This is a genomic window from Sphingosinicellaceae bacterium, assembly GCA_019285715.1.
Taxonomy (GTDB): Bacteria; Pseudomonadota; Alphaproteobacteria; order Sphingomonadales; family Sphingomonadaceae; genus Glacieibacterium.
The window spans coordinates 945,001-1,002,671 of sequence record CP079108.1; the positions used below are offsets into that span (position 1 = coordinate 945,001).

The 57,671-nt window shown below is 65.6% G+C and carries 51 protein-coding genes and 1 pseudogene (2 of these 52 only partly in view); 27 read left to right on the forward strand and 25 right to left on the reverse strand.

Annotated features, from left to right (window positions below; translation table 11 throughout):
• The 3 genes and pseudogenes from KX816_04440 to KX816_04450 form a co-directional block, all read right to left on the reverse strand.
• Window positions 1-271, reverse strand: the 5' end (the start) of a protein-coding gene (locus KX816_04440; protein ID QXQ08402.1) for a zinc ribbon domain-containing protein. The gene continues 581 nt to the left of window position 1, outside the view; only the first 271 of its 852 coding nucleotides appear in the window; it begins with the start codon at window positions 269-271; its stop codon lies beyond the left edge, outside the window.
• Between the two features lie 366 nt (window positions 272-637).
• A pseudogene (locus KX816_04445) lies at window positions 638-1,066 on the reverse strand (recombinase family protein).
• Window positions 1,067-1,097: 31 nt separating this feature from the next.
• A complete protein-coding gene (locus KX816_04450; protein ID QXQ07287.1) occupies window positions 1,098-1,520 on the reverse strand; it encodes a recombinase family protein in 423 nt (140 codons plus the stop codon).
• A gap of 231 nt (window positions 1,521-1,751) precedes the next feature.
• Here KX816_04450 and KX816_04455 point away from each other — a divergent pair, with 231 nt between their 5' ends.
• The 4 genes from KX816_04455 (at window position 1,752) to KX816_04470 (ending at window position 6,311) form a co-directional block, all read left to right on the forward strand.
• Window positions 1,752-2,279: a helix-turn-helix domain-containing protein gene (locus KX816_04455; GenBank protein ID QXQ07288.1), complete on the forward strand. Its 528-nt coding sequence runs from the start codon at window positions 1,752-1,754 to the stop codon at window positions 2,277-2,279.
• A 255-nt stretch (window positions 2,280-2,534) separates the two neighbouring features.
• Entirely contained in the window at window positions 2,535-4,496 is a 1,962-nt protein-coding gene (locus KX816_04460; GenBank protein ID QXQ07289.1) for a DNA/RNA non-specific endonuclease, read from the forward strand.
• A 217-nt stretch (window positions 4,497-4,713) separates the two neighbouring features.
• Window positions 4,714-5,196, forward strand: coding sequence for a VRR-NUC domain-containing protein (locus KX816_04465; protein QXQ07290.1), 483 nt, complete (start codon window positions 4,714-4,716; stop codon window positions 5,194-5,196).
• Between the two features lie 500 nt (window positions 5,197-5,696).
• The gene (locus KX816_04470) at window positions 5,697-6,311 is read left to right on the forward strand and encodes a sensor histidine kinase (GenBank protein ID QXQ07291.1); all 615 of its coding nucleotides are present in this window, start codon (window positions 5,697-5,699) and stop codon (window positions 6,309-6,311) included.
• Window positions 6,312-6,350: 39 nt separating this feature from the next.
• On the opposite strand, the gene KX816_04475 is transcribed toward KX816_04470, so the two are convergent.
• Both KX816_04475 and KX816_04480 read right to left on the reverse strand, forming a co-directional pair.
• Entirely contained in the window at window positions 6,351-6,635 is a 285-nt protein-coding gene (locus KX816_04475) for a helix-turn-helix domain-containing protein (protein ID QXQ07292.1), read from the reverse strand.
• 406 nt (window positions 6,636-7,041) lie between these two features.
• Entirely contained in the window at window positions 7,042-7,542 is a 501-nt protein-coding gene (locus tag KX816_04480) for a GNAT family N-acetyltransferase (GenBank protein QXQ07293.1), read from the reverse strand.
• A gap of 574 nt (window positions 7,543-8,116) precedes the next feature.
• On the opposite strand from KX816_04480, the gene KX816_04485 reads away from it, so the two are divergent.
• From KX816_04485 to KX816_04495, 3 genes are read left to right on the forward strand one after another with little or no spacing between them, the layout of a single operon-like run.
• On the forward strand, window positions 8,117-9,520 hold the full coding sequence (locus tag KX816_04485) for a hypothetical protein (protein ID QXQ07294.1): 1,404 nt from the start codon (window positions 8,117-8,119) through the stop codon (window positions 9,518-9,520).
• Window positions 9,517-12,306 (forward strand): hypothetical protein, encoded by a 2,790-nt coding sequence (locus KX816_04490; GenBank protein ID QXQ07295.1) that lies wholly within the window; start codon window positions 9,517-9,519, stop codon window positions 12,304-12,306. Before KX816_04485 ends, KX816_04490 begins: the two co-directional genes overlap by 4 nt.
• Entirely contained in the window at window positions 12,303-13,187 is an 885-nt protein-coding gene (locus KX816_04495) for a hypothetical protein (GenBank protein ID QXQ07296.1), read from the forward strand. The genes KX816_04490 and KX816_04495 overlap by 4 nt, the downstream gene beginning before the upstream one ends.
• Here KX816_04495 and KX816_04500 read toward each other — a convergent pair.
• Window positions 13,117-13,902 carry a hypothetical protein gene (locus KX816_04500; protein QXQ07297.1) on the reverse strand — a complete coding sequence of 262 codons (786 nt, stop codon included), beginning with the start codon at window positions 13,900-13,902 and terminating at the stop codon, window positions 13,117-13,119. The genes KX816_04495 and KX816_04500 overlap by 71 nt on opposite strands.
• 17 nt (window positions 13,903-13,919) lie before the next feature.
• The gene (locus tag KX816_04505; GenBank protein QXQ07298.1) at window positions 13,920-14,219 is read right to left on the reverse strand and encodes a hypothetical protein; all 300 of its coding nucleotides are present in this window, start codon (window positions 14,217-14,219) and stop codon (window positions 13,920-13,922) included.
• A 120-nt stretch (window positions 14,220-14,339) separates the two neighbouring features.
• On the opposite strand from KX816_04505, the gene KX816_04510 reads away from it, so the two are divergent.
• Genes KX816_04510 through KX816_04520 form a run of 3 tightly spaced genes read left to right on the forward strand, consistent with a single transcriptional unit; the run spans window position 14,340 to window position 16,035 of the window.
• Window positions 14,340-14,651 (forward strand): HU family DNA-binding protein, encoded by a 312-nt coding sequence (locus KX816_04510; protein ID QXQ07299.1) that lies wholly within the window; start codon window positions 14,340-14,342, stop codon window positions 14,649-14,651.
• A gap of 10 nt (window positions 14,652-14,661) precedes the next feature.
• On the forward strand, window positions 14,662-15,345 hold the full coding sequence (locus KX816_04515) for a hypothetical protein (protein QXQ07300.1): 684 nt from the start codon (window positions 14,662-14,664) through the stop codon (window positions 15,343-15,345).
• 60 nt (window positions 15,346-15,405) lie between these two features.
• Window positions 15,406-16,035 carry a hypothetical protein gene (locus KX816_04520; protein ID QXQ07301.1) on the forward strand — a complete coding sequence of 210 codons (630 nt, stop codon included), beginning with the start codon at window positions 15,406-15,408 and terminating at the stop codon, window positions 16,033-16,035.
• A gap of 493 nt (window positions 16,036-16,528) precedes the next feature.
• Here KX816_04520 and KX816_04525 read toward each other — a convergent pair whose 3' ends face one another.
• Window positions 16,529-16,942, reverse strand: a complete 414-nt coding sequence (locus KX816_04525) for a hypothetical protein (protein ID QXQ07302.1) — start codon at window positions 16,940-16,942, stop codon at window positions 16,529-16,531.
• A 114-nt stretch (window positions 16,943-17,056) separates the two neighbouring features.
• Here KX816_04525 and KX816_04530 point away from each other — a divergent pair, with 114 nt between their 5' ends.
• Both KX816_04530 and KX816_04535 read left to right on the forward strand, forming a co-directional pair.
• Complete coding sequence (locus KX816_04530) at window positions 17,057-18,658, forward strand: TM0106 family RecB-like putative nuclease (GenBank protein QXQ07303.1); 1,602 nt, start codon at window positions 17,057-17,059, stop codon at window positions 18,656-18,658.
• Between the two features lie 168 nt (window positions 18,659-18,826).
• The gene (locus KX816_04535) at window positions 18,827-19,531 is read left to right on the forward strand and encodes a hypothetical protein (GenBank protein ID QXQ07304.1); all 705 of its coding nucleotides are present in this window, start codon (window positions 18,827-18,829) and stop codon (window positions 19,529-19,531) included.
• 113 nt (window positions 19,532-19,644) lie between these two features.
• Here the strand turns inward: KX816_04535 and KX816_04540 are convergent, their stop codons facing one another.
• The gene (locus tag KX816_04540) at window positions 19,645-20,775 is read right to left on the reverse strand and encodes a hypothetical protein (protein QXQ07305.1); all 1,131 of its coding nucleotides are present in this window, start codon (window positions 20,773-20,775) and stop codon (window positions 19,645-19,647) included.
• Between the two features lie 1,220 nt (window positions 20,776-21,995).
• Window positions 21,996-22,970, reverse strand: coding sequence for a biotin synthase BioB (gene bioB / locus KX816_04545; GenBank protein QXQ08403.1), 975 nt, complete (start codon window positions 22,968-22,970; stop codon window positions 21,996-21,998).
• Window positions 22,971-23,098: 128 nt separating this feature from the next.
• Here bioB and KX816_04550 point away from each other — a divergent pair, with 128 nt between their 5' ends.
• On the forward strand, window positions 23,099-23,719 hold the full coding sequence (locus KX816_04550) for a GntR family transcriptional regulator (protein QXQ07306.1): 621 nt from the start codon (window positions 23,099-23,101) through the stop codon (window positions 23,717-23,719).
• A gap of 289 nt (window positions 23,720-24,008) precedes the next feature.
• On the opposite strand, the gene ilvB is transcribed toward KX816_04550, so the two are convergent.
• Window positions 24,009-25,703 (reverse strand): biosynthetic-type acetolactate synthase large subunit, encoded by a 1,695-nt coding sequence (gene ilvB, locus KX816_04555; protein QXQ08404.1) that lies wholly within the window; start codon window positions 25,701-25,703, stop codon window positions 24,009-24,011.
• A gap of 32 nt (window positions 25,704-25,735) precedes the next feature.
• Window positions 25,736-25,978, reverse strand: a complete 243-nt coding sequence (locus tag KX816_04560; GenBank protein ID QXQ07307.1) for a hypothetical protein — start codon at window positions 25,976-25,978, stop codon at window positions 25,736-25,738.
• 103 nt (window positions 25,979-26,081) lie between these two features.
• On the opposite strand from KX816_04560, the gene KX816_04565 reads away from it, so the two are divergent.
• Complete coding sequence (locus tag KX816_04565) at window positions 26,082-26,543, forward strand: Lrp/AsnC family transcriptional regulator (GenBank protein ID QXQ07308.1); 462 nt, start codon at window positions 26,082-26,084, stop codon at window positions 26,541-26,543.
• 28 nt (window positions 26,544-26,571) lie between these two features.
• Here KX816_04565 and KX816_04570 read toward each other — a convergent pair whose 3' ends face one another.
• From KX816_04570 to KX816_04605, 8 genes are all read right to left on the reverse strand, one after another.
• Window positions 26,572-28,305: a D-aminoacylase gene (locus tag KX816_04570; GenBank protein ID QXQ07309.1), complete on the reverse strand. Its 1,734-nt coding sequence runs from the start codon at window positions 28,303-28,305 to the stop codon at window positions 26,572-26,574.
• 9 nt (window positions 28,306-28,314) lie between these two features.
• Complete coding sequence (locus KX816_04575; protein ID QXQ07310.1) at window positions 28,315-29,874, reverse strand: serine hydrolase; 1,560 nt, start codon at window positions 29,872-29,874, stop codon at window positions 28,315-28,317.
• Entirely contained in the window at window positions 29,871-30,992 is a 1,122-nt protein-coding gene (locus KX816_04580; GenBank protein QXQ07311.1) for a hypothetical protein, read from the reverse strand. The genes KX816_04575 and KX816_04580 overlap by 4 nt, the downstream gene beginning before the upstream one ends.
• Complete coding sequence (locus KX816_04585) at window positions 30,989-32,047, reverse strand: DUF1611 domain-containing protein (protein ID QXQ07312.1); 1,059 nt, start codon at window positions 32,045-32,047, stop codon at window positions 30,989-30,991. Before KX816_04585 ends, KX816_04580 begins: the two co-directional genes overlap by 4 nt.
• 3 nt (window positions 32,048-32,050) lie before the next feature.
• Window positions 32,051-34,303: a TonB-dependent receptor gene (locus tag KX816_04590; GenBank protein ID QXQ07313.1), complete on the reverse strand. Its 2,253-nt coding sequence runs from the start codon at window positions 34,301-34,303 to the stop codon at window positions 32,051-32,053.
• Window positions 34,304-34,407: 104 nt separating this feature from the next.
• Window positions 34,408-35,682, reverse strand: coding sequence for a peptide MFS transporter (locus KX816_04595; protein ID QXQ07314.1), 1,275 nt, complete (start codon window positions 35,680-35,682; stop codon window positions 34,408-34,410).
• Window positions 35,675-36,664, reverse strand: a complete 990-nt coding sequence (locus KX816_04600) for a dipeptide epimerase (protein QXQ07315.1) — start codon at window positions 36,662-36,664, stop codon at window positions 35,675-35,677. Before KX816_04600 ends, KX816_04595 begins: the two co-directional genes overlap by 8 nt.
• A complete protein-coding gene (locus tag KX816_04605) occupies window positions 36,664-38,694 on the reverse strand; it encodes a serine hydrolase (protein QXQ07316.1) in 2,031 nt (676 codons plus the stop codon). The genes KX816_04600 and KX816_04605 overlap by 1 nt, the downstream gene beginning before the upstream one ends.
• A 124-nt stretch (window positions 38,695-38,818) precedes the next feature.
• Here KX816_04605 and KX816_04610 point away from each other — a divergent pair, with 124 nt between their 5' ends.
• Window positions 38,819-39,499 (forward strand): XRE family transcriptional regulator, encoded by a 681-nt coding sequence (locus KX816_04610; protein ID QXQ07317.1) that lies wholly within the window; start codon window positions 38,819-38,821, stop codon window positions 39,497-39,499.
• Between the two features lie 186 nt (window positions 39,500-39,685).
• On the opposite strand, the gene KX816_04615 is transcribed toward KX816_04610, so the two are convergent.
• A complete protein-coding gene (locus KX816_04615; GenBank protein QXQ08405.1) occupies window positions 39,686-40,246 on the reverse strand; it encodes a TetR/AcrR family transcriptional regulator in 561 nt (186 codons plus the stop codon).
• A 188-nt stretch (window positions 40,247-40,434) separates the two neighbouring features.
• On the opposite strand from KX816_04615, the gene KX816_04620 reads away from it, so the two are divergent.
• Window positions 40,435-40,833 (forward strand): RidA family protein, encoded by a 399-nt coding sequence (locus tag KX816_04620; GenBank protein ID QXQ07318.1) that lies wholly within the window; start codon window positions 40,435-40,437, stop codon window positions 40,831-40,833.
• 1,649 nt (window positions 40,834-42,482) lie between these two features.
• Here KX816_04620 and KX816_04625 read toward each other — a convergent pair.
• Window positions 42,483-42,656: an RHS repeat protein gene (locus KX816_04625; GenBank protein QXQ07319.1), complete on the reverse strand. Its 174-nt coding sequence runs from the start codon at window positions 42,654-42,656 to the stop codon at window positions 42,483-42,485.
• Window positions 42,657-43,264: 608 nt separating this feature from the next.
• Here KX816_04625 and KX816_04630 point away from each other — a divergent pair.
• From KX816_04630 to KX816_04650, 5 genes are all read left to right on the forward strand, one after another.
• On the forward strand, window positions 43,265-43,975 hold the full coding sequence (locus KX816_04630) for a 2OG-Fe(II) oxygenase (protein ID QXQ07320.1): 711 nt from the start codon (window positions 43,265-43,267) through the stop codon (window positions 43,973-43,975).
• Between the two features lie 17 nt (window positions 43,976-43,992).
• A complete protein-coding gene (locus KX816_04635; protein ID QXQ07321.1) occupies window positions 43,993-44,262 on the forward strand; it encodes a hypothetical protein in 270 nt (89 codons plus the stop codon).
• A gap of 58 nt (window positions 44,263-44,320) precedes the next feature.
• Entirely contained in the window at window positions 44,321-46,201 is a 1,881-nt protein-coding gene (locus KX816_04640; protein ID QXQ07322.1) for a RiPP maturation radical SAM C-methyltransferase, read from the forward strand.
• Between the two features lie 89 nt (window positions 46,202-46,290).
• The gene (locus KX816_04645) at window positions 46,291-47,244 is read left to right on the forward strand and encodes a hypothetical protein (protein ID QXQ07323.1); all 954 of its coding nucleotides are present in this window, start codon (window positions 46,291-46,293) and stop codon (window positions 47,242-47,244) included.
• Complete coding sequence (locus KX816_04650; GenBank protein ID QXQ07324.1) at window positions 47,241-47,972, forward strand: ATP-binding cassette domain-containing protein; 732 nt, start codon at window positions 47,241-47,243, stop codon at window positions 47,970-47,972. The genes KX816_04645 and KX816_04650 overlap by 4 nt, the downstream gene beginning before the upstream one ends.
• Before the next feature lie 135 nt (window positions 47,973-48,107).
• On the opposite strand, the gene KX816_04655 is transcribed toward KX816_04650, so the two are convergent.
• The 3 genes from KX816_04655 to KX816_04665 all read right to left on the reverse strand — a co-directional run bounded on the left by KX816_04655 (window position 48,108) and on the right by KX816_04665 (window position 51,209).
• Window positions 48,108-48,865 (reverse strand): IS5 family transposase gene (locus tag KX816_04655; protein ID QXQ07325.1). Its coding sequence is split into 2 segments (ribosomal slippage): window positions 48,108-48,541 and window positions 48,541-48,865, totalling 759 coding nucleotides; the frame shifts between segments, so codons are not numbered across the junction.
• Between the two features lie 269 nt (window positions 48,866-49,134).
• Window positions 49,135-50,604: a GMC family oxidoreductase gene (locus tag KX816_04660; protein ID QXQ08406.1), complete on the reverse strand. Its 1,470-nt coding sequence runs from the start codon at window positions 50,602-50,604 to the stop codon at window positions 49,135-49,137.
• Between the two features lie 68 nt (window positions 50,605-50,672).
• Window positions 50,673-51,209, reverse strand: coding sequence for a gluconate 2-dehydrogenase subunit 3 family protein (locus KX816_04665; protein QXQ07326.1), 537 nt, complete (start codon window positions 51,207-51,209; stop codon window positions 50,673-50,675).
• A gap of 225 nt (window positions 51,210-51,434) precedes the next feature.
• Between KX816_04665 and KX816_04670 the strand changes: the two genes are divergently transcribed.
• From KX816_04670 to KX816_04695, 6 genes are all read left to right on the forward strand, one after another.
• Window positions 51,435-52,334, forward strand: a complete 900-nt coding sequence (locus tag KX816_04670; GenBank protein ID QXQ07327.1) for an AraC family transcriptional regulator — start codon at window positions 51,435-51,437, stop codon at window positions 52,332-52,334.
• 107 nt (window positions 52,335-52,441) lie between these two features.
• Window positions 52,442-53,611 carry a hypothetical protein gene (locus tag KX816_04675; GenBank protein ID QXQ07328.1) on the forward strand — a complete coding sequence of 390 codons (1,170 nt, stop codon included), beginning with the start codon at window positions 52,442-52,444 and terminating at the stop codon, window positions 53,609-53,611.
• Window positions 53,612-53,732: 121 nt separating this feature from the next.
• Entirely contained in the window at window positions 53,733-55,520 is a 1,788-nt protein-coding gene (locus KX816_04680) for a thiamine pyrophosphate-requiring protein (GenBank protein QXQ07329.1), read from the forward strand.
• A 68-nt stretch (window positions 55,521-55,588) separates the two neighbouring features.
• Window positions 55,589-56,248, forward strand: a complete 660-nt coding sequence (locus tag KX816_04685; protein ID QXQ07330.1) for an alpha/beta hydrolase — start codon at window positions 55,589-55,591, stop codon at window positions 56,246-56,248.
• Complete coding sequence (locus KX816_04690; protein ID QXQ07331.1) at window positions 56,245-57,387, forward strand: alpha-hydroxy-acid oxidizing protein; 1,143 nt, start codon at window positions 56,245-56,247, stop codon at window positions 57,385-57,387. The genes KX816_04685 and KX816_04690 overlap by 4 nt, the downstream gene beginning before the upstream one ends.
• Window positions 57,384-57,671: the 5' end (the start) of a hypothetical protein gene (locus KX816_04695; protein QXQ07332.1), read on the forward strand. It continues 759 nt past the right edge of the window; 288 of the gene's 1,047 nt are visible here — the first part of the coding sequence; its start codon is at window positions 57,384-57,386; the stop codon falls past the right edge of the window. The genes KX816_04690 and KX816_04695 overlap by 4 nt, the downstream gene beginning before the upstream one ends.

Below are 57,671 nucleotides of genomic sequence, written 5' to 3' on the forward strand. Positions count from 1 at the left end.
TGGCCTCCAGCGGTGCCTGTCTCACGGAGACGGTGTTGCTGCACGTGCCGCGCTCCTTCACCCCCGCGCACCGGTAGTAGTCCTTGCCGGATATCGTGTAGTTCGACCCGCACTCGCCGCATTTGATCAGGCCCGAGAGCAGGTGGCGCTTGCGGTTCCTAGCCTCCGGCGGCACCTCGGCGCCGGGCCGGGCTCGCCGCGCGAACTCCGCGTCGAGGCGCTCGGCGAGCGCGTCGTCGATGATACGAAGTTCCGGCACATCGACCGTCATCCAGTCGGCCGCGTCGCGCAGGCGGTAGCGGCGCTCGCGCCTGTCGGACTCCGGGTTCTTGCGCCATTCACGGCGTTTCCACACGAGCCTGCCCCGGTAAAGCGGGTTACTCAGGATGCCGACCTGCTTCGCGGGATCACCTCGGATCGTCGAAGCGTTCCACTTGCCGCCGCGGGGACCCGGTACGCCGCGCTTGTTCAGGTCCTTCGCGATCGCGATCGACGACCGGCCACTAGCGAATTGCTCGCAGATCCATCTAACGGTTTCGGCCTTGTTCTCATCGATCGAGAGCAGGCCGCGGATCGGCTCGCCGGCGGCATCGTGCTTCACGACCTTGTCGTAGCCGTAGGCGCGGCCACCGGGGGAGCGGCCTGCGGCGACCACAGCCTCGAGGCCCCTGATCGTCTTCTTCTGGAGATTGGCGAGGTATATCCCACCGAGCATGCCAGCCACGCCGAGCTTTATCTCATCGATCTCGCCCTCCGACGCCGTGTGCAGACGGACCCTGGAGTAGCGCAGCATTTTGCCCAGCCACTGGATGTCCTCCCCGTCCCGCGCCACACGGTCCATGGACTCCGAGACCACGATGTCGATGCGCCCGTTGCGGACGTCCCGCAACATCCGATTGAGTTCGGGCCGGTCGCGGCTGTATCCGGAGATCTCCGGATCGGCGTAGACGCCGACCACCTTGCCGCCGAGCCGGTCGATCAGCGGTGGCAGCGACGACGCCTGGTCGTCGCTCGACGAGGAGTTCTGCAGCGCCGTGGAATGGCGCGCGTAGATGGCGACCCGCATCTCTTCTACCCATTGCCCGAGGCCGGCGTGTCTATTCCGGCCATGAGCCCAGTTGCAAGCGCCCGGTCATGTCATGCTCGATCAGGGCGTACTCGCAGCCGTCGTGGGTCCAGTCTTGAAGGTCCACGATCTGGAAGCGCTTGGGACCGGGCATGTAGAAGGGAATGCGCGTCCGCCCGATGGAATCGATTAGCCTTGCCAGGACTTTCGGGTCCCGGTCGAGCCGGTCCAGCGAGTTGATCAGGACGGCGGATACCTTGTACCCGCGGATGTCGGCGACGAGCCGGCACAGGCCCGGACGATCCTCGACGGGCACACGCGCAGACGCGTCGTCATGGTAGGACAACACTCCGGTCGCACCGAGGGCGCCGGCGAGGGCGACAAGCTCGTTCACAGCCGACGCTGCGGCCACTCTGTCGGTCACGCTCGTCCGCGTGTAGATAGCCATCAGCATTTCCTCATTCCTTTTCTTTGATGGGAGGCGTCGGACGACCGGCGACGTGCTCGGCGGCGGCCTGACGCGCGAACAGGACGACCAGGCGCTCGAGTGCCCTTTCACGATCGGACGACGGCATGCCCGTTTGACGCGCGTTCGCGTGCGGTGCGGCCGAGCGGGTCAGGGGTCTTGCGGCGTGCACGAATGGGAAGTAGGACCGCCCCCGCTAATAGGGTGCAAGAAAGTCACATGCGCGGCGGCAGAAATTTCCTCTTTCCTCGCAGTGCCGTCCCTCCCGGCATCGGATCGCACGTCAGGCGCGAGCGCGTCGCCCGGAAGCTCAGCCAAGACGGCCTCGCGCGGCTCGCCGGTTTGCGGCGCGAGACGGTGTGCAGGATTGAAGCCGGGAGGCCACCGTCGTCGCACGCGCTTTTCGCGATCGAGTGGGCCCTCGGCCTAGATTCGCCTCATTTCGTCAAGGACTGGAAGGATCCGGCCTCGCCGGACGAGCCGTCATTGGGCCCCCGCGTTCGTGCCCGTCGGCGGAAGTTGGGCCTCAGCCTCCAGGATCTTGCCGCTGTCTCCGGCGTGGTTGCGTCGACGATCTCGCGGTTCGAACGCGAGCTGGTCAGCTGCGCCAAGATCGTGACCGAGGACACCGACGAGCACGGTCTCCACCGCGCCAGGATACTGAAGCCCGACCTTGCCAAGGCTCTTGGATGTTCCGTCGCCGAGCTGCAGGCCTACTGCGACGCGATCGATCCCGGCCCGAATTGAGGGCCGCAACCAATTATCATTCGCTTTCGGGCTGGCAGAGTCGATAACCCAGTCGATATGCCATACATCGCGAAGGCGAGATTGATCCTGCCGACAAGACAGTTCCGCCATCGTTGAACGAGCTAGAGTGCACATCGGCGGCGGCGCGCGCCGGTCCTCGCGCGAAACCTTCTTGAATTTTTAGTTCGGCGCTGGAATCCGGCGGACGGAAATGGCGACCGATGCTATCCTGTGAACGTCTTGCGGGGGCGGGTGATGAGCGACGATCAGACAGGGAACCCGAGCTTCGTGGCGACGCAGTCGGCCGAGCTCTCCGCGGAGGTCGAGAAGGCGGCCATCGCCGACGCGGGCTACGTTCCAGCCGCTGCGAGGGCCCGGCGTCGTGCCCGTGCCGAAGCGGACGACCGCATCGAGATCAGGAAGGACTTCCTCGAGAACGCGCGGAGCGATCCCAACGGCTTCGAGCGGGTCATCGGCGCAAGTGACCTGATGTCGATAAACTACCTCGACCGCGGACGACGCGTGGCAGCGGCCGTCTGCCGGATCAAGGTGCCGAGCCCGGGCGGCGCCTGGTACGGGACCGGCTTCCTCGTCGGTCCCAGGCTCCTGATGACCAATCACCACGTGATCTCGAACGCCGACGATGCGAGCCAGGCCGAGGCCGAGTTCGGCTACGAGCACGACGTCGACGGCGTCCTGCAGGCGCCGATCTCATTCAACCTGCGGCCGCACGAGATCTTCTTCACCAATGCGGAGCTCGACGTCACGTTCGTCGCGGTGACGCCTCTGTCCGATCAGGACGTGCCGCTCGAACGATACGGCAGGCTTCCGCTGATCCCGCTGTCCGGGAAGGCCATCGGTGGCGAGTGGGTGAGCATCATCCAGCATCCCGGAAGCGAACCGAAGCAGATCGCGATCCGCGCCAGCAAGGTCATCACGCTCGATCCGGAGGCGGCGACCGGCATCGACCTGACCAGGTTCATCCACTACTCGACCGACACCGAGCCCGGCTCCTCCGGAGCGCCCGTGCTCAACGACCAGTGGCAGGTCATCGCCCTTCATCACAAGGCCGTCCCGGCGCCGAGAAAGGGGGGTAGGGCACCCGCGAAGACGGTTTGGATCGCCAACGAGGGGGTGCGGATCAGCGCGATCTTCCGCCTGCTGGAGCAGCAGCGCTTCGAGTGCCCGCAGGCCGGTCTCGTACTGGACCGCCTCGACCAGTCGCTCGGATACGCGCCCCTGTCACCGGGCGCCACCGCTGGCGAGATCCTGCTCGAGGCCGACCGAACACCGCTGCCTACGGCCCGATGGACTGGGGTCATCGGTTACGAGGCCGACTTCCTCAGCGAACGGATCGACCTAGCGAAGATATACGCGCCCGCACTGGCGCGTGGAGAGGTCGCACCCCTGCGCGACGGAAGCGGCCATGAACTGACGTACCGTCACTTCACTTCGGTCATCCACGCCGGGAGGCACTTCCCCCTCATCACCGCAGTCAACATCGACGGCGAGAAGCTCGTCCATCCGGGCAAGCGCAAGGACACCTGGCGGCGGGATGCGCGCATCGACGACGTCCACCAGCCTAACGGCGACTTCTACGAGAAGGCGAAGGGCAAGGACGCGGTGCAGTTCAGCCGAGGACACCAGGTCCGGCTGTTCGATCCGTGCTGGAGCACCTCCACCAAGCCGGAAGCCGCCTTCGAGGAGGCCAAGCTCGGCGCCGAGGACACGTTCCACTACACCAATGCCGCGCCCCAGGTTCAGGGATACAACGACATCGACTGGGGAAACCTCGAGGACTATCTACTCGACAAGGCACAATCGAGCCGCAAGCTGCTGACGGTATTCACCGGCCCGATCTACCGCGACGACGACCCGCTCTACGGCAAGGATCGTCCGGGCGGGCCCTGGCGCATTCCCCTCTCGTTCTGGAAGATCGCCGTCCTCCAGAAGTCGAAGACCAAGGTGGCGGCGGCCGCGTTCATCGTCGGGCAGACCCAATACGTACAGGCGCTGTACGAGGCGAAGGTGTTCTCCGGCCTGAAGCCCTACTCCATCGACGAGATGCGCAAGCGACGCATCCAGACCACGATCGCCGCGATCGAACAGGAGACCGGGCTCGACTTCGCCGCCGTCAAGCCGTTCGACGCCCAGGGGACCCTCGAGGCTACGCGGCAGACGCATTGGATCTCCGACATCGGGGACGTGGTGATCTGACGAGCTCCTTGCTTCGGCCTCGCCGGTGAGATCGCGTATCAGCATCTCGCTTTGCGATCAGTGCGACGCACTTGGCATCCCCCTCCACCCCATCCGGCTCCCGCGGACCGGGCAGAGCTGGCACGTAGCGGCTCGTGACCATGGTCGGCCGGAGCCCGCCGCGGCGGCGCTGCTGCGAGCCGAGGGATGGGCCTGCGCCTCGTGCGAAGGCGGCCCCATGCTGCTCCTCATGAAGGCGGCCTGCCTACGCCGGTTGACGGAGCTGAACACGCTAGGCCCCCGGGACAGTCTGACCCGCTTCCTCGAGGCGCAGTTCGTCATCAACGGCGCGAAAATGGACAGCATCGTCGACGCGATCGGCAACGCCGGCACGGCGGAGGTCCGGTCCAACTTCGAGGCGATCTACGCCGCCGGCGTGGCCGCATACTACCCCGGGGTCGGGCTGGACCTGATAGAGGGTCTGCATGCCGCCCTCGGCGGGGCCCGGCTCGCCGGCATCGCGGCGCGCTTCGCCGTCGACGCCTACCGCTACCGTGCGGGTTGGCCCGACATCACCGCGGTTCGCGACGGCCAGATGCTGTTCCGGGAGGTGAAGACGACCGACAGGCTCCTCGCATCGCAGATCGCGACGATCAGCGACGTCCTGTTGCCCGAGGGCCTGACCGTCGACGTCGTGCAGCTCAGTCCGATCGTTGCGTGATACGCCAAGCCGGCGCCTGCCGGCTCTCGCGGCTTGCGTCGCAACGCCGGCGGGAGCGAAATCCTTGCCCATCGCGTAGCGTGTCGGCCGGACCGACCGCGGCTGCGGAGATCCACGCAACCTTCTTGAACACGGTCGGCGATGGTCGAAGGCGCGGCCGTGCAACGCCGCTCTGTGTCTCGAGATCAAGGCGGAGGTTCGGACGGAGAGGAAATCCGACGGACTTCGCAGACAATCCAGATGATGAGAATGGACACATGAATGACAACCAAGCTCGCACCGGGGACCAACCGAAGCTGAACTCCCCGGCGGAACGAGGAGGCGGCCTTGCTCATGAGCAAACAATGGTACTTGTAGGTACCATGCAATGCTGTTATGTTCTTCTTGCCGGATGCACCGGCGAAGGACCAGACATCATGCCTCAGTCAGTTCAACGCACTCCCGACCACCTGTCTCGCGGGATCGATCCATCCCTCACCGCATCGTCTCTGGAGCGGCTCATGCTTGCGGAACAAGCCCACCGCACCGCCAACGATCTGAGCGTGGTCATGGCCGCTCTCCATCTCGCGAAGACCCGTCCCCGCGAGGGTGCCGACCGCCTAGAGACTGCGATGAACCAGGTCATGGCGCTGGCGGCGGCGCAGCGTCTCCTCATCCCGCCGATGGCCTCCTGCCGGCGTGACGTCGGCGACCTCGTCGAGCGCGTCTGTCGTCAGATCTCCCTCGCCCGACTGGCGCCCAACGGCATCGACCTGCACGTCGCGGCCGACGCGTGCATCATGGACGCCACCACCGCGTGGGCCGTCGCCGCCATCATCGCGGAACTTCTCAACAACGCCGCTCGCCACGCCTTCAAGGACCGGACCGGGACCGTGCGGGTGGAGCTCCGGTACCGGAACGACTTCTTGATCGCCCGCGTCGTCGACGACGGGGTCGGCTCGGGCAGGCGCCCCGACATGCGCCAAGTCAGGGCAGGTTCCGGCGCAGGTGTCGGATCGAGCATCGTCCACGCTCTGGCACGAAGCGTCGACGCAACCTTCGAACGTTCCGCTTCGCCCGACGGCACCACCGCCGAGTTCTGGCTGCACGTCGAGAGGTCATCACTATGCGCGTGACAAGACGGGGAAGGCGCACACCGCACGCCGTCGAGCCGATCAGGCGCCGACGTCTTCTGGGCGAGAGTCGGCTTCGGCCGACCCGGGCTCCGCGCCCGTGCCGTCGAGCGTGATACCTTCGAAAAAGGTGGCGGGCGTCACGTTGAGAGCGCGCGCCAGCCTGCCGATGGTCAGCAGCGAGGCATTCTGCATGCCGTTTTCGACCCGGCCAACGTACAGGCGGTTGATGCCCGATGCCGCTCCGAGTTCGGCCTGGATCATACCCGCCCGATCCCGCGCCTCACGGACCTTCGCCCCGACGGCCTTGTAGAAGGCGTTCTCCATACGCCTCCTTAGCGCATAGCTAGCTTCGGCCATACATCCGCGACCGCGTTCGAGATCGAGGCGCACGGTGCTGGTCGTCTCGGCACGGGTGACGCCGTGTCGATCTTCGAATCCTCGGCAGACCTTCGCTCGGCGACATGCTCGTTTGCAACGTATCAGATGCGGAGCGCCGCATAGGAAGCCGATAGCGGCGCCGATGACGTTGATGTCTAGCTCCGACGACAGTCGAGGGCACGCGGATCTCGACACGGCCTGCAGAATGAATAACCGATGCGGGACGGCTCCTTCGACCCAAAGCGCAGGCAACGGCCGCCGGAGGGCGCCGATGCCGGCAGCTTCCCTTCTCCACCTGATCTGCTTCTCGCGGACTGTCGCAACTGATGACCGCCGCCGCTTGCGGCGATCGCTAGCCGGTGTTGCTGTGTTTCAATGCAAGCCGAACCTTGCATGAGCCCCCAGCCTCCGAAGATCGACCGATGACGCGGAAACCGCAGCCCGACAGCATGCGCAGGGATGCTTCGTTGACGGACTCCGCCCACGCGTAGGTCGGGAACCTAGGTGTCGCGCCAATGAGCGCGGCGAGGGCTTCAGCGCCGTAGCCCCGGCGGCGATAGCGCGCCGCGATGCCGAAAGTCAGTTCCCTGCCAGGCGCGTCTTCCGACCGCGATGTTCCGATCCATCCGATCAGGTCGCCGCCTGCACGAAGCGTGATCGCCCTCGCGCCGAAGCCGGTTTCGCGAACTCTTCGGCCGTCACGCGCTATCCAGGCCGCGACCTCGGCTCGCGATGAGGTAAGTCCGCCTCCGACGAACTCGACGACCTCCGGGTCCTCCATGATCCGCGTCATGGCGTCCACGTCGCGCTTCGCCAGGCGCCGGAGGATCAGGCGCCCGGTCTCGATGTCCAAGTTGCAGGGCAACGCTCGCTTCAACGGAGCCTCGCGCATCGATTGGTGGGTATAAAGACGCCGCTTTCGTAGCGGTCGCGGCACGGGGAGCAATGGCTTCCGGTCTGCTGCATGGAGATACACCGATGCTGGGGGCCGTAGGGGCCGACGAAGCACACGGACGTCGGATGCTCGATGATCTCGAACCAACACGCTACAAAGACAACCGAGCACCGCACGAAGACTATATAGGCCGTATGAGGTATAATATAAATAACGGTCGACGAGGGGCTGGCAGCCAGTGTGTAATTACACCAGCACAGATGTTGTAAGCGAGAAAGCGACGGACAGTCGCCTTTTGCCGGGCTCGACAAATTCGGCAATGTCGACGAGTGCGCACTTCGATATTATTCCTGGACTATCAGCTTGGGTGCAGCGTGCGCTGGTGTAGATATCCTTGCACTGCTCGATCCTGCGCGTCGCGATCCAACTCTTCCGTCGCCGTCCGAATCCAGCGATCGGCCTAACCGGCAGTAGGCACGGCTGCCACTCGATAGCGATTGATTGCGGCGTCCGCGTGAACTATATCATGTCGATGCCGAACATCTACCGCCCGGCCCCTAGGATGAACGGTCGGCGTCGCCATACGCTGCACCGCGTGACTGGCGACGCAGGGCCACGATACGTCGTGCTCGATCCACATGGCGGCATTGCGCCCCTCGCGGCTGCGCTCATCACCAAGATGCGGGAGGGGCGACTGGCTGTCGCGACCGTGCCGGTGTACGCCCGGGGAGCCCTAGTCTTCCTCGACGACGTCTCGCACAACGCGATGTCGACGGCGCCAGGGGCCTACACGCCTTGGTCACCGCCTTGCGACGTGATCGAACTCTTCAAGGACTGCATCCGCCGGCTCGGTGGGAAGCTCGAGGAGTCGACCGTCGAGCCAGGCGTCTACCACGTCACCGTCGAGGAAGAGGACGACCACGACGGCGTGGTCGCGGCCATCTGCGGCGTGTTCCACTACTACGACGCGGCGGTGAAGGCGGGCGTGTACGAGTGGGCCAATCCGTTCGAGATCCCGCTCGAGCACCGTGTCCATCGTAGCATTCCCGGAGTGGCCGGTCGCTTCACGGTATTGCCCCGCTTCCGCTTCAGGATGCCTCGCGCGGAGGGGTCCCCGCTCAGGACTGATCCCAGCGACCGCGTACACGACGTCGTCCCGGCGCTGATCGCCGCTGGAGCCCCCATCGCGGTCGTCATGATGATCAAGTTGATGATCGAAGGCCTCGCCCGGATCGCCGAGCAGATCAGGCTTAACCTATGGGACTGGTGGAACGCATCGCAGTTCGGGTCGCTCATCGAGACCACGAACAAAGGTGGGCGGGGTAGGCGCACCAAGCAGCAGGCGATCACTTCGGCGCTCGTCGCGGAACTCCTGCACTACGCTAACAACGAAAGGGTGCTGCTCGACCGGAACGGCTGGTCGTTAGACCGGTGGCGGCAATTCCTGACGGATCCGACCAGGAGCATGAAGGAGCGACGGATGGCGGCCAAGAAGGCGCCGCTGTTCCCAGCCAGGCACAAGGGCTTCTACTCGAGGTCGGGCGTCATCGACAACTGGTACAGGTCAGCGATGCGTGTGGCCGGCCTGCCGAGCCGCACCCATTATCTCCGCCACAGCGGAGTCAACGACTTCCTCGCCTACATCGAAGCCCGGGACGACCTGACCCCAGAAGAGAAGAGGGCAGCCAAGCTCGAGTTCGCGAAGTCGTTGGGGTGGGCTTGGCCGGAGGCGATGCTCGAGAGGTACAGCCTGCCAGCGCGCAAGGCCGCGCAGCTCGTCACAGCTACGGAATGGCTCGCGCACCGGCACAGACAGCAGGAGCTGATCATGGCTGGCTTGGGGCGCCCGCCTCGCGCCGCGAGCCTGAAGTCAACCTCTTGTGATGGCCAGCTCTCCCGGCTCGTCAAGTACGCCATCGATAGGATAGCCGCATGATTCACAAGCAACCGCTGGACCGATACGTGAATACACTCGTCTCTCTTCACGGAATGGGGCACGGACGCATTCGCAGACTGCTGTGCTGCGGCCTGCTCCCCGCCATCGGGGAGCCCTCGACGTCCGCTCACAAGGCGCCCTCCGAAACTTCGACCGGGGCATTGCAGCGTATGCTCGATGACGGTCCGGCGTTCACGAGCCGCGAGCAGTTCCGGGACTTCCGCGGGAAGCTCGCGGCGGGCGAAAGCCTGAGCGGCGTGATCCTCTCCAAGCGCCGCATAAGGGAAGCGGCGGCGGTTCTGCTCGAAGAGGGCGAGCCCCTGGTCGTCGAAACCGTATTCCAGCTAGCAGGTGGAAATCGCCCCCAGATCGGCGCAGCGCTTCGGTTGCTGGCCCTAGAGTGGCCGGGCGGCCTGGAGCGAGCCGTGATGAACGCCGCCGATCTCGAGCCGCAGCATCTCGCAGCCATGGCGCGGTCCGGTCTCGTGCCAGAGTTGTCATGGGACGGGAAGAAGCGCGGGCTCATCGACGCGGCGGTGCTCGCTTCCGATCTGCGAAAGCGCTTCTACAGGTGGAAGCCTGAGCGCTTCGAGTTCCAGCAGGTGATCGACCTTGGTGTCATGCGGAATGGGCTGCGGCTGGGATGGGCGGATGACAATCCCGCCGGCGTGCTCGACCCACTCATCGACATGATGATCCGCCACCAGCACAATCCGACCGTGCACAAGGTGCAAACACTTGCAAGCGGTGGAGCCGCGCAGATCGAAGCGCATCTGCGCGCCCGCGCCCGCTCGACAGGCGACGTCTCTCTTCCGCACCGGTTATCGCGGGGAAAATGGAGAGAAGAGGATCTACGCCAAGCCTTGCCCCCGCAGATGTCGGACCTGTTCAACACCGCTCTCGACCCGGTCCGCGGCTCTCCGCACGATAAACTCTCCCTACCGAAAACGGGCCGCATAATTGAAAATCCCCACGCGCAATTGCAGATCATCGGCGCCGTCGTCGCCCTGCACCGCCCAAGGGCAAGCGCGCTCCTGCGCAGTTCGGACAAGGCCGAGCAGGCCGCGAGCAATTTGGCCAGGGGCCTCGCCGGGATCGACGTCACGAACCCGGCCCTGCTCGCAATTGGCTTCGACGCCATCCGCCTCCTGCTCCGCGGTCCGATGGACCCCCGCGAAGTCCGTCAGACATTGCGGCACATCGACCACTGGCGGTTCATAATCGAGGTGTACGACGACTACCTTGCCACGCCGGGTCTTCCGACCGCGACGCGTGCCTTCCTCATTCGATTCCGACCCGTCTGGCCTTCCGGCGGTCAGGCGCTCTTCAGGCAAGTCAAGGACGAGCTCAACGCGTTCGCTCGGAGCAGCAAGGCGGCCCTCGACGAGAAGCTGCAACCCTTTCTGAAGGACGTTCCTGGATTCGTCCAAGGCGTTCTAGGCGTACAGGTGCAGCTCGAAGGGCTTCGCGGGCACGTGCGCACCCAAGTGGCGAAGGAGGAGAAGAAAGGAACGGAGGCGGTCTGGCCGCTCCACGAGACCTTCATCAGCTCGACACCAGTCGGCGGGGGAGGGATGGCCACCGACGAGTACGACTACAGGGTTCACCGCTGGATCGACGTCATGGGCCGGATCGATGCCATCACCGACACCTTCGCGAGGCCGAGCGTCTTGTATGCCCTCGACCCATTCGGCGGCCATCCAGGCGCCGAACAGCTGTTCGAGAACCGGTTCGTCGTGGAACTGCTCGGGTGCCGTCGCGATGGTGTCGATGTCGACTACCAGATCGACGTCCTCAGACTACACCGGGACTACGGCTTCTGGGAGTCGCGTGATCTTCCCGACGGCGAGGCCTACGCGCTCCGTTCGGCACGCCTGGCTGAGTTCGGTCTCACTCCGGAGATCGCAGCGCAGACCGGCGGGGGCATCGCTAACTTCGGACGGGGCAAGTTCATCCGCGCCAGAAAGGCCCGGCTTCTGCTGGGCCACTTTCTGTTCCCGATCGAGGAAGCCTATCATTCGTCGCTTATCGGAGCTCTCCAGATTGCCGCACGTGCCGTCGAGGCGTTGCGCATCGGCGATCTAGTGCAATGGAACATCGGAGAAGGTCTTGAGACGGTCCTGGACGAGACGGGCAGACCATTCACGGTTCTCAGCTCCGTTCCGAAGAACCACGTGGAACCACGGAAGTCGCCGTTGACCTCGGAGTGCGAAGACCTGGCCGACAAGCTGCTCGCACTCGCCAGCGAGCGCTTCTTCCAGGGCGGTCCCATCCCGGTATTGAAGCGGGCGAACCACAACGGCAAAGGACCCGAGAGGGAGCGGATGCTGTTCTGCACCCGCGAGGCCGGCATGGCCGGAAGCGTCATCAACAACAACAGTCGTCTGCTGATGGGCGGCAACGGCGGCTTCCAGAGCCACTGGTGCAAGTACCTGTGGTCGAAACTCCGACGCTCAGAAGGCAAATCGCTCGACGAGCGTCGACAGGGACATGGCCACAAGACCGAGCGGATGGCGGCCTACTACGACGTGCTCACCCCCGACGAGAATTACAGGATCCTGCAAGTGCTCCACGAGCAGGCCGAGACCCGTGCCGCGCATAGGCGCGGAGAGCGGGACAGCCCGCTGCCCGACCCTCCGCTTTCGGACCTGCGCCTCGAGGCCGGGCGGCTTGCAAACGACATCGTCTTCCTCGCGGCGCGCGATGCGACACCGCAGCTCAAGGCGGCACGCGAGAGGCTTTCGCTCATCGAAGCCAAGATTCGGCGGGCGGAGAGGGCGGCGTGAGCGGCCCGATCCTCCATGCCGTCGAACTCGGGTTACAGCCTTCTGTCGACGACTCACGCCTGGTGCGGCTGGGCAAGCGCGCCGCGCTGCTACTCATCTCCCGCGACGAGCCGATCAGCAGGGCCACGCTCTGCGCCGCGTCCAAGGAGGTAGAGAGCGAGCCCGGACGCCGGAAGCCGGGGTTCAGCGAGGCGAGCCTTCGTACCAATGCGGGCCTGCGAAGGGTGTATAGGCTAGCCCGGAGCATGCCGGCCAGGTCCGTGGTGAGGCGGCGCGGAAAGGTGGCAGCGCATATACTCCGGATGACCAAGGCCGAAATCGCCATCTCGCTGGTCGTCGGGCGGATGGCAGCCCTGGAGCGGGAGGAGGAGCACCGTCTCGCGATGGAGCGCCTCGGCATCCAATCCGCCGCTCCGGCGGTCGAGCGCGCCCGCATCGAGCGTGACGCCCTTGCGGTCAACGTGGCGCTCGACGGCGTCCGGCACCGACCCGCAGCCGCCGACCTCAGGATCGCCGTTTCGCGTGCCAATGCCGACGCCGTTGGAAGGGCGACGGCCTGGGCGGAACGCCAGGGCATCCGACCGACCTCACAGTGGCTGGCGGCTCGTTGCGGCCTCCACCCGGGGACCGTGGAGCGCATGGCGATGGCGGCATCCGCGAAAGAGGCAATCGCGAAGACGTTCGGCTTCGAGGTGCCACTGCCCCCATCACTGATGCGCTACCGGAAATGGGACCTCGGCCGTGCGCTACACGTCGAGCGGACCTACATCCGCGCTCTTCACGACGCGACCATGACGATCGCCGCCGTCGTCATCGAGCGCGAGCAGCAGGAACGCCGGGCCGCCGTCCGGGCCGCGCAGGTCCGGGATGCGGTCCTGTGAGCCGCCCGCGCGCAACGGAGACCAAGTGGTGACCGGCGAGGGACTGCACGTTGGGGTCGACGCCGGCCACGCCCTCGAGGACGTCGGCGATCCCGGTCCACGCGGTCGCTGCGAACCCGTCGTCGCCGGTCTCGAACGACCGGTGGTAGGCGTAGGCGAGGAACGTGCCTACGACGTCGAGCCGGTTGTGCTCGGCAACGGCGTCGTGCCTTCCCCGCGAATGCAGGGTGAGCACCGGTCGGGCGGAGAGCCCGTTGCGGACCGCGAATCCCAGACCCGCACAGGCGTCCGCCAGCCGCCAGGCCGCGCGCCGATCGCCGCATGCGAAGCGCTCCATCACGTCGACGTGCGACCCGGCCGCTCCCCCGCACCAGCCCGCGAGGGCGCGTACACCGAACATCCAGTTCGAACAGGCGCGCTGGCGGAGAAGCCGGAGATCGTGACCGCCGTTCCACGTCACCAGGCGGGAAGACCCCTCCGCCGGATCGGGGAGCAGCAGGTCGACGCACCCGAGGATAGAAGTCTCGTCCAGCTCCGGATGAGCGAACGTCCTCAGATCCACATCGGCGAAACCGTTCGGATGCTCATCGCAGACGAGCACGGTGGCGCTGACAATGCGGTGCAGCGCCGGCCTCGCGTGGCCGCCGGCGGAGTGCCGGGGCGCCTGGGACAGCGCGTCGCCATCGGGAACGCTCTCGACGTCGAGGACGGCCACGCGAGCCGAGGTCCGGATCACGTCCCGTGCCTCGCCGCGGCAGCAGCGCGCATTGCGCGGAGTTCGGTGGCGCCGCGCGACATGAAGGCGAGCGGCGTCTCCATGCCGTCCTCGTCGTCGCGCAGCCACTCGAGCAGGACGTCCTCGGGAAACACCAAGTCGAGCTCGCGCGCGACGTCGATGACCAGCCGCAGCCTGGTCTCGGCGTCGGCGTCCGGCACGTCCAGAAGGAAATCGGCCCCTTCACCGTACGCTTCCAAGCCGAGAAGCGCGGCGGTTTGCGCCGGCGCGAGGCGCCAGTGGGCGGCGATCTCCACGAACCGCGTACAAGCCGATCGCAGCTCACACGCGCCAGCTTCCTCCATAACCCTCATCACCGACCCTCTAATAATGGTACTTATAAGTACCTAATGCGCCTAGGCTTCAGGAGTTCCCAAGTGACCCACAGTGAATTGGCCAGACGCGTCGCAAGGCGCGAAAGCGTGTCGATACGGGACGCCCGCCGCATCCTCGATGCGGCCGCGCTCGAGATTGCGATCGCGCTGGCGGCCGGCGAACCCGCGACCATCGCCGGCGTGGGGACCTTCGCACGGCGGGCGGATGCCAGCGGCCGAACCCGCTTCAGATCGTCCACCACCACCCGCGCGGCCGCCCCTCCCGGACTTTCGGCCGCCATACCCACGCCCACGATCGTGGGGGTAGACGACGTCACGCCCGGAAGCAGTTGCGGAGCACAACCCCGGTGCTAATCAGAAGCTGATGGCGTTCCGCGATCCAGACGAACCGTTCTCGCTCGACTTCGCCGATCTCGAGCTGCTCATGGCCCTGTTGCGCTCACCCCACGGGAAGCCGGCGGCGATGCGACCGCGGTTGCGCGAATTTCAGAAGCGGTTCTTCCCGAAGGTCGCCAACACCGGCCGCGGCCGACGAGCAACCTACACCTTACGCGAGGCGCTGCACGTCGCGGTCGCCTTCGAACTCGTCGACATGGACCTCAGCTCTCCCCGCTGCATCAACGTCGTCGAGCAGAACAGACGCCGGCTCGATCCGCTTTTCGTCGCCGCGTGGGCGACCGTCCGCGGACTGGAGGAGGGCAGGCTCGACGAGGAGGCCTTATCCCGGCGGAGGGCGCGGTTGACATTCCACGTCGCGTTGTCGGCGACGACTCACGGCGGCGGCGTCTATTCCGCATTCGGCGGACCGCCCGAGGACCCTTGGCCAGCGGACTGGCCGGGACGCCGCTCGCGCATATCAATAGACATGGTGGCGCTGGTGGCCGACGTTCTCGCGGCGCTCGAAGGCGAGAGCTTCCGCTTCCTGCGGCGGGAGGTCGACGGCGAGTTCCTCGCGCTCGGCCACGAAATGTTCGGGCCAAAGCCGGTCGAGGAGTGGCAGCCGGGCCGGATCGATCCATACGACGACAGGTACGTTCTCCAGAGCTGAATTTCCGGAAGTCGATGATGGGGAAAAAGGTCCCGGTCGCGGCGCTCCCCGGAGATCAACATGGAACTGAACATCGTGATCCGCACGGCGGACCCCGCCGGCGCGGCGGCCACCCTGCGCGCCCTCGGCTTGGAGATCTCGCCACCGAACAGGCCCAACCCGACGCGATGGCACGGCAAGGCCCGCGTGTCGGTTCTCGTCGAGGCGTGCGGACCGGGCGAGCAGCCCTCGGCCGTACTCGGTGTCGAGGATCCGCATCGCCTGCGCGCAGCGATGACGGGCCAGGCCACGACCGCTGACGCCGATGGCCCGGTCGTGATCGACATCGGCGGCCTCCCGGTGTCCGTGGTCGCCGACGCCGGGTTGGTCTCCCGCCCGGGCGGCGACGCCAGCATTCTCCTCCATGCGGAGGTGATCCTCCGCGACGCGGCAGGCGAGCTGGCCGAAGCATTCAGTCGGCTCGACGTCCGGAATGCCCGTGTGGTCGGACCGCAGCTCCTGCTCGGGCGTTTCGAACGCCTCTTCACGATGGTCGTCGACGGTTCCGACCAAGGATCGCTGGAGGTGATCAACGCGATCCTCGCTGTCCACTCGGACGACACAATGCGCATCGAGGCACGTGCGGCAGAAGAGTTCGACGGTCTCACCCTGGCTCGCATCGACAAGTTCGCATGGGACGTCCGCGTGTAACGCGGTGCAGGCGTGCGGAAGCTGGAACGGTGCCGTCCCGTCGGAAAGATCGGCAGGAGCGCCCTGCGGGCAGTTGCGGCCCGGCTCGTCATGAGGCGCCTTCGTTCCCATGCTCGCTCCGCGCCTAACGGACGCGGGGTTCGTTAGGAGCGCGAGGAATATCGGCTCCACTCGGCACACCGATGCGTATCGGCCGACAGATCCCTTGGTGCAGCCGTAACTCGACGAGCCAAACATTGACGATCTCGTTGAGAGGAGAGCCGGCCGGGATCGTCTTTCGACGTGCGGCCAGAATCCGGGCGAACCGGTCGGGGCCGACTCGACGTCCAGAACGCCGCAGCGGCGGCCGTGCTTGCCCGGAAGCGCACGATCCTCGTCGATCAATTCATCTGCCCCGGCGTCATAGCGCCGTTCGCGGGTCATGATCGGCGCAGGGGTCGGATGACCGGCGGCTGCTCCGGCAAGACGGCGGCACGGCTTGCCATGACCACTCTCAGCAGAGCCAGCCGCGCGGAAACCTCCTCAGGCGCTCGGCGGACAGCTGCCTGGCGATCGCCCGGACGCCGTCGTCCTGGTCTATCATGATCCGCAGCGGTGTGGTCGGCACGGGGCACGACCCCTCCGTCCACAGACCGGGGTTCGGCGAGCGGACCCACTCGCGCACCGCGTCCTCGTCGGCGAGCAGAGCACGCGCGTCGTCGGCGATCGAGACGATCCATCGCATCCGCGCCTCGGACTCGAACGCGGCCGACCTGTCCGACGCGTTCGCCCCACGGGGCGCTCGCGTGAGCATGTCGCGCTCCTCGTCGAGGATGCCGAGTACGTCGAGCGCCCAATCGAAGGCCTTGAGCATCGCGGCGTGCTCGGCTTCCGATGCGTCGTCGACGAGTGTGAGGTGAATTGCCATGCCAATTAGATGGGACCACAAAAGGTACTTACAAGTACCATAACCAGACACCATCTAGTCTACTCGCCGGTCGATTCCACGATGGACTGCCGACCTTGCGAGGAGGAGAATGCCTTGGAGATGGTGACCGCGACCCAGCTCTACGACCACGTGACGTGCCCGCGGCGGGTCGATCTCGACGCCCACGCCGACGGGCTCCGGAAGGCCGACGTCAGCCCGTTCGTGCGCATGCTATGGCAGCGCGGTGCCAGTCACGAGTCTGATGTCGTCAGGACGCTGCCGGAGGGCACGGTGCTCCTGGCGGGCCTGCCGGGACCGGAGCGGGAGCACCGCACCGCGGAGGCGATGGCCGGCGGTGCCGAGCTGATCCACGGCGGCCGCATCTCTGCGGACGACCTCCTCGGCGACCCCGATCTGCTCGTGCGTCGGGACGGCCGCTACCTGCCGGTCGACATCAAGTCGGGACGTGCCGAGGAGAACGGTGACGATGACGGCGAGCCGGGCCGGCCGAAACCGCACTACGCGGTTCAGGTCGCGCTCTACGTCGACGTCCTGGAAAGGCAGGGTTTGTCCGCGGGCAGGCATCCGGAAATCTGGGACGTGCGTGGCGACCGCATCGCCTACGATCTCGAGGCACCCCGCGGTCCGCGGACCCCGACGAGCCTTTGGGACCTCTACACCTTGAGCCGTGATGCGGTCCGAGCCATCCTGGCCTCACCGCATTCGACCCGCGGTGCGCTGTCCGCCGCCTGCGGATTCTGCCATTGGCGCGAGGTCTGCAGTGCCGAGCTCGAGGCCGCGGGCGACCTAACATTGGTGCCGGCGCTCGGCCGCGCCGCGCGTGACATCCTCTCGTCGAGCATCCCGACGCTCGACGCCTTGGCGACGATGGACCCGGAGGTCTACATCCGGGGCAGGAAGACCGTCTTCGCCGGGGTCGGTCCGGATCGTCTGCGCCTGTACAGGGACCGGGCGCGCCTGCTTACGACGCCCGGCGCAACGCCGTATCTGCGCCATGCGGTCGTCCTGCCCGAGACCAGGCTCGAAATAATGTTCGACATCGAAGCGGACCCGATGCGCGACCTCGTCTACCTGCACGGCTTCATCGAGCGGACTGGCCGGGATCCGGCCACGGAGGTCTTCACCCCGTTCTATGCCGGCACACCGACGCCGGAAGGCGAACGGGAAGCCTTCGCCGGCGCCATCGCCTATCTCGCCGAAAGGCCAAGCGCGACGGTGTTCTACTATTCAAGGTACGAGAGGACGATGTACCGAAAGCTGCAGCGCCGTTTTCCGGACGTATGCTCCGAGGACACGATCGCGGCCATCTTCACGCCGCCGCGCTCGGTCGACCTCTACTGCGACGTGGTCGCCAAGGCCACGGAATGGCCCACCCGCAGCCATTCGATCAAAACCATCGCGAAACATCTCGGGTTCGCCTGGCGCGACACCGACCCGTCGGGTGCGGCCTCGATCGAATGGTACGACCGCTGGGTAAAGGGCAACGACCCGGACGTCCGCCAGCGCATCCTCGACTACAACGAGGACGACTGCCGGGCGACCGGCGTCGTGCTGGACGGCGTCAGGGCTTTAAAGCCGTTTCCCCCCCGCGTCAACGGAGGTGATCAGGGAGCCGCTTCCGGGATGAGCGGGACGGTCCGCATCGATCTTGAAGCGTTCGGGAGCGTCCGATCGACTTACGGTCGGCGCAGGTGAATACGTCGATCGGCGGTTCCAACGCCGGCACCCGGCTGGAGCGACGGTGCCAAGCGATCGGATCGCCTGGCCGTCGACGGCGCGTGCAGCTTGATGGTCATTGAATAAAGGTTGGCGAATGCCGGGCTGGACGGAAAATCCTGAAGGCGTTCCAGTTTCGAAAGGTGAATGATGACGAACCGAATAAGTCTGACCACGCCGTCCGCGATCCGGCAGCGCATCGCGACGCTCCGCAGGGACTACGGAGTCCAGGACTGGCTTACCGTCGTGAGCGGCGTCACCGCGGACGCATACAGGGCCGCCGGCTTCCGCGGCGAGGAGTTCGGCGAACTGCTACGGGACCAGATGGAGCAGCGCGGCATGCTGTCGATCCACTTGCGTCGGAAGGCCATCATGCGCCTCCGCCCGGGGTTCGACGGTCACTCCGGGCGCCTCTTCGACGAAGACGGACTGGTCGACCTGAACCTCTACTTCGACGACGGGAGCTACCGCGAGAGCCCCGAGCCGGCGATCCGCACGAACGGAACGCTGCCGTCGTGGCTGCAGGTCGCCGGCGGGCTTGGTCGGTCGGCTGAAACCGTCCTCGCCGGGAAGCTGCCTCGCTGCTTGCGGCGGGTCCGCATGATCGACGCGTCAACCGAGACGATGATCTGGGGCGTCGTGAACACCGTGCGCATGGACCGCTCGTACGAATCTCTGGCGTCGATGCCGATCGACGTGGCACGTGATCTGGGCGTCGCCGAGCAACGTCACCTCGCTCATCTCCCGTGGCTCGGCGTCGAGAGCGCGCCGCCTCCGGCGACTGAAGTCAGGCCCGACCCGCAGCCCGCGACGAGGCCGCGCGCCCGTCCACGCCTGCGTCTGGTCGACTGAACCCGCACGCGTCGGCGACCGTGTACACGGATCGCATTCACCACCGACGCGGGAAGGCAGCCGCCGCCGAGATTCCAGCCTGCCAAATCGCCAAGGACGTGATCCTCACGGGATCAGGAGCGTGGCCTGTCGAGCGGCAAGCCATCCGCGTCTCTGCAATCCGACAGCAGCATCTCGTGGTGCGCGGCGCCAGGTGGCAACATCGGATAGCAGTTCTCCGCACCGGCGGTCACGATCTCCACGAGCACCGGACCGGGGGTCGCGAGCGCGTGGGCGAGCGAAGCGGTGAGCTCTGCGGGGTCGTCGATGCGGAAGCCGCTCCAGCCGTAGGCGGCGGCGAGGGCGACGAAGTCGGGGAGCGCCTCGGCGCGGCTGTGGCTCAGACGACGGTCGTGAATCAGGTCCTGCCACTGCCTGACCATCCCCATCGCGCCGTTGTTGAGGATGATCAGCTTGACCGGCAGGCGGTGCTGGACGGCGGTCGCCAGCTCCTGGATGTTCATCTGCACCGACGCTTCACCGGAGACGCAGACGACCAGCCGGTCCGGATACGCGATCTGGGCGCCGAGGGCGGCCGGGAGGCCGTATCCCATAGTGCCCAGCCCACCGGAGGTCAGCCCGCGGCCGGGCTCATCGAAGCTCATGTACTGCGCGGCCCACATCTGGTGCTGGCCGACATCGGTGCTGACCACCACGTCGTGGTCCCGGAGAAGCGCCGACAGTTGCGACAGCGCGTGCTGCGGCAGCACCCGGTCGGGGTTGGGCCGGAACGCCAGGCAGCGTTGGGATCGCCAGCCCGCGATGTCCTGCCACCAGCTGGTCAGGTCCGGCGCCGCCGCCTCGCCCCAGGCGCGCAGCACCGCCTCGAGCACGTCGGCGGCGTCACCCACGACACCCAGGTCGACCGGGACGAGCTTGCCGATCTCGCTCGGATCGACGTCCACATGGATCTTGCGGCTTCCCGGGGAGAAGCCATCGAGACGCCCGGTGACGCGGTCGTCGAAGCGCGCACCCAGGCAGACGAGCAGGTCGCAGCCGTGCGGGAGAAAAGGTTGGCCGCTTCCGAGAGACGTCAGGTTCCAACGCGCCGGTCGAGGAATTCCAGCATCGTGTCGCCGATCTGCGGACCATGGGTCTCCAGCGCGAAATGTCCGGTAGGGAAGAACCTGATCTCCGCGTCCGGGATGTCGCGTCGAAACGCTTCGGCGCCCGGGGGCAGGAAGTAGATGTCCTTGCTGCCCCACACCGCGAGCAGCGGCGGCTTGTGGGTCCGGAAGTAGGACTGCCACGCATCGTATAGCGCCACGTTGGTGCGGTAGTCGTAGATCAGGTCGAGCTGGATCTCGTCGGTGCCCGGTCGATTGAAGTAGGCGATGTCGAGAGTGTAGCCGTCCGGCGAGACGAGCGCTTCATCCGCCCCGGTCACGTACTGCGTGCGGATCGCTTCCGGTGTCAGCGCCGCCCGGACCGCGTTGCGGTTCTCCGCCGAAGGTTTCGCCCAGTACATCTGGTACGGACCCCAGGCCCTGCTCAGGCCCTCGGCATAGGCGTTGCCATTCTGGCTGATGATGGCGGTGACGCGCTCGGGATGCGCAGCCGCGAGCCGGAAGCCGGTGGGTGCGCCGTAATCGAAGACGTAGATAGCATAGCGCTCCAGCCCGAGCGCCTCGGTGAAGCCCTCGATCGTCCGAGTGAGGTTCTCGAAGGTGTAGTCGTACTCGCCTCGGGGCGGTGCCTTGGTCAGCCCGAAACCCGGGAGATCGGGGGCGATCACGCGGTACCTGCCCGCGAGCGGCGGGATCAGATTGCGGAACATGTGGCTGGTGGTCGGATAGCCATGCAGCAGCAATACGACGGGAGCGTCCGCCGGGCCTGCCTCCCGGTAGAAGACGTCCACCGGCCCGACCTTCTGGGTCTTGTACTTCACGGTCGACGCATGTCGTTCCGTTTCATCGAAGGCCCTGGTTCGGATCTTGGAGCGCAGAGGGAGAGCGGCGGCTTGAGCGGGGCGGGCGATCACGGCCGCCAAACCGATCGAGAGTATGCCGAGGGACGCGCGGCGTGAGAGGGAGGATTGGGGAGCGGCTCTCATGTTCATTTCTGTCTTTCTCTCGAGTGCAACGCACGCACCGCGGCTACCGGCTTCCTGTTCTCGATGTTCAGCGGGGGCGCCCGCCGTATGCAGCACTTTCATCGAGCTGATGCTTCCCATCGCCACCACATGGCAGGGCGGAACACCGGCTATCCTCGCCCTCGGCGACGACATCTCCGTCCCACACGGCTTCGACCATGCGAACCTCCGCATACCATCGGCTCTGCCGTGGCCGGCTTCAGCGTTGCGTCCGGCGATCGGGTACCCGGCCGGAGCGCATGGCTTCGGAATATGACCTGACTCTGTCAGTTCGCTTCGGTGCATCTCAAGGTTACACCTGGAGGCACCAACAGGAGCGGTCGCGGCGTCCGATCAGGTAGCGGGGAGGCAATCAACAATGTGCGGCGTCCTCGCTTGGTGGAGACCCAGCCGATCCAGCAGCACCTGATCGCTTCGGCCATCGGGGTTGGGAGTAGTCAGCAGTACTTCGCCATTGAAAATCGAGTTGACGCCGGCCGCGAAGCACAAGGCCTGGAGCTCGTCCGACATGTACTGCCGTCCCGCTGCGATCCGGACCACGCTGCGGGGCATCAGGATCCGCGCCACGGCGACGAGCCGCGCGAAACTTATGCCGTCGGGCCGTTCAGCGCGGTCCGAGATCGGAGCCCCCTCCACGTAGTTCCACAGGTTGAGCGGCACGCTTTCCGGGTGCTGCGGGAGGTTCGCCAGCAGGCGCAGCATCTCCAGTCGGTCGTCGACGGATTCGCCAAGGCCGATGATACCGCCACAGCATACCTTCACGCCTGAGGCTCGCACGTTCTCCAAGGTCCGCAGCCTGTCGGCCATGCTGCGCGTCGTGGCGACATTCGGATAGTATCGGGGCGACGTGTCGATGTTGTGGTTGTAATAGTCGAGGCCTGCATCGGCGAGGCGCTTCGCTTGACCTTCGTCGAGCATCCCCAGCGTTACGCATGTTTCCATCCCGAGCCGTCTCACCCCCTCGATCATCGGAATGACGCGGTCCAAGTCGCGCTCTTTCGGTGAGCGCCATGCCGCGCCTAGGCAGAAGCGGGTGGCGCCGGCCGCCTTTGCCTTCTCCGCCGCTGCGATCACCGCCTCGACCTCCATGAGCTTGGTCGCCTTGACGCCGGTCGCCAGGGACGCGCTCTGCGAGCAGTACCCGCAATCCTCCGGACAGCCGCCGGTCTTGATGCTGAGCAGTGTCGCGATTTCGATCGAGGTCGGATCGAATGATGTCCGATGGATGCGCTGCGCCTCGAACAGCAGATCGGGAAACGGCTGCTCGTAAAGCACGGTAACCTCGTCGGAGCGCCAATCATGCCGCATCGCAGGCGGACGGGTCGAAACGTCGTCATGGATCATTATCGATAATTCCGGGCAAATTGAGCTGACGATCCGGGCTGTTTAGGGCACGCTGAGCCCTGCGCAGCAAATTTCTCTGGCGATTATCGATAATGGTTGTCCCTACGGTTGCGGAACGCATCGCGAGCGAACTCTCGGCGAGGATCGTCTCCGGTGCGTTGTCACCCGGGACGCGTTTGCGCCAGGAGGTGTTCGTCCGTGAGTTCGGAGCCAGCCATGCCGCTATCCGCGAGGCGTTCCTCAGGTTGGAGGTGCGACGCCTGGTCGTCAGTGAGCACCGCCGGGGCTGCATGGTCCTGACCCTGGAGCCGGAGGGCGAGCGCGAAGTGGTGACGATGCGCGCCGCGTTGGAGGTCCTGTCGATCCGTCAGCTCGGTCGTCGCCCCGGCGCGAAGGCGTTGCTGAAGATCGAGGAGGCACTGGACGCAGGGGATCGGGCATGTGACCTGACCGAGTGGGAGAGTGCCAATCGCGACTTCCACAACGGTCTCGCCGAGGCCTCCGGGCTGACACGGCTCGCTGCGTCGATTGCCGAACTCAACATCGTCTCTTCGCGATACGCACTCTCACACGACCGCTCGACGCAATGGCGACCGCGGTCCAATCAAGACCACCGCCGGATCTTCGACGCCCTCTGCAGCGGCCTTCTGGACCAGGCGGCAAGCCTACTCGACAATCACATCCGAGCCGCGGACCGGCGTGGCCGCACCTGAAGCTGAACGCCGATTACTGGAACCCCGCGCGGAACGGCACCGTACAGATCGCAACCCTCTCCGATGACCCGATCGCGACGAAAGGTCGTGCATCAAGTCGCCGATCTCACCCAGCCGAACGTCACATGTGGACGCCGGCCGGATGTCGCCGACCGTTCGCGCAGTCGCCAGCGCCAGCTGCCCTTCGCAGGGTGCGTAGGTCTTAGACCAGGGTGCCATCGACGGCGTCGCCGACCCGCCGCGGTGCCCGCCGATCGGCCCGTCCGCCATTGCAGCGAAGGTCCGGGCGCTACGCAGCCGACTCTCCGTCCGCGTCGCGTAGCAGCATCTCGTTATGGGCCGCACCGGGCGGCAGCATCGGGTAGCAGTTCTCATCGCCGGCGGTGACGATCTCGACGAGCACCGGGCCGGGGGTGTCGAGCGCCTCGGCCAGTGTCGCCGCGAGCGCGTCCGGGTCGGCGATACGCAGTCCCTTCCAGCCATAGGCGGCAGCCAGCGCGACGAAGTCGGGGAGCGCCTCGGCCCGGCTGTGGCTGAGCCGCCGGTCGTAGATCAGGTCCTGCCACTGCCGCACCATGCCCATCGCACCATTGTTGAGGATGACCAGCTTGACCGGCAGCCCGTGCTGCACCGCGGTCGCCAGTTCCTGGATATTCATCTGGACCGACGCTTCGCCCGACACGCAGACGACGAGGCGATCCGGATGCGCGATCTGCGCACCGAGTGCCGCGGGCAGGCCGTAGCCCATGGTGCCGAGACCACCCGAGGTGAGCCAGCGGCCCGGCGCCTCGAAGCCGAGATACTGCGCCGCCCACATCTGATGCTGGCCGACGTCGGTCGCGACCACCACATCATGTTCGCGGAGCAGTGCCGACAGTTGCGACAGCGCGTGCTGCGGTAGCACCCGGTCGGGGGCGGGCCGGAACGCCAGGCAGCGCTGGGCCCGCCAGCCCCCGATGTCCTGCCACCAGCTTGTCAGGTCTGGCGCCGCCGCCTCGCCCCAGGCGCGCACCACCGCCTCGAGCACGTCGGCGGCGTCGCCCACGACACCCAGGTCGACCGGGACCAGCTTGCCGATCTCGCTCGGGTCGACGTCGACATGGATTTTGCGGCTGCCCGGCGAGAAGCCGTCGAGTCGCCCGGTGACGCGGTCGTCGAAGCGCGCACCCAGGCAGACGAGCAGGTCGCAACCGTGCATGGCGAGGTTCGCCTCCATCGTGCCGTGCATGCCCGGCATGCCGAGCCACTGCGGGTCGCTCGCCGGAAACGCGCCGAGTCCGAGCAGCGTAGTCGTCACCGGTGCACTGGTCAGCGCCGCCAGCCGGGCCAGCGCGTCCGAGGCAGCCGCGCCGGCGTTGACGATGCCACCGCCGGCATAAAGCAGCGGCCGCCGCGCGGCGCGCAGCATCGCGACTATCTGCCGTGCCGCGTCGGCATGAGCGTTGACCGGCGGGGCAGGAGGCGGGGCGGCGGCGTGCTGCTCGGCCAGCGTCGCCTGCAGGTCCTTGGTCAGTTCGACGAATACCGGGCCCGGCCGGCCGCTGCGGGCCTGGTGCAGCGCTTCCGCGATGGTGGCGGCGACATCCTCGGCGGCGTGGACGCTGCGGCTCCACTTGGTCGCGGGGCGCGTCAGGGCCATGGCGTTCGCCTCCTGGAAGGCGCCGGTGCCGGTCTTCTCGCGCGCCACCTGACCGGCGATGACGAGCACCGGCACCGAGTCCATCAGCGCGTCGACGAGACCCGTGATCGTGTTGGTCAGGCCCGGCCCGCTGGTGACGAGCACGACCCCGACCCGCCCCGTGGAGCGTGCATAGCCCTCCGCCATGTGCACGGCAGCCTGTTCGTGACGAACGAGCACGTGGCGGATGTCGCTGCGGTCGACCAAGGCATCATACAGCGGAAGTACGGCACCGCCGGGATAGCCGAAGATCGTGTCAACACCGCCCGCGACGAGTGCGTCGAGGCACGCCTCGGCACCGGTCATTCGCGGTGCCGGCGCCAGCGCCCGGAGCGCGCTCATGGTGCCGGCGTCTCGACGACCCGCCGCACCCCATCGACCCGCGCCAGCTTGGCGACGATGATCTGCCGGCGCGCCTCGGGCAACTCGCCGATGTCGAGGTGGAGTTGCACGCCCGCCGTCACACGCCGGCACGAGTAGCTGTTCGGCAGCCAGTCGATGGCCGTGAACAGGTCGAGGATGCGCGCCTGCACGCCAATCTCGGGCGCGGCTTCGATCTCGATCAGGCGGGGCTTCGGCACGGGCGATCTCCTGCGCCTTGTCTAGGCGCATACCCGAGGAATTATCTGCTTTTCTCGCAGCTTCACGGGGAGAATGGGCATAATATATGCTACGATAACCGTTATGAGTAAAATCGATGCCTTCGACCGCAAGCTGCTGGCCGAGCTCCAGAGCGATTGCTCGCGCTCGACGGCCGAGGTCGCGGAGGCCGTCGGCCTGTCGCAGTCGCCGGCGTGGCGCCGCATCCAGCGGCTGCGCGAGGAGGGCTACATCCGGCGCGAGGTCGCGGTGCTCGACCGTCGCAAGCTCGGCCTCGACACCCAGGTGTTCGCGCAGGTGAAGCTCGACACCCACGGGCGCCAGCACCTCGACGAGTTCGCCGCCGCCATCCTCGGCTTTCCCGAGGTGCTCGAATGCCATGTGCTGATGGGGCCCGTCGACTTCCTACTCCGCATCGTCACGACTGACATCGAAGCCTACGAACGGTTCTTCTTCGAGAAGCTGAGCCGTGTGCCCGGCGTTCAGGAGGTCAATTCGACGGTCGCGCTGTCCGAGATCAAGGCGACGACCGCGCTGCCGCTCTGAGCCCGCCTGCGGTCAGCACGGTGCCTCTTCACTTGCTCCGGGTCCAACTGGCCGCGTCGGCTTTGCAGCCGCCGCCGGCCGCGCCCGTCCAGGCTCGACCGCGCACCACCCGCCCCGTCGCGGCGCCAGTGGGTTTACCGCCCCGCAGCGCCAACCGCCCGTTGACCAGGACGGTCTCGACGCCCGTCGCAAGCTGATCAGGCCGCTCGTAGGTCGAGTGATCGGCGATGGTCGCAGGATCGAACACGACGACGTCGGCATAGGCACCAACCTTGAGCCGGCCGCGATCGGGCAGCGACAGGTTGTCCGCCGGCAGGCTGGTCAGCCGGTGGATCGCGTCGGGCAGCGTCACGTCGCCGGTCTCGCGGACATAGTGGCCAAGCAGCCGCGCGAAGTTGCCGTAGGTGCGCGGGTGGGTCTTGCTGAGCAGGAAGACGCCTTCGGGGGCGGGCGCGTCGGCGTCGGAACCGAAGCTCATCCACGGCAGCTTGACGGCGCGGCGCACGTTCGCCTCGTCCATCAGGAAGTACGCGACGCCGACGCGGCTGCCGTCCTCGATGACGAGGTCCATGGCGGTGTCCTCGGGGGTGGTGCCGCGTTCCCGGGCGACCTGGGCGAGCGTCTTCCCGGCCAGCGGCTTGAGTTTGGGTTTGTTGAACCCGAGCAGCAGCAGGCCGTCGGGCCCGGCGCCCGCGTATAGGTTCTCCCAAGTGGCGGGGTGCGCCGTCCGCATCTCGGCACGGACCCTCTCCCGGATGGCCGGGTCCTTAAGCCGCGCGATCCACGCCTCCAGCCCGCCGTCCTGCACCCACGACGGCATCGCAGCGTCGAGGCCGGTCGCACCCGCGGTGTACAGGTACATGTCGGACGTGATCCGCGTGCCCTGGGCGCGTGCCGCTTCGATCATCGCGATGATGTGGTCGATCTTGCTCCAGTTGTCGCGGCCGGCCTGCTTGAAGTGGTAGATCTCCGCCGGCGCGCCGGAGGCCCGCGCGATGTCGATCGTCTCCTGAACGCCTGCCTCCAACCGGTCGCCCTCGCTCCGCATGTGGACCGTGTAGATGCCGCCGCATGCCGCCGACACCTTGGCGAGCGCGATTAGCTCAGGTGTCTTGGCGTAGGTGTTGGGCGCGTAGATGAGCGCCGTGCTCAGCCCGAGCGCGCCCTCCTCCATGGCCTGCCGGACGAGCCCCTGCATCGCCGTCAGCTGCACAGGATTCGGCTGCACGTCGGCTTCGCCCAGCAGGTTCTCCCGCACGGTGCCGGCGCCGACGAACGACGCGACGTTCGGGGCGATGCCGCGCTTCTCGAGCATCGCGAGATACTCGCCGAGCGTCGTCCAGCCGACCGGGTACCTGATGTCGCCCTGCCGCTTCACCGCGAGCGCCTTCATCGCCGGTGACAGCGGACCCATCGAGAACTCGCCCATGACCTCGAGTGTGACGCCTTGGGTGATGTCGGAGACCGCGCGACCATCGGCGATCAGGCTCTCCTCCGGATGGGCGAGCATGTTGATGAACCCGGGCGAGACGGCCTTCCCCCGCGCGTCGACTTCGGTCGCGCCATGGCCAGGCAGATGCGGCGCGATCGCGGCGATCCGGTCACCGGTGACGGCCACATCGGCAGGGAAGGGTTTACCGCCGCTGCCGTCGTAGACCGTGCCGCCCCTTATCACGACGTCATAACCTCGAGGTGCAGCTTGCACTGACGCCGCGATCGCGACCGCGACGACGGACACGGCCAGATGGCGGACCGAGCTCATGCCAATCTCCTATTTCAGGGGTGTAAGCTGCAGGTCCTGATAGTCGAACGAGAAGTCCGCAGTCGGTGACACCGGCTTCATCGCGACCCGCTCGACCTTCCCGTCAGCATCTAGCGCGAAGGTGACGTAGGCGGGTTCGGTACCCGGATCGTCGAAGCGGGCGATGAAGCTGTCATACTGCCAGTGCACGAGCCGGCCAGTCATTCCCGGCGTGGTCGTGAAGTCGATGGCGAGGCCCTTGGCGTCCGAACCGACCCTGACCGTGCCGTACCACGGATCGGCGTAGCTGCCGGCGTAGCGCGCCAGAGGCAGCGACGGACCTACCTGCGCCGGCGTCGCTGCGCGCTGCGTGACCGTCGCCGCGGATGTTGTCAGCCGACGCTCGACGTAGGCGGCGTAGCGCGCGGGCCAGTCCTGCGGCGGTCGGCCCAGATAGTGGTCGAGCAGCTCGTACATGAGACCCAGCCGTAGCGAGCTGTCCTCGCTGTTCAGCGTGATCGCGAAGGCGACGTTCTTCTCAGGGATCAGAACAACCGATGTGACGAATCCGAACACGCCTCCCGCATGCCAGATGATCTTCGCGCCGGCGTAGTCGCGGACCTCCCACCCGAGGGCGTAGTTCAGGAAGCTCGGCTCGGTCCCGGCCAGTTCGGGCGGCGGGGCGGCGATCGGCTCGATCGTCACCGGCTGCCACATTTCCGCCGACGACGTCTCACTGAACAGCCGGCCGCCCCCCGGCAGCTTGCCGTGCGCCAGTTGCAGCTGCAGCCACTTGGCCATGTCGGCGGCGCTGATCGCCAGCAGTCCCGCCGGTGCCGAGGACTGGCCGAGCTGGTCATGCTCGTCGAGCATCCGCTGCGGCGCCAACCCCCGCACGGTACCGCCGATCCGCGCATGCGGCTGGGCACGGTCGACGGTGGCCAGGCGAACCGCCGGGTCGGCGGTCGAACTCACCATGCCCGCCGGCTTGAAGACGTGGTCGCGCAGGTAGTCCTCGTAACCCTGGCCGCTGACCGCCTCGATCAACGCCCCCGCGACGGTGTAGAGGATGTTGTCGTAGGCATAGCCGCTGCGGAAGCTGGTCGTCGGCTTGATGTAGCGGAGCCGGTGGACGATCTCGGCTCGCGACAGGCTACCGTGCGGCACGAAGAGCAGGTCCCCTGCACCTAGGCCGAGGCCGCTGCGGTGGACGAGCAGGTCGCGCACCGTCATCTCGCGCGTCACCCAGGCGTCGTACATCTGGAAGCCGGGCAGGCGGTCCGCGACCTTGTCGTCCCAGCCCAGCTTGCCGGCGTCGACCAGCGTCGCCAGTGCCGCGACCGTCATCGCCTTGCCGGTGGAGCCGGTCATGAACAGGGTATCGGCGTCGACCGGTTCGGAACCGCCGAGCTTGCGGACGCCGTAACCGCGCGCGAGTACGACCTTTCCGTCCTCGACGATGGCGACGGCCATGCCCGGAACGCCGACCTTTTGTCGCAGAGCTTCGACGCGAGCATCGAAATTCGTGGGTGGAGCGGCGAGCGCCGGCACGGCGCATGCAAGCGCCAGCAGAACTACGAGGCTTCTCATAGGACTTCCCCAACAAGGCGTGGATGAAAGAGCAGCCAAAGCCCGCGGGTCGCCAGCGGGATGACGTAGACGGCGAGGACTGTCCAGGCGAGCAGGCGGTAGCCTCCGGCAATCAGCGCGACGAGGCCCACCCGTTCGGCCACCAACATGCAGACGGCGAGCAGGACCAGCGCGCCGATGCCCCGTTGCGCCCTCGTCAGGGGGCGGCCGTGGGCGGCGCCGGCGATCCTCTCGTTGATCGCATGGACCGCCCCGGTGCCGCTTTCGAGCAGCGCCGCGAAGATCATCAACTGGAACAGGTAACGAAACCAAGGCTGGCCGATACGGGTGAGCAGGTCGTCGGACGGCAGCGCCTGAGCGGCGATCTCCGGCATGAAGGCGGTCATGCAGACGAAGAACAGCACCGCCGGCAGCATGGCGAGCACGCCTGCGCCGAGGCCTGCGACAACCGCGTCGCGATCGGAGCCGAGATGGCGCAGGACCGGCAGGATGATCACCGCGCCGACGATGTTGTAGGCGGCATAGGTGATGCCGCCAGCCGCCCAGCCGCTGGTCGGAATCGTCGGCGCGGCGAAGGCCGCACCGATGCGGTCGCCGAAGGTGGTCAGCGCCAGCCCGAAGAACAGGATGTAGACGCCGTACAGCAGCACCGACACCCAGGCGAACAATCGTTCGACCGCGTCGTTGCCGAAGGCGACGACGACGGCGATCGAGGCCATCAAGGCGAACGTCCCGGCCAGCTTCGGAACGCCAAGGGTCGCATGGCCGATTTCGCCGGCGGCCGCTCCGAAGACCGCCAGCACGAGCACGATGAAGAAGGCGTAGGCGATCTCGAAGGCGATCCAGTAGCGGCCGAGCAGGATCTTGAAGAAAGTGCGGTAGTTGTCGGCGCGGGCACGGTGGGCGAGCAGGAAGGTGAGCGCGGCGACGCTGCTCCAGATCGCCGTCGCTAGCGCCATCGCCGCGAGGCCGCCCCATGCGCCGGCGGGCAGGAAGAACTCGGCGATCTCGCGGCCCGTCGCATAGCCGCCGCCGATGACGACGGCCTTGAACGCGAGGCCGGGCAGGACGAGGCGCTGGAACCAGCGCGCCGTCCCGCTGGCGGCCGCGGACCTCATGCCATGCAGGCGTCGAGCAGATCGTCGAACGCAGGGCCGCCGCGTATGGGGTCGGCCGCGGGCATGCCGAGCCGGGCGGCGGTGGCCGCGATCTCGGCGGCGGCGGCGGTGGCGGTCACATGTCCGGTGTTGAGGCTGATCCCGACACAACGGATGTGCGGGTTGGTCAGGCGCCCGAGCGCGATCGTCAAGTCGATCACCGCCTCGATCGACGGCACCTGGAAGTCCGGCGAACCGAGCAGGACCGTGCGGCCGGGTTCGTGGCAGACGACGAACAGATCGGGCTGGCTACCGTGCAACAGGCCAAGCGACACGGCCGCGTAGGAGGGGTGGAACAACGAGCCCTGGCCCTCGATGACGTCGAGATGGTCAGGGGTGGCGGCAGGGCTCAGCTGCTCGGCTGCGCCCGCCAGGAAGTCCGAGACGACGGCATCCATGGGTATGCCGGCGCCGGCGATCATGATGCCGGTCTGGCCGGTGGCGCGGAAGCTCGCGTCGATGCCGCGTTCCCGCAGACCACGCGCGATCGCCAGAGCGGTGTACTTCTTCCCCAGCGCGCAGTCGGTGCCGACGGTCAGCAACCGCCGGCCGGGACGCCGCGCGCCGCTGGCGACGGCAAGACCGGGCGGCGGCACGCGCACGTCGATAAGGCGGCGGCCGAGACGTTCGGCGGCAGCGCGCAGGACGTCGATCTCGGCAAGCCGGGCGTGCATTCCGGACACGAGGTCGAGCCCCGCCTCCAATGCCGCGAGCAAGGTCGCGTACCAGGCCGGCGGGATCGAACCTCCGCGCGCCGCCACGCCGATGACCAAGGCCCGAGCGCCCGCTGCCGCCGCGGCGGCGGGGTTCATGCGCGGCAGGCCGGTCGTGACCGCCGCACCCGGCAGCGCGAGCTCCCCGATACAGCGCTCACCGGCCCAGTCCGCCAAGCCGTGCGCGGTCTTGGCGAACCCGTCCTCGACCGTGTCGCCGAGGAAAAGGAGATACGGTCCGGGCAGCGCCGGTCGCGGGTCGTCCGCCGGTCCCGATGTCGCCACCTGCGCGGCCTGGGCCACGACTCAGTACGCCGCGGTCAGGGCAACGCCGACGGTGCGCGGGCGGATGATACCGGTTCCGACGGCACCTGCCGGGCGCAGGTTGAAGCCGTTCGCGGTGCGCGGACTTACCGAGACGATGCCGCCGCTGTCGGTCAGGTTCTTGGCGTAGGCCTCGAGCGTGAAGCGGCCGAAATCGACGCCGGCGCGCAGGTCGACCACCTCGTAGGAAGGCACGCGGGGCTGGGAGCGACCGCTGATCGGCGTGTAGGTGGTGTCGAAGTTGGCATACTGGCGCGACAGCAGTCGCACCGACGCGCCAGCGAACGCTTTGACGGCTTCGCTCAGGTTCCAAGTGTAGTCGCCGTTGGCGCTGACACTGATTTTCGGCGAGAATGGCAGTGGGTCGCCGCGCAGGCCGCCGACGATGGCGGGCGCATCCTGCGTCAGCTTAGCGTCGGTGTAAGCGCCATTGACCGAGAAGACGAGGCCGGGGGCTGGACGTGCGGTGGCGGTGAACTCGGCACCTTCACTCCGCGCCTTGCCGGCGTTGGTGTTGACGCCGAAGCCGTTGATGACCGCCAGCAACTGGATCCTGCTCCAGTCGATGTAGAAGCCCGAGACCTCCAACGAGAAGCTGTTGTCGGCGGTCTGCCCCTTGAAGCCGGCCTCGTAGCTGATCACCGTGTCGGGGCCGAAATCGCGCGGCGTGCCGGCCGGCGCCCCGGGTGCGAGCGCGTTGGGGCCGCCTGGACGATAACCCTTGGCGACGCGCGCATAGAGCGACGCGTCAGGGGTCAGCTTGAACTTCGGTGCGACCGAGTAGGTGAACACGTTATCGCTCGAACGCGAGATCGGGAGCACGTTGGTGCCGCCCGCCAGCGCCCCCGCCGTGGTCTGCGCGGCGCGCTGCTTGTTGTGGCTGTAGCGGCCGCCGAGGTCGACATCGAAGCGGTCGCCGAGATGGACGGTGACATTGCCGAAGCCGGCGATCTCCTCGTAGCGCGACCGCAGATTGACGTCGGCGAGCAGCGGCAGACCTGCGACGGGCGTAAGCGTGCCCGGGTTCACCGCATTATATTGCTGAGAGATCAGCGCCTTCTCGTGCGTATAATAGGCGCCGGCGACGATATCCAGGAAGCTGATCCGGTTGCCCGACGACAGGCGCAGTTCCTGATCGTACTTCTCGTTGTTCGTGCGCTGGCTAAGGAACAGGTTGTTGGGCGTCCCGAAGACGGCGGCGATCAGCGGACTGAGGTTGGCGCTGAAGTCCTCACGCCGGGATTGCTTCTGGGTGCTGTAACCGCTCGCCGAAGTCAGGTCGGCGAAACCGAGATCGACGTTCGCGGTGCCGGTGTAGACGCGGTAGCGGATGTCTCTGAACTGCGGCACGAACTGAGATACGGTGTCGCCGCCGTAGAGCTGCCTGAGGGTCAGTGGATCGGCGTCGACCACGGTCGGCGCGTTGACGTCGATGTTCTGCGCGATCGCCGTCAGGCGGAAGGAGGCGCGGTCCGAGGGCTTGAACAGCAACGATGCGCGACCGCCGTAGGTGCGGTCGCCGTTGATGTTCTTCTGGACGTTCGAGCCGCCCGTGCCGATCGAATCGATGAACCCTCCGTCCTTGCGGTAGAAGCCCGAAGCACGCACCGCCAACGTGTCGCCCAGCGGCACGTTGACGACGGCATTGCCGTAGTAGCCGATCTGGCCGCCGCTGACCGTCTCGACACCGGCGCGGCCGCGCACCACGAGCTTGTCGGTCTGCGGGGCGTTTGTGACGAACTTGAGCAGGCCGCCGAGGGAATTGGCCCCGTACAGCGTGCCCTGCGGGCCGCGCAGGATTTCGATCTGCGCGATGTCGAAGGTGTCGAAGTCGCCCGCCAGCGTCGCACCGTTGGCAAGACCGGTGCTCGACCCGAACGGCACCTCGTCGACGTAGACCGCGACCGTGGAGGCGACGCCGCCGGTGTTGATGCCGCGGAGGATCAGGCGCGCCTCACCGGGGTTCGACTGGTTGATCTGCAGGCCGGGGACGTTCTTCAGGTAGTCGCCGAACGTCACCGCCTGCTGGCGTTCAAGCGTTGCGCCCGTGATCACCGAGACCGACTGGGGGACGTCGATCAGCGCCTGATTGCGCTTCTGCGCCGTGACGATGATGTCCTCGCCGGTTGCCACGGAATTCGCGTCCGCCTGACCGATCACGGCTTGGGCATGCCCAGCACCCGCGATCGCAACCGAGCCGACCGAAGCCATCAACAGGCTGCGTATGCTGATCATCAGGATTCTCCGTTCGTGCACGTGCCGGACCCCGACGCGGACATGTTGGCAGCGTGAACCTAGTCACGCCTATACAAGACAATATTGTCCCAATTCGAGAACTGTCAATCGGATTTCGCAGCAGGTTCTTTTTCGTCGCCGGGTGTTGCCAGATTGTGCAGGACGAGCGCTGAGGCCACGGCCAGTGCCGCCAGCAGAGCAAAGAAGACGGGTGGCGCCATCCGGCTCCACAAGCTGCCGACCAGACCGGCGCTGAGGCTGCCGGTGAAGGTGATGAGGAACCAGGCCGCGACGGTGGTCGCACCAAGTTGCGGTGGCGCCAGGCGGGCGAAGAGGCCGAGCCCGGTGGGCAGAATGAAAAGCTCTCCCACGGTGAAGATCATGAAGAACGTGACCAGCCAGGGCCATCCGGCGCGCTCGCCCGGATTGACCCACGCGACGAGCGCGAGAAGTCCATACGCGGCGGCGACAACCAGCGCGCCGGTCGCCATGCGGCGCGTGGCACGTGGCTCCGGCCGCAGCAGTGCGCGTTGGCGCCACCACGCCAACAGAAAAGGGGTCAGCAGCATTACGAACAGGGGATTGAGGGACTGGAACCAGGTCATCGGGATGAGCCACCCCGCGACGGAGCGGTCGATGCCGGTGTCGGCCCAGAGCGCGACGGTGTTGCCCACCTGCTCGTAGGCCGAACGGAACAGCGTCACCGCGACGCCGACCCCGATCAGCAACAGCACGGTCCGGCGGTCGAGGCCCCCGGCGGCTACGCTCGAAGCTATGCGGCGCGGCGTCGGCGGCGGCAGGTAGCGCTGACCCGACAGGTAGATGATCAGGCCGCCGAGCATCCCGAACCCGGCGATCGCAAAGCCGTAATGCCAGCCGTAGATCTCGCCCACGGTCCCGCAGATCAACGGCGCGAGGAACCCCCCGATGTTAATCCCGACGTAGTAGACGTTGAACGCCCAGCCGCGGCGCGGGTCGTCGCGTCGGTATAGTTCGCCGACCTGGGCCGGCAGGCTGGGAAGGAACAGGCCGTTACCGACCGCGATGGTCGTCAATGCGACGTAGAACAGCGGTTCGAACGCCATCATGAAGTGGCCCGCCGCCATGATCATCGCACCGGCGATGACGGCGCGACGCTGGCCCAGCCAGCGGTCGGCGATCTGACCGCCGATGATCGGCGTGAAGTAGGCGGTCGCGGTGTAGGCGCCGTAGATGAACGAGGCGTTCGCTTGCCCGATCATCAGCTGCTTGGTCATGTAGTAGACCAGCAGCGCCCGCATTCCGTAGTAGGAGAACTGCTCCCACATGTTGGTCAGGAACAGCACTGTCAGCCCGCGCGGCTGACCGAACCACGCCGGCTCGGCGGCCGTGCTAGCCACCCCAGACCTGCGGGCCCGACCAGATGCGGCCGCTCGAGTAGGTGACGCTCGACCCCAGGTCGTTAGAAATGAAGGTAGGTCCGTCCAGGTCCACCAGGTCGCACGATTGGCCGAGCACGAACGCCGGGGCCATCGCCAGGCCGGTCCCGACCATGCAGCCGACCATGACGCCCATGCCTTGCCGTCGCGCAGCAGCCGCCATCGCAAGGCCCTCGGTGAGCCCGCCGCACTTGTCGAGCTTGATGTTGACCACGTCGAAGCGGCCAGCCGCCGTCTCGATATCGGCACCTGTCAGCAGGCTCTCATCGCCCGCAATCGGTATCGGCGAGCGGTAGCCGTCGAGGTCGGCCTCGCTGCCACGGCGCAGCGGCTGCTCGAGCAGCGCCACCCCGTGCTTGACCAGCCCTGCGACCAGTCGGTCGAGTTCGCTTCGCACGAAGCCCTGATTGCCGTCGACGCCGATCCAGACGTCGGGCCGCGCGGTGCGGATCGCCGCCACGCGGGTCAGGTCGAGATCGATGTCGCCGGTGAGCTTGACCTTGATCGAGCGAGCCTCGGCGTAGCGCCGTGCGCGCGCCGCCATCGCGTCGGGCTCGTCGGCACCAATGGTGAAGGTCGTTCGCAGCGGGCGCGGTGGGTCGAGACCGGCGAGCTCCCACACCGGCACATCGGCATGCGCCGCCTCGAGCTCCCACAAGGCACAGTCCACGGCGTTGCGCGCGCCGCCGGCCGGCATCAGACACAGCAGTTCCGTCCGGCTAGGCCGAGCTTGGATCAGCGCCCGCGCCGCCTCGATCTGAGCCAGCATGTTCGGGACGTCGTCGCCTAGGAAATAGGCACCGCCTCCTTCTCCACGACCGCGGTGCCCGCCATCCGACAGCGTGACGCGAACCACGTCCCAGGTCTCGAACACGTATCCCGAGATCCGGAACGGCTCCTTTAGGCGCAATGTCTCGGTGGCGACTTCGAGCAGCAGGCCCATCAGTAGTTGACCGTCATCGCCATGAGATTGAACGTTACGGCGACGTAGAGAACCACCAGCGCCGACGCGAACACCAGTACGGCCCACAGCTTGCGCATCCAGCCGCGATGGTCGGTCAGGGCGATCCACAGGTTCCCGCCGCTGACCAGCACCATGCCGACGAAGACGACGGCGCCGGCGATCTGCAGCACCCAGAGCAGCGGATCATACCCTGCCGTCCCGCCGGACGCACTGAGGATCGCGGTCGCGACACCGAACCAGCCCGCGACCAGCAGGACGGCCAGGGCTGCGGTCAGCTGCGTCGCCCGCCGGGCACGCAGCGCCGGGCCCGTGATGGTCAAGGGCACCTTCAGGTTGCGCCGGACGATCCAGGCGATGGGCCAGAACAGCGCGGTGAGGAGCATCACGCCAAGGCCGACGGCGAGCGTAGGTACCAGCCACGTCGCCGAGCGGCTCGCGGGGACGGGATCGAACACTTCGAACGGTGCTGCTAGATCGAAGCTCCAGCGCACGACCTTGCCGTTCTCGACCTTCGCGGCGATGCGGTCGTGGCCGTCGACATTCCGCCATACGAACGGTGCGATCTCGACCCAGTGCCGTGGCCGTCCGGCGGCGTTGACGACGCTCGGTATGATCAGTTCGCCTTTCGGCCCCGCCGCGATCGTCGTCTGGCCGCCGAGCCAGTATATCGCCGACAGGAACGACGATTCCGGGCGTCGGCTGGCGATCCAGTTGCCGGCCATCATCCGGACATGCTCCGCCGCCGTCTTGGCGTCGACCCGGCCGTCTGGCGGTGCGACATCGGGAAAATACCGGTCCGCGAAATCCTCGAAAATCGCGGTCCGCAACGCCTGTACCGCTGCCGCCTTTCCCGAGCCGTTGAACGAGACGTAGAAGCCTACTCCGTCTTTCATGAACAGGTGCAGCGACGTGTGGAACGCCGAGGTGTCGCCGAGGTGGCCGATGACCTCGCGCCCGTTGATGTTGGTCTCGAAGAAGCCCAGCTCCATGCGGTTGAGCGGCGGCACCAGCGACCGCGGATCGACCCGCGACAGCGGGCTGTCGTGCATCATGTCGGCGGTGGCGGGCTGGAGGATGCGCTGTCCGTCAAGCTCGCCGCGCTGCAAGTGGGCCAGCATGAAGCGCGCCATGTCGGTGCCGGTTGCGGACGCCGAGCCTGCCGGCGCCGGGCCGATGAACTCGAAGCCCTTGGGCTCGCCGGGCTTGGGATATCCCGTGGCCATCTGGGCCGCGAGCGCGGCCGGCAGCGGTTGGCGGAACGTCGCATTGCGCATTCCGAGCGGCTGGAAGATGTGATGCTCGAGGTAGGTGTCGAAGTCCTCGTGGGAAACGCGCTGGACGATGTAGGCGGCGAGCGCCGTCGCCCAGTTGGAGTAGGCCGGCGTCGTGCCGGGCGCGAATATGCGGGTCGGCGTCCACCGCTTCAGATAGGCGCCGAGCGCCGGATTCTCGGCACCGTCATAGGTGATGATGCCCTTTGCCGCCTCCTCGAAGCCGCCGGTGTGGGTCATCAGCTGCCGCATGGTCACCGGCCTGCCGTCGAGCGGCGGAATCCTGAAGTCGAGGTAGGTGTCGACATCGGCGTCGAGGTCGAGCTTGTGCTGCTCGACGAGCTGCATCACCGCGGTCCAGGTGAACAGCTTCGAAACCGATCCCGGCCGGAACAGGGTGCGCTCCGGATCGACCGGTGTTCGCTTCTCGGCATCGGCGAACCCGAAACCGCGCGCGCTCAGGAGCTTGCCGTCCTTGACGACCGCGACGACCGCTCCGGGTATGTCGGCACTGCGCAGGGCATAGGGCATGTAGCCCTCGAGCCACGTATCGACATCAGCCTTGGTCAGCTCTCGCCCCGACGTGGCCGTCGGAGCGCGCGCCGGTAGCGTCGACGCGGCGGCCTGCGACGCGGGCGCGAGCGCGGGCTTGAGCGACGGGGCCGGGGCTCCGCCATCCTGCGCCTGAACCGCCCCGCTCGCGAACAGAGCCGCGACCAGTATCGATTTCAACTTCATGGCCTGTCCTCGTGTGCCGGGATTGCTCCGCTACGGTTCAAGGGATAAGCTGGGCCTCTCTTGCTCCGATTGGGACGGTGTGGTCCCAAATGGAAAAACCGTCAACCAGGATGCTCGCTGAACCATGTCCGCTGCTGCCCCGACACTCGGCGCACTGCTGCGCAATCTCCGCAGCCGCGAGGGCTGGACCCTGAAGGAGATGAGCGCGAAGAGCGGCATCCCGGTCTCGACTCTGTCGAAGGTCGAGCATGACCGACTGACGCTGACGTACGACAAACTCTATCTTCTCAGTCAGCGGCTCGGCTTGCGCATGTCGGAACTGTTCGCAGAGCCCGCCGAGGACGCGGTGCCGACGGTCACCGCCCGCCGCAGCATCGGGACGCTCGAGCATGCGGTGCGGGTCGAAACGCAGAACTACGACTACTTCTATCTCTGCACGGAGCTGCGTCGGAAGCGCATGATTCCGGTGGTCACCAGGATCAGGGCCAAGACTGCGGAGCAGTTCGGTGACCTCGTCCATCATGCCGGCGAGGAGTACATCTACGTGTTGGAAGGGCGGGTGGTGGTCAACACGGACTTCTACGATCCGGTCATCCTCACGCCCGGGCAGTCCATCTACATCGATTCGACCATGGGCCACGCCTATCTGGCGGCAGATGGCTGCGACGAGGCCACCGTGCTTGGCATCATGTCGAGCGCGGACGAAGACCTGATGCTCTCGCTGATGACGCGACATGAAGAGCAGCAGGTGACCCGTGCGGCTCCGGTTCCGACCAGGGCCAGGCCGAAGGCCGGCGACGGCTGAACCACGATGACGCCCCGGAGGCCCGCACTGGGTAGCCCCTACGCCGGCGGCACCGTTGCGATCCTCGCGGTCGACCCGGCCACCGGATCACCGGCGGCAGAGATCACCACCTGGCCGGCGAACGACGCTTAATTGCGCCGCGCTCCGCTAGGACGGGTGTGGCGAGTTGTGACGTGGCTCCGCCCGTCACGCCAATAGACCGGCGGCCAATCTCCGAAACACCTCTATCGCCTTTGGCAGAGCTGTTCGCGGCTCATCATCCGCCGCGACCCACAGAGCTGCGTTCAAGGCGGCGCCACTGAGGAGGCGGGCGGCCGCCGCGGCATCCACCCGGCGGATGACACTTTCCGAGATGAGCTTGTCGACGGCCTGCTTCGTCATTTCCAGGCAGGTATTCTGGCTCGGCCAGCGGGAGGGATCGCCAAGGAACGCCGGGCCGTCCAGAAGCACGATGCGTCGTACTTCCGGATCAAGCGCCATCTCGATGTAGGCCTCCCCTTCCGCGAGTAGGGCTTCCCAGCCGGTTACCGCCGCCGCTCCTGCCGCCCGCGCGCGCTCAGCCATCTCGCCGTCCACCTGCGCGACGACGGCGGCGAGCAGCCCCGTCTTGCCACCGAAGTTGTGGTAGAGCGCCCCCCGCGTAAGCCCAACCTGCGCGGTGAGTTCATCCATCGACGCCCCGGCGAAGCCCTTCTCGGCGAACGCCCCGCGTGCGGCCGAGATCAGCTTGGCACGGTTCTCCTCCACCGTGTCGATGCGGCGTTTCAAGACCGTGGCGCCTCGACATCAGGCAGCGATCGGCAAGCATTTGACATACGCCTCGTATGTTCAGTATTTGCCATACGTGACGTATATGAGCCTGTTCGTCGCCAAGCAACCGCTTGGCGTCGGCGACAGGCTCGGCCGCCATCGAGCGGCGAGAGAGGATCCAACACATGAAGCAACGCGATGCGATCTTTCCGGCGTCCCGGCACGCCCTCTACGAGGCGCACGGCTATTCCGCGGCGATCCGCTCCGACGACCTCCTGTTCGTCTCCGGGCAGGTCGGCAGCCGTGACGACGGCTCGCCCGAGTCCGACTTCGCCGGCCAGGTCCGATTGGCCTTCGCCAACCTGGAAGCCACGCTTTCGGCCGGAGGATGCGGGTTCGACGATATCGTCGACGTGATGACGTTCCATACCAATCCGGAAGAACAGTTTGAGACGATCATGGCCGTGAAGGCTGAGGTGTTCGGGGAGCCGCCGTATCCGACCTGGACCGCGATCGGCGTCAACTGGCTCGCCGGTTTCGACTTCGAGATCAAGGTGATCGCCCGTATTCCGACGCGGAGCTAGGCGTCGAGGCTCACGCCCGATGCTGGGGCGTCGAAGACCGCGGCTTGAGGCAAGCCGATGCGGCTCGGCGAACCGAAACCGAGGATGGCACACTGCCGTGCTTCGGATCTCGCCGCGACGCTGCTCGCCGTCTCGGCTTCCGTATCTTCAGCCCGCGCCACTGATCGACGGAAGCCGGTCGGCACGCAGGCTGTTCGCACCACTTGGAGTCCGACGTTTCCCACGCTAAAACAGTCCTGACACAACTTAAGGCGCAGAAACGTGCGCTTGAGAGGGCTGCATAGGGTGACCCGTGTCACAGGGGGTGCGCTGTCCCGGGGGCGACCGCCGCATCGGCGACGGTCGCTTGCCTCGGAGGCCTAATCAGCCGATTGCACGTCACTCACCGGGGCCGGTATAATAGAACACTCGAACCTCACAGAGGTATGTCGCTTGCGAATGACGATCTGCGTTCGAAAATCCTGAGCTTATGCGTCGGACGGAAATCACCATGCTCGTCGCCTTGGCGAACTCAAAGCTGTCGGATGGCGATCCTGTCCAAGCGCAGGCCACCGCATCCGGCGGCGCCGTGGTCGTTCAAGGTTCTCGCGTCACCCGTATCTGATGGCCGACGAAGGCAAGGTCTACACCTATGTCGGCTGCAAGTTTCCGCGCATGGCAGCTTAAACCACTACGCTCGCGAGGACGTCACGCCCGGCATTTTTAAGAGCAGCAACACCGTCGGAACTTCTTCTCGATCGTCAGGCGCGGTGTCATCGAAACGTATCAGAAAAGGAGAGAGGCGCACCGGTCGCACTATACTGCCGAGTTCGGTCTCCGCTACAACACCAAGATCAGCGACAGCGAGCGCGCCGACGAAGCTCCGTCAGGCGCGTCCGGCAAGCGCCTGACCTATCGGCAGGCTGACGCTGCCCAGACAGTAGGCCGAAAAGCAGCGCACTTTCGACGATGGCGCAAACACAAGATGTGGTCTTGAAACCGCAATCCACAGACTCCAGCGCACCGCCTGTTGACTCTCCGGAACGTTTAACGAACAACTAATACGAACGATTGAGGCCGGACGCTACCAACGTCCGGCCTCGGTCGATCCGCAACGATGGCAATCGCTCGCGGGTCAGATGGGTGCGCCCGACTTTACTCTATGCCGATCCCCGGAAGCGTCAAGGGCGATTGTCGATACATATAAGGCAATCGTTATATGGCTATCTACCAAGACGCATCCGTAGTCCGAAAGGGTTCCGGCGCTGCTTTTGAAAACACTTACAAGCCGGGAACCGCCTGCCCGCACTCAGGCATCTACCGGTGCCAAAGCTGCGGGCATGAGGTCGCATCCAATAAGCGTCAGCCGCTTCCGCCCCAGCATGAGAAGCCGCATACCGGTGCGATCATCTGGAAGCTGGTGGTGTATGCGGAGCATAAGAAGGATTAGGCTCGTCTAGCGATAGCGCTCGCACTGACGACCGTTCATACCGGCCCAAAGTGCGGGCGCAATTCCAAGTACTGTCCGTGCCGTCGATACCAGCTCGTCGGCCGGGATCGTGCGCTGCATGAAGACCGCGACAGCTTCAATGTCGCCGTCCGTCCGCAGGAGTAGAGGATGTTCGGGTGGACGCGGCCGTGCTGCCAGCGAGGCGGCGAACCGCAGTCACCTAGCCTCTGCCTGCGGCATCATACGTGAATTTGATGACAACGCCGCTGGGGTAGTTGGCCTGTTTAAGGCGCCCCAGTTCGTCATAACTGTAACTGAGAGACACCTGCGCCACTACGGGCGTTACCATGCACACGCCAATAGCCACACAGGCGATTTTGAAAAGGATCGACATTGGACTGCCCCTCAAACACCCGACTCGGCTTCTAACCGGAATGTGAGAATATTCCGTTACCGAAGCAGATATTCACTCGGGATACTCTTACCGCAAGACTAAGAGTTGCTTTCTTCTATTAACTAAGACGGGGACGTCTACGTAGGGCAAGCGGGTTCATGAACGAGCAGGCAAGTGGATGGCACGAAAGAGGCGGCCGGACCCGGCCCCAGCGGTCCCGGCAGGTCAGGTTCAGCAGCAGCGACGTTGCAATCAGCAGAGTTGAATGACTATCGGCCTGCAAGCGGAACCGCAAGCCGAGCAACGCGCACTTTCAGTATGTCGGGTGAAGCCCGCCTCAATGGTCGTCAGGCCTGCAGCTCGATGTGATCGGGCAACTTCGCTGTGATCGCTCCGCCGTCCCCGACTTCCTAGCAACCTCGCCCCCAACCTGTTCCATTGTTCCCGAACGGTCTTCGACACGCTCTGAATTCGATGACCAGCAACCCGACCCCGTGGCCGACCGCGGTCGTATTGGCCGAACGGCATTGGTCGACTGTTATAATCTGACTTTGACAGCATACGCCAAGCTGTTAGCCTGAAGATGAATCACGTTGAGGCAAGCGCTGATGACCAAGACCTTGCTGAAAGATGCATCGGTCCAGATCGATGATTATTTCGGCTTCATGATCATTGACGACCTGTTAACTTCTACCGACCGTGAAAGGCTGCATGCCCACGTTATTCAGGATAGCTTCTTCTACGAGAACTCTTTCGAATGGAACCGCGTCTGGCATCCCCTTTCCGGAATGGCGCTGTTGACTGGTCCGAGGTCATATGGGGCGACTGGCAAGCCTGGTCCTAGGTTTCCGACCGACACCGCCTACGACCTGTTCTTCGAAGCCGTGGGGCACCGGTTGGAGATCATCGGTGAATTCCTTCGGCTCGGGTCGGAGGAGGTCAGATACGTGATGTCCGCCTATCTTTACAGGTCCGGCTGGGGGCTCCCGTGGCACGAGGACATAGGACAGGAAAGCGAGTACAAGGGCGCGTTCACCTACTATCTTCATGATCGCTGGCGCGGCAACTGGGGTGGCGAACTCATGATCCTCGCCGACGAGCGGGTCGGTCAAGGTTCCGCAGGGGCGATCGATCTGGCGTTCGCACAGGGAACGGGTCTGCGGTCGCCGTCGAGCGTCGAGAACGGTGTCGGCACTTTCATCTTTCCGAAATCGAACCGGCTCGTCGTCATGAGACCGAAGGTGCTTCATTCGGTCAATCCGGTGTCGGACCTTGCGGGGGAGAACATGCGGTTCTCACTCGCCGGTTTCTACCTGTAGGTGAGGGCTACCAGATCATGACCGAAGAGACTCCGGCAGTCGAGATGGAGAGGCATCGCGAGATGCTTCTGGTCCTTGGGCACGGGAGCGTCGGCCCGATTGCGTCCGAGGAGAATGATCGTGCTGACGCGATTCCCATGGACGAGGACGCGGAAGCCGACGAATGGACGTCTCTGATCCTGAATGCGAGTACGAAGCTCGTGACGGAGGCGCGGCTGCGCACGTGCGTGGCCGGGCTGGCGGCTGTCAACCGCTACATCGACGAACGGACAAGCACGGACCGCTAATCCTGGACAGGCTTGGTTCTGGGTCTATCTCTCATTTTGGAATTGGGATGGTGAAGGCATGAAGGTCGCACTCGTCGGTATGCCCTGGTTCTGGGCCCACATGCCCTCGATCCAGCTCGCGGTCGTGAAGGACATGTTCGCGAAATGCGACGTGGGTTCGGATGTATTCGAATTCTACGCGGATTTCGCCGACCTGTTCGGCGTCGATCTCTACGGCAAGATCGCGAACACCGGCACGTTCCTTGGAGAACGCCTGTTCACGCAGTTCTACTACGACGAGCTGCTTCAGCAGGCGCCGTCGGAAGTGCCCGGGCTGTCGTTCGACGAGCCTCACGTAGAGCAGCACATCCTCCGGTTCGGGAAGCCGCTCGTCGAGCACTTCCTGGAGCAATGCCTCGCTAGTGGCGATTGGCCCAGCTATGACGCGATATGCCTGACGCTAACCGCCCAGCAGGTCGGCGCGTCCATGGCCTTCGCCAAACTCGTCAAGGCGAGGCACCCTCAGATCCCGATCATCGTCGGCGGAGCTGGCTGCGCCGGCGAAATGGGCCGAGCGGTACTCGAAGTCTGCGCCGAATTCGGCATCGCCGTGCACGGTGAGGCGGAAGCCACCGTGCCGGCACTGGTCGAGGCGCTTCGTGGCGAGCGAGCACTTGCCGACGTGCCTGGCATCAGTTGGCGCGCTTCGGATGGCGGCATCCGAAGTTCGGTGGCGACAAAGGTCCACGTGTTCGGCAGCGCGCGAGGTGCGTTGAACTACGACGCGTATTTCGAGCGGGTGAAGACCCTGCCGGGTCTCAACCGGCTTCCTGTGTGGGTGCCGTTCGAGAGCAGCCGCGGCTGCTGGTACGGCGAGAAGTCCCAGTGCACGTTCTGCGGCCTCAATGAGATAATCAAGTTCCGCCAGCGGGACACGAGCGTCCTCTACGACGAGTTACACGAATACGAGCGGGCCTACGGGCGGACCCATTTCTTCGCCGTCGACCTCATCATGCCGCGCACCTTCTTCGCCGACTTCCTGCCTCAGGTGATCGCATCCGGAAAGCGGTGGACGATCTTCTACGAGGTCAAGTCCAACATGCGACGGGGGCAGGTGGACATGTTGGCTAAGGCGGGCGTGCGCTGGATCCAACCTGGCATCGAGAGCCTAAACGATCACGTTCTGAAGCTGATGCGGAAGGGAGTGACCGCAGCTCACAACGTTCAGACGTTGAGGCTCGCTGCGGAGATGGGGGTGACGGTAAGCTGGAACCTGATCTCCAACTTCCCGCGCGAGACGCCTTCCGACTATCATCAGATGCGGGAGGTGTTCCGCCATCTCCACCACCTCGATCCGCCGAGCGGGCTGGCCCCGTTCGAGGTCCACCGCTTCAGTCCTTTTCACGAGGAGCCTGAAAAGCACGGCGTCCGGCTGTGCGGCCCGCATCGCAAGTACGACGCCGTGTTTCCCGTCGACCGGACCGTGCTCGAGCGCCTGGTCTACAGGTTCGAATACGAGCTTATCCGGCCGAGCAGTCCCGAACTCGCTGCCGCCCACGACGAGGTGGACGAAGCCGTCGTCGCCTGGAAGCAGGCGAATGCACGGCACGCGAGGTTCGAACTGACGCTGCAGGGCGACGGCTCGGCGCATCTGTTCGACACCAGGTTAGACGGTGCCGCCCGGCAGTGGGCATTGCCGCCGGCGGAGACGTCGCTGCTGCGGTTCCTGGACGAGATGAGGCCGGCGGTTCGGCTCGTCGGCGAGTTCGCGGAAGCCGAGGCTGAAGCCTTTCGTGTCCTAGGCGGTCAGGTCGGCGTGGAGCGGTTGCTGGATCACTGGCGCGAAGAGGGCACGGTAATCCAGCTGTCCGGCATGGTTCTCGCGTTGCCCACCATACCGGCGCCAGCGCCGGGAATCCCGTCCGTCGAAGCACTCGAGATCGCCGAGCTGGTCGAATAGACGTGCGGTTCCGGGATGCCCTGGTTCACCCGCAGACCTCGCTTGAACGGGGCCGGAATGCGCTCCTCGCTCACGACGGTGCGATCGCCATGACGATCGTCCGGGAGATCGCGCGAAGCCTCAAGAACGTCGTCTCCGTCGCATTCGTGATCGTGGCCGCCATCGTCCTGGCACGCGAAGCCCTCTGGTCCCTCGCCAGTCCAACGAGGGTCCTCGCGACCACGGGGATCGCCTCCTTGGCCGCCATCGCCCTAGACGTCGCACTTCGAATGCGTCTGCGGTTCTTCCAGATGGAGTCCTTACTGTCTCCCGCCGCGCTCGCCCCCCGCTTCCGCAACGGCTACCGTCTCCGGCTCCATCTCGTCTCGAGCGTCGCGGCATGCGCGGCGCTTTGCATCCCGGACGCTGCCACGGCGGTCGGCGTTTTCGCCTCTTGGTGGCTGTCGCTCGTTCCGGCGCAGCTACTGGCATTCATAGTAGGGGTCCGCGACATGAGGATCCGATCCATCGCGGGACCCTGGTTGCGGATGTGGCGGTCCAGACACGCTGGAGCCGGCGCCCTGCCCGTTCTGCTAGCGCTTGCCGGCGGGATCGCCCTAGCCGGGTTCTCGGGCGCCAATTGGGCGACGTATCTGGCGGCGGCGGCCGTGTTGGCGACGATCGCCTGGTACTCGCCTGTCGATCACGGCGTCGTGAACTTCGAGCGCATGATGGGCCACTCGTCACTGCGATCGCTCGCGAGGCGCCTGGTCCGACCCGCGGGGATGTCGCTGCTGTCGACCGCGGTGGCCGCCCTGACCGGATCCGCTGGCTTTGCTCTACTCGTCGTAGCGACAACCGGCGCAGTGCTGCTGTACAGGGCTGCGACGGTTCAGCTCGCCCGCTTCCTTCCGGCTCACCAGGTCGGGTTCGCCATGCTGGTCATCCTGTTCGCTGCCTTCGCCACCGCGTTCGCCGTTCCTTTTGCCGCGCCGGTTCTCCTTCTCGCGCTGGTCGGTTGGATGCTCGTCCGGTCGGGTCGGACCACTTGGCTCATCGAATGAGCGGAGCCGCCATCGCTGTCTCCGAGATGTCGGTCCTGCGCGGTGGCAACCTCGTCGTCGACCGGATGTCCATGACGATCGATCACGGTAGATGGTTCGGACTCATCGGCGCGAACGGCTCAGGCAAGACGAGCTTCCTGCGTGGCCTGGTCGGGCGTCTACCCTGCTATGCCGCAAGCTGCGCGATCGACGGCGTCGAACTCCGCGACGAACCGCGACTCCGGGCGGCGAGGATCGGGTTCATGCCGCCTTCGGAGCACCTGCCAGCCGCGCTGACCTGCCGCCAGCTCTTTTTCATCGCCCAGCCCGATGAAGCCATCTGGCGAAACGGCGTCTCGGACGTCAGCGAGGCCATCGGGATCGGCAAGCTGCTCGACCGGCGGGTGGGCGATTGCTCGGCGGGGATGAAGCAGCGGATCGCGATCGGTGTCGCGTTCGCCACGGGCAAGGACACTGTCATCCTCGACGAACCATTCAACTGGCTCGATCCCGTCGCCGCGTTCGACCTACGTATCGCTCTTCGCAAGCGGGTGGAGAAAGGGCTCACGCTCGTCACCGCCTTGCATGACATGCTGACGCTCACATCCTGCGATGAAGGATCACTCATCGGCGACGGTAAAGTAATTGCTAATCTAAGTAACTTCGATATTTACGCAGGCAGAAACGATGTTACCGGGTTCGAAACTGAAATGATTGCCTTGCTGCGCAAGCATTCGCAGTTCGCTTGACAATGATCGATCCTTCTATACCGTTTGGCTTCCGCGAATCTTTTCATGACTCTCGTGGCGTGCTTCGCGGTCCATTGATTTGGAAAGGAAGTATTTATGGCACAGGTTGTTGCACTTAGGGTCAGGACTCGTTGATCAGAGCCAGAAGATGACGGTGGCGGCGAGCGCGATGGCGGAGAAAAAGACGGTTGGGCATCGATCGTAGCGGGTGGCGACACGGCGCCAGTCCTTCAGGCGGCCGAACATGATCTCGATACGGCTGCGGCTTCGGTAGCGGCGCTTGTCGTATTTGATCGGTGAGAGCCGCGATTTTCGGCCCGGGATGCAGGGTGTTATGCCCTTTGCCTGCAAGGCGTCCCGATACCAGTCGGCGTCGTAGCCGCGGTCGGCGAGCATCCACCGCGCCTTGGGCAGATCGTCGAGCAGGGCTGCAGCGCCGGTGTAGTCGCTGACCTGGCCGGCGGTCATGAAGAAGCTCAGCGGGCGACCATCGGCATCGGTGACGGCGTGGAGCTTCGTGTTCATGCCGCCTTTGGTGCGGCCGATGAGCCGGCCAAGACCCCCTTTTTAACCCGCAGGCTCGATGCCGTGCGGTGGGCCTTCAAATAGGTCGCGTCGATCATGATCGTCTTCGGCGTAGCGCTCGCGGCGGCCAGTCCTTCCATCATGCGCAGGAACACGCCCCTCTCGCCCCATCGCTTCCAGCGGTTGTAGAGCGTCTTGGACGGTCCGTACTCCCTGGGAGCATCACACCAGCGCAACCCGTTGCGGTTCACAAATACGATGCCGCTCAACACCCGCCGATCATCGACACGGGGCCTACCATGGCTCTTGGGGAAATACGGCTCAAGCCGAGCCATCTGCTCGTCGGTCAGCCAATACAGGTCGCTCATGCTCAGTCTCCTTGCGAAGCCTGAATCAGATCGCGACACTCAGATCAATGGGTCCTGACCCTAGGGCTGGCTGACGAACATAGAACCTTGTCGCGATCAGCTTATCGTGTTTTCACGCAGAACTGCCGAACGTTATCGTGTTTGGGCGTTTGCACCTTGGTTGTATTCACGTTGGTCAGTTTGATGCCGCTGCATATCCTTATCGTGCGCTATCACAGGCGGTCCCAGCCGAGATGGCCACATCCGACTTCGGCGCCGGCGGGCTCGCTTCATCGGCGAGCGAGAAAGCGGTCCGCCGTTCGTAGCGACAAGGCCATGATGGTCAGAGCCGGGTTGACGGCCAGGGCGCTTGGAAAGACCGAGTTGTCGCAGATGGTGAGGTTCGCGACGTCATGCGCACGACCGTCGGCGTCCACCACCGACGTTGCGGGATCGTCGCCCATTCGCGCCGTGCCGATGGTATGCGCGTATCGATCGTACGCCCAGATGTCGTGAGCCCCCGCTTCGGTCCAGATCTCGCGCATCACCCGTTCGGCGTGTGCCGTCATCAGCCGCTCGTTCTCACCTGCACTAAACGTGATTAAGGGTTTTGGCAGACCTCGGGCATCAAGTTCCGCGGACAGTGTCAGCGCGTGGCAATCGTAGGGCAGGCAGTCGCCTAGGATGTTGATCCCCGCGACGTGGTTGTAGCCTTGCATATGCTCCTTGAGGTCGTCGCCCCAGAGGCCACGCCCTCTGGCGACCTGGACCGCATAGGTGAGCGGCATGACGCCGATCGACTGCAGCAGATAGCCGCCTGCGAAGTCGGCATCGGCCGCGCGGTGGGTATCCTCGGAGATCAGCCCGCCGGGAATGCCCTTGTACGGGCGCGTCTCCTCGTCGAACTGGCCCCAGACCTGCATGCCGGTGTGCGCCATGAAGTTGCGCCCGACCTGGCCACTCGAATTGGCTAGTGCGTTGATCAACAGCAGTCGTGGCGTTTCGATCGCACCGGCGCAGAGGAAGACGTGGCGGCAGCGCTGACGCTGATCCTGCCCCTCGTGGCGGTAGACGACGCCTGTGATGACGCCGCCGGCACCCCGTTCCACGCCGATGACAAAGCTAAGCGTCCTAATTTCGGCGCCGTGCATGACCGCCAATGGAATGTAAGTCACATCCATGCTCGCCTTGGCACCGGTCGAGCAGCCCGCCTGGCAGAAGCCGCGGTTGCTGCACGCCGGACGCCAGCCGTGCCCAGGTTGGTAGTAGGATCCGGACAAGGCCGCATTGGCCGCGGGCGACGTCCGGATGCCGAGCGACGCGCAAGCCCGCTCCATCAACTGCGCGGCTGCATTCAGCGGCAGCGGTGCCAGCGGATAAGGCTGGTCCCTCGGCGGACCCCAAGGGTAGCTTGCAGGTCCTGACACGCCCAGGAACGCCTCGATCTCGTCGAAGTACCGGGCAAGGTCCTGATAGCCGATCGGCCAGTCGACACCGACGCCGAATTCGGTATTTAGCTTGAAATCGTCAGGTTGAGGGCGAGGCGTGTAGGCTGTGTAGTGGAGCGTCGAACCACCTACGCCGATGCCACTGTTGTTCTTTCCGAACTGGATCGGGTCGGCACCGGCGCTAAGGCGCTCGTCCATCCAGAACAGCTTGTTCTGTTCGGTTTCGTCGGTCGCGAAGTCGGCGGCCGGATCCCATTGCCGTCCGGCCTCGAGCGCGACCACGCTCAGACCCGCGGCAGCCAGTCGGGCCATGAGCGGCGCACCGCCCGCCCCGGTCCCGATCACGACGGCGTCGACGATGTCATCCGTGCGATAACGCGTCAAGCGATGCGCTCCGGCTCATGAGCGGCGCGCGCTTCCAGCCCGACGGCCTGCCAACCTCTCGCATCCGCGAATCCGGCATAGCCGATCTCGTCCAGTGCCACTGGTTGCGCGTAGAAGATGTCGACCAGTGCCGCCAGAAGCTCCTCGAAGAACCGGTCCGGCTTGATGCCCTTCCATTCAGGACCGGACACGCGATTGAACTGGATCGCGCGCAGGACCTCGTCCTGCTGCTCCACGTCCAGCCCGACGAAATCCCGGCTGAACATCCCGTGGGCGGCGGCATCCAGCGCACCAAGACCAAGCTCGAACAGCGTGGCATCATCAGGCATGTCCGCGTGCCGCCAACCGCTTCTGGTCCCGGCACCCAGACGACGACGTAGCTCTCGTCCGAGGTCGAGACCGGGCACTTCATGAGGAATGAGGCGCGCCGCCACCGCATCGAGTATCAGAGCCACACCTGCGAAGGCGGCCTCCACCGGAATGGCGTGGCCGGTGCGCCGCTGGAGTGCTGCGGCCGTGGGCGGGGTGACCAAGGGTCCTGACAGCAGCCTGGCGGATGTGCCCATCGGGTATGAGGGAGACCGCTCGCGGGATTCTACCATCGACTTCTCCGACACACGCGAACGGCACCTCTGCGTGTGTAGAACGATGTCGGAACCAGCCTCCACGAGACACGGCCGAAAAGCGCACGATAAGCTCGGCTACGGCAGTCCACGCCTCAAAAGTGATTTTGAAACCTCCTCGCGATCGTGGACGAAGTGAGCGTCATGGTCATCTGCCTCGCTCAGCCTACATCGCCGGCGGAACGGGCGACGGGTCTCGGTGAATCGCCGATCCTATGGACGGCGCCCGTCGGCAGGGATGGTGCCACCGTGCGCCGCTGGCGCGATATCGATCCCAACATCTCTCAGCCGGCCTTCGATCAGCACTACCTCACCATCCATCTCGGTGGTCACAAGCGCATCGTCAGACGAGGCGAGGGAAGGGCGCTAGAAGTCGACACCGAAGATGGCGCGATGTCGCTGATCCCGGCCGGCTCAGCGTACGAGTGGCGTACGTCCGGGCCGATCGACTTCGCGCACCTCTACCTGCCGGTGAGCGCAGTTCGGCAGATCGGCATCGAAGCGTTCGGACGCGACGGCGGCCGGGGGGTGGAGGACCGGCTCGGGTTCGTCGATCCGCTGATCCGGTCGCTCTTCGTGACGATGCTTGCCGAGATCGCGACGCCAGATCTGACGTCCGATTTCTATCTCGACGCGCTCTACACCACGCTTATGGTAGCCCTATTGAAGGGCCGTGCGGGTCGACTGTCGGCGGCCCAGACGCCGATGTCGTTGGCACCCGCCCGGCTCCGCCGGGTCTACGACTACATCGACGTAAATTTCGCGTCCGAAATCGGCATCGACGAACTCGCGGGTGTCGCGGCGCTGAGCCGCTTCCATTTCGGCCGCGCCTTCTCCGCAGCCAATGGTGCCGCGCCGTATGCCTATCTGACCGGGCGGCGGATCGCGCACAGCAAGATGCTCCTGCGCGAAGCAAGCCTGGTGATCGGTGAGATCGCCCGGCGATCGGGCTTTCGAACGCCGGGTCAGTTCTCCCGGATGTTCAAGAGAGCCATCGGAGTTTCGCCTCGGGAGTATCAACGACTGTCTCGATGACAGTGCGTTTCGTGCGCGAAACGCGCGTGTCGTGCGGTTACTTCCGTTTCACTGGCACCGCGACGACCTGACACCGGTTGACGCGGCGAACGAGAGGAACCGCTCAAATGAAACTACATCTGACGATCTTACTGCTGGCCAGCGTCGCGACGCCCGCCATGGCGAAGCTGGCTCCCGAGGCGGCGGCACTCGCCGCCACGGCGGCACGGGAATCCGGTCGGCCGGTCTACACCGCCGCGAACGGTGTCAGATTCACGAAACAGCAGAACGTCTTCGTGAAGAGCGCGTTGGCGGTCGATTTCACCTACCGCGCGGCAACCGTCACCTTGCCTCTCTTCCGGGGCAAAGCCCCGGATGGGACCGACGTTTTCTACATCATAACGGACACTTCGGACTTCGAAACGGCCAAGCGGATGGGCCTCAACTATGCACCGAAGATGGCGAAGGTCGTCGGAACGCAGGGTGCCCAGAACGTGACGGTCGACAACGGCATCATGAAATTCCGCGGCAATGTCGACTTCTCGCCGGAATACGAGGTCACGCCGGGAGATGCACCGACCTTCTTCCCGCCCAAGTCGTTCACCCCCGGTGCCACTGGCGACGCGGAATGGTCATCGATGGCCGTGCTGCCCAGTGGCGTCGTGCTCAATGTCCAGATGGTCCAGAACGCGAGCGGTGCGCATGACCGGCTGAAGGCGATCGATCTCAAGAAGCGCACCGTGACGATGTCGCTTTTGGACGGCGTCCACAACGGCAAGCAGTACTACTACCATCTCGTCACCGACGTATCGGCAGATCTGCCGTCGGTGCTCGAAAAGGGCGTGTACACACCCCGGCTCGCCATGATCCCGGCATTCGGCAAGTCGGAGCCCGGCGACAACTCGGCATTGCTGGGCTTCTCGCCTGTGCTGAACGGCAGCACGCAGAAGGGTTCCGGCCAGGATCAAGGCTTCTCCACTTCGCTCGCGAACATGGGCATCGATCCGATCAACGTCTTTCCGCTGCCTCCGCGCAACGAGGACGCGTCCAAGTCTAACAACTACAGTCCGCTATGGGATGCTCACGTCAGCATGTGGACGGAGAAGGCGATCGCCCAGGGCAAGGTTCATCGCATCTATTCGCTCGATGAACTCAAGGCGTTGATCAGATCGGGTATGATGACCAGTGCCATGATCAACCCGCCCGGGGCTGCGAACGGTTTCGTCGGCGGTCTTCGCCCAACAAAGGTGATCATCAATTGTCCGGTAATCGCTCAGCCCGACCTACCGAAACAATAGTGTCCTGAGCTTCGTCGGCTTGCCGCTTTAAACGGGCCAGGTCGGCGGAGGACCGCGCACCCGTTCTCCCTCCCTGACCCCCAGGGGTGCGCGGTCCCTTTTTTCATGAAGTGAGATTGCCATGAGCCGTACTGTCGGAGACTTCGTCATAGAGCGCCTCGGAGAGTGGGGGGTAGATCTGATCTTCGGGTATCCCGGGGACGGCATAAACGGGACTTTCGCGGCGCTTCAGCGCGCTGACTGCCCGATCAGGTTCGTGCAGGTCCGGCACGAGGAGATGGCCGCGTTCATGGCTTCGGCCTACGCGAAGTTCACCGGCCGGATGGGTACCTGCATTTCCACGGGTGGACCCGGCGCGACCCATATGATCACGGGTCTATACGATGCCAAGATGGACCACTCACCGGTCCTTGCCATAACCGGCGGCGCGGCCCGTGGTGTCCGCGGTGCCGGATACCAGCAGGAACTGAACCTGGACCGGGTCTTCGCGGACGTCGCGATCTTTGCGCAGGAAGCGTTGGTGGCCGAGCAGGTCCCGCATCTCCTCGACCGCGCGATCCGTGTCGCGACGGCGTACAAGGGCGTCGGCGTGGTGGTGCTGCCGGCCGACCTTCAGACCGCAGCCTATCGTGATCCACCCCGCCAGCACGGTTTCACGCGGTCGAGCAGCGGTTACTCGAGACCGAGGGTCGTTCCCTACGAGCAGGATCTGCAGCGCGCCGCCGACATCCTGAACGCGGGCACCAAGGTCGCGATCCTCGTCGGTGCCGGTGCCATCGGCGCTCATGACGTCCTTACGGCGGTCGCCGACAAGCTCGGTGCCGGTGTCGCGAAGGCGTTACTCGGCAAGTCCGCACTTGCGGACGACCTGCCGTTCGTGACCGGCACCATTGGACTGCTCGGCACCAAGCCGTCATCCGACATGATGGAGGACTGCGACACCCTGCTCATGGTCGGGACGAGCTTTCCCTGGGCCGAGTTCCTTCCCAAGACAGGGCAGGCGCGCAGCGTGCAGATCGACATCTCCGCTCACGCGCTCGGCATGCGATATCCGATCGACGTGCCCCTGCATGGGGACAGCATCGAGACGCTTGAAGCCCTGCTGCCGCTACTGACCCGGAAGGAGGACCGCAGCTGGCGCGAAGGTGTGGAGAAGGGCGTAGCCGAGTGGTGGGAGTTGATGGATGAGCGCGCCCACGCCAAGGCCACCCCCGTCAATCCGCAGCGTGTCGTCTGGGAGTTGTCGCCACGGCTCGGGGCGGATGCGATCATCACGTCCGATTCCGGCAGCTGCGCCAACTGGTATGCGCGCGACCTACGCGTCAAGCAGGGCCAGATGATGAGCCTGTCGGGCGGCCTCGCCTCGATGGGTGCGGCGGTACCCTATGCGATCGCGGCCAAGTTCGCGCACCCCGACCGGCCGGTGGTCGCGTTGGTCGGCGACGGCGCCATGCAGATGAACAACATGGCCGAGCTGATAACCGTCCAGAAATACTGGCGGGAATGGGCGACGCCGACCTGGATCTGCTGTGTCTTCAACAACGAGGATCTGAATCAGGTGACCTGGGAACAGCGTGTGATGCTCGGCAGTCCCAGATTCGATGCGACGCAGCTCATCCCCAACGTGCCCTATGCGAAGTTCGCGGCGTCCATCGGCCTCAACGCGATCTACGTCGACGACCCCGAGATGCTCGGCGCCGCCTGGGACGAGGCGCTGGCGTGCGACCGGCCTACCGTCATCGAGGTCAAGACCGATCCCGAGGTGCCGCCGCTGCCGCCGCATATCAGTTTCGAACAGGCGCGCACCTTCATGAGCATCCTGCTCCAGGGCGACGGTGGCGGGGCGCATCTGGTGGTCGAGTCCGCCCGGCAGGTCCTCGCCGGTCTCCTCCCGGGAGATCGACACTGAGCGTGCCCTTACCCCAGCTCGTCTTAGCCCATTACTTCGGCGGCTCGGATCATTCGTGGGCGCCATTGATGCGCGAACTCGGAGACTACCCGGTGGCCGCTCCGGTGCTGGCGGGCTTCGGCGGAACGCCGGCGGCGGTCGGCGGTCCCAGCCTCGACGGTTATGCCCAGCAGCTTGTGGCGGCTGCGCGGGGTCCGTGGATCGCGGTGGGCCATTCCATGGGAGCCAAGGTGGCGCTGGAGTCAGCGGTGTGCGGCGCTCCAGGCCTGCTCGGCTTGATCCTGATCAGCCCGTCTCCGCCCACGCCCGAGCCGATCACCGACGACGCGCGTCGCAAGGCGCTCGCGGCTTGGGGCAACCGCGCCGCAGCGACGGCCAACATGACCGCCGTCACCGGCGGTGCGGTCTCTGCCGAAGTGCTGGCGCAATGCGTCGAAGACGAGCTCGCCGTGGACGAGGTCACATGGCGCTGGTGGTATGAGACCGGTAGCCTCGTCGACATCTCGGCAGCCGTCTCCAAGGTGGATCTGCCCGTGCTCGTGCTGACCGGTGACAATGACAAGGTGCTTGGCCTCGAAGTCGCCGTGGGCGTCACGCGCCACCTAGTCAACGCAGCGCTCGGCATCATTCCCGGTGGCGGGCACCTTGTACCTCTCGAACAGCCTGTAGCCGTCGCCGGGCGCATCCGCGAGTTCGTCTCGAGGCTTGCGGAACTGTCCGCAGCGTGAAGATCAATCTCGAGGATTTCAGGCGTATCGCTCGCCGCAAGCTGCCCCGCGCGGTGTTCGAATACATCGACGGCGGATCGTATAGCGAACTCACGCTCGGCCGCAATCGCACCGACCTCGACGCACTGGCTATCCACGGCGCGGTCATGCGCGACGTGTCGGAGCTTTCGATCCAGACGACGCTGGCGGGCGACCAGGCGTCGATGCCGTTTGCGCTGGCGCCCGTCGGAATGGCCGGCCTCGCCTGGCCTGACGGCGAGATCGGCGCGGCGCGCGCCGCGGAGGCGTTCGGGGTCCCGTTCTGTCTATCCACCTTCTCCATCGCCTCGATCGAAGACGTGGCGGCAGCGGTGGAGCGGCCGTTCTGGTCGCAGCTCTACATGATGAAGCAGCAGAGCGTGAACGAAAGCCTGATCCACCGGGCCCTTGATGCAGGTTGCTCGGCGCTGGTGATGACGCTCGACGTCCACGTCCACAGCCAGCGATGGGCCGACAACCGCAACGGGCTGACCTCGCCGGTCCGGGTCACCCCTTCCGGCCTGCTGAACATGGCAACGCATCTACCTTGGCTGCTGCGCATGGCCGGTAGCCGCCGGTGGACGTTCGCGACCATGCAAGCCGAGAATCCGCAGGCGGCGAACGTGTTCGAACTCGCGGCGTGGGTGAACGCGAACCTCAATCCGTCGATCAACGCGGACGTCGTGCGTTGGGTTCGTGCGAGATGGCCGCGCAAGCTCGTGCTGAAAGGCGTGATGGGTATTAACGATGCCAAGATCGCGATCGATCTCGGAGCCGATGCGATCGTCGTGTCCAACCACGGTGGTCGACAACTCGACAGCGCGCCATCCTCCATTTCGATGCTCCCGGCGATCGTCGAGGCGGTCGGCGACGATGTCGAAGTGCTTTGGGACGGTGGCGTCCGCACCGGTTTCGATATCGTCAAGGCGATGGGCCTAGGTGCTCATGGCTGCCTGGGCGGACGCTCCTGGGCCTATGCGGTTGCGGCCGATGGCGGACGAGGAGTGAGCGATATGCTTAGTTTGATGCGCCAGGAGCTGCTTGACTGCATGGCGCTGTCCGGGGTCACCGACATCCGTGCGTTGCCCGACGGGCTGGTGACGGGTCAGCAGACCCGATGAGCCGGATCGAAGCCACCATCTACGCGGCCACGGACACGCCGCTAGGCAACGGCGCCTTCACGGCAGACGGGCGACTGGTGGTCAGTCATCACCCGATGTACGCGACCCGACATCGCGTTTCGGTGTTTTTGCCGGACGGCTCTCTCGCTCCCTTCCCGAACCTTGGTTGGAACACGCCGAATGACGACCCGATGACCTGGCTCGACGCTGTCCTCGGCCTCCACGACGATGCGGAAGGGCGGATTTGGCTCGCCGACATGGGGACGCGGTCGAACATCCAGCCC

Coding starts and splice junctions, on each gene's coding strand:
- KX816_04515 (QXQ07300.1), top strand. CDS start 14,662: ATGGCGTTCCGCGATCCAGACGAACCGTTCTCGCTCGACTTCGCCGAT.
- KX816_04490 (QXQ07295.1), top strand. CDS start 9,517: ATGATTCACAAGCAACCGCTGGACCGATACGTGAATACACTCGTCTCT.
- KX816_04640 (QXQ07322.1), top strand. CDS start 44,321: ATGAAGGTCGCACTCGTCGGTATGCCCTGGTTCTGGGCCCACATGCCC.
- KX816_04550 (QXQ07306.1), top strand. CDS start 23,099: ATGGTTGTCCCTACGGTTGCGGAACGCATCGCGAGCGAACTCTCGGCG.
- KX816_04570 (QXQ07309.1), bottom strand. CDS start 28,305: ATGAGCTCGGTCCGCCATCTGGCCGTGTCCGTCGTCGCGGTCGCGATC.
- KX816_04520 (QXQ07301.1), top strand. CDS start 15,406: ATGGAACTGAACATCGTGATCCGCACGGCGGACCCCGCCGGCGCGGCG.
- KX816_04470 (QXQ07291.1), top strand. CDS start 5,697: ATGCTTGCGGAACAAGCCCACCGCACCGCCAACGATCTGAGCGTGGTC.
- KX816_04465 (QXQ07290.1), top strand. CDS start 4,714: ATGCTGCTCCTCATGAAGGCGGCCTGCCTACGCCGGTTGACGGAGCTG.
- KX816_04485 (QXQ07294.1), top strand. CDS start 8,117: ATGCCGAACATCTACCGCCCGGCCCCTAGGATGAACGGTCGGCGTCGC.
- KX816_04650 (QXQ07324.1), top strand. CDS start 47,241: ATGAGCGGAGCCGCCATCGCTGTCTCCGAGATGTCGGTCCTGCGCGGT.
- bioB (QXQ08403.1), bottom strand. CDS start 22,970: ATGCGGCATGATTGGCGCTCCGACGAGGTTACCGTGCTTTACGAGCAG.
- KX816_04675 (QXQ07328.1), top strand. CDS start 52,442: ATGAAACTACATCTGACGATCTTACTGCTGGCCAGCGTCGCGACGCCC.
- KX816_04600 (QXQ07315.1), bottom strand. CDS start 36,664: ATGGGCCTGCTGCTCGAAGTCGCCACCGAGACATTGCGCCTAAAGGAG.
- KX816_04610 (QXQ07317.1), top strand. CDS start 38,819: ATGTCCGCTGCTGCCCCGACACTCGGCGCACTGCTGCGCAATCTCCGC.
- ilvB (QXQ08404.1), bottom strand. CDS start 25,703: ATGACCGGTGCCGAGGCGTGCCTCGACGCACTCGTCGCGGGCGGTGTT.
- KX816_04635 (QXQ07321.1), top strand. CDS start 43,993: ATGACCGAAGAGACTCCGGCAGTCGAGATGGAGAGGCATCGCGAGATG.
- KX816_04625 (QXQ07319.1), bottom strand. CDS start 42,656: ATGTCGATCCTTTTCAAAATCGCCTGTGTGGCTATTGGCGTGTGCATG.
- KX816_04685 (QXQ07330.1), top strand. CDS start 55,589: ATGCGCGAACTCGGAGACTACCCGGTGGCCGCTCCGGTGCTGGCGGGC.
- KX816_04450 (QXQ07287.1), bottom strand. CDS start 1,520: ATGCTGATGGCTATCTACACGCGGACGAGCGTGACCGACAGAGTGGCC.
- KX816_04535 (QXQ07304.1), top strand. CDS start 18,827: ATGATGACGAACCGAATAAGTCTGACCACGCCGTCCGCGATCCGGCAG.
- KX816_04620 (QXQ07318.1), top strand. CDS start 40,435: ATGAAGCAACGCGATGCGATCTTTCCGGCGTCCCGGCACGCCCTCTAC.
- KX816_04660 (QXQ08406.1), bottom strand. CDS start 50,604: ATGGCCCGACTGGCTGCCGCGGGTCTGAGCGTGGTCGCGCTCGAGGCC.
- KX816_04580 (QXQ07311.1), bottom strand. CDS start 30,992: ATGAGGTCCGCGGCCGCCAGCGGGACGGCGCGCTGGTTCCAGCGCCTC.
- KX816_04455 (QXQ07288.1), top strand. CDS start 1,752: ATGCGCGGCGGCAGAAATTTCCTCTTTCCTCGCAGTGCCGTCCCTCCC.
- KX816_04645 (QXQ07323.1), top strand. CDS start 46,291: ATGACGATCGTCCGGGAGATCGCGCGAAGCCTCAAGAACGTCGTCTCC.
- KX816_04525 (QXQ07302.1), bottom strand. CDS start 16,942: ATGGCAATTCACCTCACACTCGTCGACGACGCATCGGAAGCCGAGCAC.
- KX816_04565 (QXQ07308.1), top strand. CDS start 26,082: ATGAGTAAAATCGATGCCTTCGACCGCAAGCTGCTGGCCGAGCTCCAG.
- KX816_04605 (QXQ07316.1), bottom strand. CDS start 38,694: ATGAAGTTGAAATCGATACTGGTCGCGGCTCTGTTCGCGAGCGGGGCG.
- KX816_04575 (QXQ07310.1), bottom strand. CDS start 29,874: ATGAGAAGCCTCGTAGTTCTGCTGGCGCTTGCATGCGCCGTGCCGGCG.
- KX816_04590 (QXQ07313.1), bottom strand. CDS start 34,303: ATGATCAGCATACGCAGCCTGTTGATGGCTTCGGTCGGCTCGGTTGCG.
- KX816_04475 (QXQ07292.1), bottom strand. CDS start 6,635: ATGGAGAACGCCTTCTACAAGGCCGTCGGGGCGAAGGTCCGTGAGGCG.
- KX816_04680 (QXQ07329.1), top strand. CDS start 53,733: ATGAGCCGTACTGTCGGAGACTTCGTCATAGAGCGCCTCGGAGAGTGG.
- KX816_04460 (QXQ07289.1), top strand. CDS start 2,535: ATGAGCGACGATCAGACAGGGAACCCGAGCTTCGTGGCGACGCAGTCG.
- KX816_04630 (QXQ07320.1), top strand. CDS start 43,265: ATGACCAAGACCTTGCTGAAAGATGCATCGGTCCAGATCGATGATTAT.